We start from the raw sequence: 57,671 nt of genomic DNA on the forward strand, positions 1-57,671 counted from the left end.
AGCGCAAGATATGCCTCACGCTCGCGGGTCAGACGTCGACGGCCCTGATTGACCGACCGGTCCCGGACCTCGAAGTCCATCGCATCCCCTGAACTGGGGTGTTGCGACGACTCCTAGAACCCAAGGATTTCCCGTCCGGGCCGTTCTTCATCAGGCAGGGGCAGAGACAGACCCCGCTGCTGTACGGGCTAAGCCGCCGCCTTCTTCGCCAGCTGGATCTGCTCGTACACGTGGGTCCGCAGCTCCACGAACCTCGGGTCGGCGCGGGTGTGCAGCTGGTCCCGCTCGGCCGGCAGGTCGATGACCAGTTCGTCCTGCACGACCGTCGGGGAGGACGACAGCATCACCACGCGCCGGCCGAGGTAGACCGCCTCGTCGATGTCGTGCGTGACGAACAGGACTGTCACCTTCAGCCGCTGCCACAGCGCCCGGACCAGGTCTTCCAGGTCGGCCCGGGTCTGCGCGTCCACGGCGGCGAACGGCTCGTCCATCAGCAGGGTCCGCGGTTCGTAGGCGACCGCGCGGGCGATCGCCACCCGCTGCTGCATGCCACCGGAGAGCTGCCACGGGTACGCCGACTCGGTGCCGGTCAGCCCGACCGCGTCGAGCGCCTCCGCCACCAGTTCGGCGCGCCGGGGACGGGCCACCTTCTTCTGCTTCAGGGGCAGCTCGACGTTGTCCCGCACGCTCATCCAGGGGAACAGGCTCCGCCCGTACTCCTGGAAGACCACCGCCATGCCCGGCGGCGGCCCGGACACCGCCTTGCCGTCGACCCGCACGTCGCCGCCGGTCGGTTCGAGCAGGCCGGAGATGCAGCGCAGCAGCGTCGTCTTGCCGCAGCCGGACGGGCCGACCAGGCAGACCAGGTCGCCGGTGTCCACGGTGAACGTGAGATCGCGGAGTGCCTCCACCTCCCGGTTCCCGGACCGGTAGACCTTCTTCAGGCCTGTCACCTCGAGCATCGCGACCTCCTAGCCGGCCCGGCGCTGCGCCGCGCGCAGGCCCTCGTACCACCGCAGCGCCCGCCGCTCGGCGAGCCGGAACAGCAGCGACAGCGCGAAACCGAGCAGGCCGAGCAGGATGATCCCGCTCCACATCTCGGGGATCGCGAAGCTGCGCTGGAACTGCACGATGGTGAAGCCGAGCCCGTTGCTGGCCGCGAACATCTCGCTGATCACCATCAGGATGATCGCGATGGAGAGCGCCTGCCGGAGCCCCGCCGCGATCTGCGGTCCCGCCGACGGCAGGATCACCCGGGTGATCCGGGCGGGCCCGGTCACGCCGTAGGAACGGGCCGTCTCCAGCACGACGCCGTCGACCGCGCGCACGCCCTCGACGGTGTTCAGCAGGACCGGCCAGACACAGCCGAAGACGATCACGATCACCTTCATGCCGTCGCCGATGCCGGCGAACAGCATGATCACCGGCACCAGGACGGGCGGCGGGACGGCCCGGAAGAGCTCCAGGACCGGCTCGACCGTGAAGCGCAGCCGCCGGTTGACGCCGATCGCGAGCCCGAGACCGATCCCGATCACCGCGGCGAGCAGGTATCCGGAGAGCAGCCGCAGCAGGCTGGGCAGCACGTCGGACCGCAGCGCCGACAGAGTCCAGGTGTTGCCGAAGGCGGTCAGGATCTCCGACAGCGGGGGAGCGTAGAAGCTCTCGCTGCCGGCGCTGAGCACCCACCAGCCGCCGAAGAGCAGCAACGGCAGGGCCAGCGCGTACGCGATCCGTCTGATCACGCGATCACCTCGCCGCGGACCGACTGGTGCCAGCCGAGCAGGTGGCGCTCGCCGAAACGGGCCAGCAGGTTGATCAGCACGCCGAGCACGCCTGTCACGACGATCAGCGCGTACATCGTGGGCACCGCCTCGGAGGCCTGGGCGACCGCGATGTCCTTGCCCAGCCCCGGCGAGCCGATGACCAGCTCGGCGGTGATCGCCAGGATCAGCGCCACGGAGGCGGCGAGCCGGACACCGGTGAAGACGTACGGCAACGCGGTCGGCCACAGCACGTACCGCACCCGCGCCCACGCCGAGAACCGGTAGCTGCGCGCGGTCTCCTCGGCGACCGGGTCCACGTCGGCCACGCCGTAGAGCACCTGGACGAGCACCTGCCAGAAGGCGGCGTAACAGACCAGCAGGAGGGTGGAGCCGATCTCCGTACCGTAGAGAAGCACTGCCAGCGGGATGAGCGCGACCGAGGGGATCGGCCGCAGGAACTCGACGGTGGAGGCGGTCAGTTCGCGCAGCACCGGTACCGAGCCGATCGCGAGGCCGGCGAGCACGCCGGCGCCGACCGCGATCAGCACGCCCCAGGCCCAGGCCACCAGAGTGTCCTTCAAGGAGATCCAGAACTGCCCGGTGCCCAGCTCGTCGGCGAGGGCCGCGAGGATCGCGCTGGTCGGCGGCAGGTGCCGGTCGTTGACCAGACCCAGCGTCGGCAGCAGCTGGATGACGAGAAGCAACCCGGCCAGGCCGGCCACCCCCAGGATCGCGGGGTGACCGAGCCACGCCGGGTTGCCACGGCGAACCGGGGTCATGGGAGCAGCTTCGCCAAGTCCGGCGTCCCGGAGAAGATGCCGTCCTTCTCACCCAGGGTGGCGAGCGTCTGCACCGAGGCCTCGTTGATCTCGGTGGGCCACTTCGGCAGGACCAGGCCGGCGCGGAGCTTCTCGTCGATCTTCGTGTAGTCGGCGAGGATCCCGCGGACATCCTCGGGGTGCGAGTCGGCGTAGGCCAGCGACTCGTTCATCGCCTCGGTGAACCGCTTGACCAGGTCGGGGTTCTTGCCGATCAGCTCGGTGGAGGCGAAGTAGGCGGCGACGGTGAGGTTCGGGGCGGCGTCCACATAGGTGGAGGCGACCTCGCGGCCACCGGCTGCCTTGATCGTGGTGAGCGACGGCTCGACCACCCACGCGGCGTCGACCTGGCCGGCGTCCAGGGCCGCCGGCATGTTCGGGAACGGCATCTCGACGAACTCGATCTTCGACGGGTCACCGCCGGCCTTGCGCACCGACTGGCGGGTCACGGTGTCGCCGATGTTCTTCAGCGTGTTCACCGAGATCTTCTTGCCGGCCAGGTCGGCGGCGGTCTTGATGGCGCTGTCGCCCTTGACCACCACGGCGCCGAAGTCCTTGCCGTCCACGCCGGTCGAGGCCACCCCGTTGGACACCACCTTGATCGGCACGCTCTTGGTCTGCGCGATCATCAGGGACGTCATGTTGCTGAAGCCGAACTGGAACTGGCCGCTCACCACGCCGGGCACGATCGCCGCACCGCCCTGACCGGCCTCCATGGTCAGCTCGATGTTGCGCTTGGCGAAGAAGCCCTGCTTCTGTCCCAGGTAGATGGGGGCGACATCGACGATCGGGATGACGCCGACCTTCACCTTGTCGACACCGCCGCTCTCGCCGCCGCCGGAATCCGAGTCGCTGGACGTGCCGCAGGCCGCGAGGGTGCCGGCGAGGGCTGCCGCCACCATTCCCGCGAGGAGTCGCCGCCGCATAGTTTCTCCTTCGAAAGTGTGCGCATGACGAACATGAGTTCTCATCGAGAACGCTATGATGTGCCCCGTGTCACGTCAACGATTGACTTCGATCATCTGATGCCGCGGGAACCGTACTACGTGCAGTCGCTGGAGCGGGGACTCGCGGTGATCCGTGCATTCGACGCACAACATCGCGAACTGACCCTCAGCGACGTCGCGCGCGCCTGCGGGCTCACCCGTGCGGCGGCCCGGCGGTTCCTGCTGACCCTCACCGACCTCGGCTACATGCGCACCGACGGCCGGCTGTTCTCGCTGGCACCGCGCGTTCTGGAACTCGGGTTCGCGTACCTCTCCAGCCTCTCCCTGCCCGAGGTCGCCGCACCGCACCTGGAGCGTCTCGTCGCGCAGGTGCACGAGTCGTCGTCGCTCTCGGTGCTCGACGGCGACGACGTGGTCTACGTCGCCCGCGTCCCGACCAGCAGGATCATGCGGGTGGCGATAAACGTCGGCACCCGATTCCCGGCGTACGCGACGTCGATGGGCCGGGTCCTGCTCGCCGCGGGCCCGGAGGCCGACCTGACGGCGTACCTCGGCCGCGCCGACCTCAAGCCGCTCACCGGCCGCACCCTCTGCTCACCGGACGCGCTGCGCGCCGAGATCGCGCGGGTCCGCGCGCAGGGTTACGCGATCGTCGACCAGGAACTGGAGGAGGGGCTGCGAGCCATCGCCGTGCCCGTCCGGGACCGCAACGGCGTTCCCGCCGGCGCGGTGAACGTCTCCGTGCACGCCGCCCGCGCCACCGTCGGCGACATCCTGGAACGCCTGCTGCCGCCGCTGCTGGCCGCCGCCGCCGCGATCGAGTCGGACCTGCGGCCGGCCCCGGAACGGCGATGACGGCGAGGACGCGGTACGGGCCACACCGCCTCGGGCTCAACAAAGGGAACTTTCGGCCGAATTGACAGACCGTGGCGGCATGGCGGATCTGGTTGGTGTGCGGGCTGGCGGGAGCCGTGCTCTACGCCGTGCTGCCGGAGAGCCCGGCCGTCATCGTGCTCGCCACCGGCCTCTCGCTGGCCGCGGTCGCCGTCACGGTGGCCGGGGTGCGCCGGCACCGCCCGGTCACCGCCCCCTGGTGGTACGTCTTCGTGGCCGGCGCCTGCGCCTGGGTGTGCGGCGACCTGATCTACGCGTTCCAGCCACCGTTCCCGTCCTGGGCCGACGCCTGCTACCTGGGCGCCTACCCGATGCTCACCGTGGCGCTGTTCCGGCTCACCCGGCAGCGCGGCCCGGTCTGGTCCGGCACCCTCATCGATTCGGCGATCATCGCGGTCGGCGTCGGCATCGTCTACTGGACGTTCCTGATCGCGCCGATCGTCACCGACCCCACCATGCCGCCGCTGACCCGGGCCGTCGTGGCCGGGTACCCGACCGCCGGGGTGCTGCTCTGCGCGGTGATCATCCCGATCCTGCTGCGCCGCGGCCCGCGCTCGGCGAGTCTCTGGCTGCTCACCGCGGCGAGCGCGCTGACGCTGGTGTGCAACGTCCTCTATACCCTCGTCCCGGCCGGTCCGGCCCGGCTGCTGTTCACCGGTTACCTGATCGCCTACGTGCTGTTCGCCGCCGCGGCCGCGCACCCCTCGATGGCCCTGCCCGTCGCCGGGGACGCCGACAGCCTGGGCCGCAGCCGGCTCGGCGTGCTCACCGCCTCGATGCTGCTGGTGCCGGCGGTCGTGCTGATCCGCGGCGACTGGCAGCGCTGGGGCGTCGTGGCCGCCGGTTCGATGGTGCTCTTCGTCCTGATCGCCGCCCGGATGGCCGGTTACATGCGCCGGGTCGACAGCCAGTCCCGGCAACTGCTGCACCTGGCCATGCACGACGACCTGACCGGCCTGCCCAACCGCCGCGAACTGGAACGCCGGGTCACCCGTGCGCTGACCGCCGGGCCGTGCCAGGTGATCGTCATCGACCTGGCCGGCTTCCGGCACGTCAACGACCGGCTCGGCCGGGCGGCCGGCGACCAGGCCCTGACCGCCGTCGGTGAGCTGCTGCGCACCTGCGTCCGGGACGGCGACGTGGCCGCTCGGATGGGCGCCGACGAGTTCGCCGTGCTGGTCCGCACCCCCGATGGCCACGTCGCGAACCGGTTGCTCGAGATGCTGCGGCACCCGGTCCAGGCGGGCGAGCACGAACTGCTGCTGACCGCCCGGCTCGGGACGGCCGCCGGCGAGCCCGGGATGGCCGCGTCGGAGCTGGTCCGCCGCGCCGACACGGCCCGCTATGCCGCCAAGGCGGCCGGGGTGCCGCTGGTGGCGTACACCGGCGAGCTGGACGAACGCGCGGAAGCCGCCGAACGGCTCGGCGCCGACCTGCGGCACAGTCTCGACGACGGCGACTTCACGGTGGTCTACCAGCCGATCGTCGAGCTGAGCAGCGGGCGGACCGTGGCGGTCGAGGCCCTGGTGCGCTGGACGCATCCGGTGCGGGGCCCGGTCAGCCCGGCCACCTTCATCCCGGTCGCCGAGGACAACGGCCTGATCGTCGAGCTCGGCGAATGGATCATGCGGACCGCCTGCCGGCAGTTCGCCCGGTGGCGCCGTGACCTCGGTGACGCCGCACCCGAGTACGTCAGCGTCAACGTCTCCGCCCGCCAGCTCAGCGAGCCCGGCTTCCCCGACGTCGTCGCGCAGATCCTGCTGAGCACCGGCCTGCGCCCGGACGAACTGCTCGTCGAGGTGACCGAGACCGCGATCTTCGGCGGCGGCGTCGCCATCGAGGCGGTCGAGACGCTGCACGACACCGGCGTCCGGATCGCCCTCGACGACTTCGGTACCGGCCACTCCTCCCTGGGTCTGCTGCGGGCCGTCCCGGTCGACGTCCTCAAGGTCGACAAGTCGTTCGTCGACGAGATCGCCGAACCGGGCCGCGAGGCCGTCATCGTGGACGCGCTCATCCACGTCAGCAACGGCCTCGGCCTGCGGGCCGTCGCGGAGGGCGTGGAGACCGCCGAACAGGCCGGCTACCTGCGGGGTCTCGGCTACCACCTGGCGCAGGGGTACTACTTCGGCAAGCCCGTCGAACACCCCGACTTCACCGCCGCGGCCCGGGTCTGACTCACTTCTGCTTGTCGATGTGGACGTGGGCGGCGACCGTCAGCAGCCGCCACAGGTCGTCGTCCAGGCGGTACGCCGGGGGCAGGCCGTAGAAGCGCCGGGTCCCGTACTCCCAGTCCAGGTCGCGGACCGCGTCCTCGGCGGCGGCCAGCACCGCGCCCCGGCGCACCTCGGCCAGTTTCGTGCCGGCGGTCGTCAGATTCTTCAGCAGGCGGCCCAGCCGGGGTTCGTCGCCCAGTTCCTGGTTGGGCCGGCTGCGGTGCGAGCGGGTCTGCCAGCCCAGCACCTGCTCGGTCTCGCCGGGGGCGAACATCGGGGCGAGCCGTTCGTTGGACAGCGCCACCGCGGCCGCGGTGAGCAGGTCGAAGTCGCGGCAGAGCAGCAGGTGGTCGCCGGTGAGCCGGGGCAGCGGCCGGGACAGCACGCCCTCGCCGACCAGGTCCTCGCTCTTGGCCTCCAGCAGCGCGGCGTTCTTCTCCTCGGCGATGACGTGCGGTGACGGCGGTGCGGCGCGGCGCTGCTCGTAGGACTGGCGCAGGTCGGTGAAGCCGTCGAAGGCGCCGAGGCGCAGCGAGTGCCGGGACTTGAACAGCATGATCTTGTCGGTGACCGGCCGGTCCGGCGACTCCGCCGACGGGACGATGTTGTTCAGCTCGACGCGCTGCTGGCCCAGGTACTCCCAGAGCTCGGCACTGAGCGTGGCGCCCGGTGAGTCGGCGGCGGGCAGGGCGGCGAACGCGTACACCTGCTGTTGTTGATCTCCGTCGTCCTCGGGGGAGAGGTCGCGCAGGCGCCGGTGCTCCTCGTCGTTGTAATCGACGAGCCACTCCGCCCCGGTGATCAGCTGCTTGCCGATCTCCTCGGCGCTGCGCCGGGTCCGCTCCAGCAACTCGAAGATCGACAGCTGCCGCAGCGGCGCGAAGATCGGCCGGGCCCGGTCGGCGAGGGCGCCCACCACCTGGTCCACCGGCGCCGCCCGCCGGGCGTCGGCGAGCACCAGCGAGGGCCGTCCGGTGCCGGTCTCGACCCGCCAGGCCAGCGCCTCGGCGACCGGGTCCAGCGAGGTCACCGACCGGTCGTAGAGCCACTGCTCGGCGGCCGCGTCGTCGACCTGCGGCAGCACGTGACGCAGCGGGAACTTCTCCGCGTCCCGGCGTTCCCGGCGGACGTCCTCGACGGACTGCGCCAGGGCCCGGGCCGCGTCGTCCACGGTCACCCGCCACAGCTCGGTCTCGGCACGGACCGCGTCCACCTCCTGCGCCAACCGGTCCAGCATCCGCAGCGTGCGCGCGTGGCTGTCGGCCTGCACGTGGGCGAGCAGCAGCGCGTACTCGGCGGACAGGTAGTTGAGCTGGTGCTTGCCGCGCCGCCAGCCCTTGTCCTCCCGGGCCAGCTCCTCGGCGTTGTCGCGGGCCGCCTTGGCCAGCGCCGCGTCCTGCCGGGGCGCGTTCTCCACCCGGGCCCGGAACAGCTCCAGCCGCTGACCCACCAGATCCAGGAAGGCCAGCCCGGTACGCGGCCCGCCGTCCCGCCGCGACATGATCCGCGCCACCGCACCGCGCAGGGCGACCGCCCAGTCCTGGGCGGTGTGCCGCTCGTGGTGCTCGGCGACCGGGTGCCACTGCTCGCGGGTCTTCAGGGTGACCGGGACACCGCGTTCGCCCCAGAACATCCGGACGGTCTCCTGCGTCCGCTCGATGACCACCTGTCCCCGGTGGTCGGTGCGGAACGACGTGATGTCCTCGAACGGCAGCATCAGGTTCGGTGGCTCCGGGAACGGCAGCCGGCCGTCGCGGGACTGCAGCCAGCTCACCGTCGGCGACAGCAGGCCGTCGCGGGCCGGTTCGCTGTCCAGTTCCGGCAGCACCGGCGGCGGCAGCGCGCCGCCGGCGTCCGGGATGTCGACCTCACCGAGCAGGAACTGGTCGACGTCGGCGGCGAGCGACCCGGGCCGGTCCGGCAGGCCGCGCAGCACCGTCAGGGCGGCCTTGCTGACCAGGCCCCGGATCACCGGCTCCCAGGCGTACTCGACCAGGTAGACGCCGAACGTCGAGTAGAGGTCGGTGGCGCCCTGCCGGTACTGCCGGGCGTTGACCCGGTAGCTGCTGAACGCGGCGCCGACGGTCGGCAGCAGGTGGGCGTAGACGGCGTCGGCGATCGCGACCGGGGTGACCGTCTCCGGACCGAAACCCTCCAGATGACGGGCCGCCGACCGGGAACGCCGACCGTCGAGGAAGTAGGTGTACTGCACCGGTGCGGCGGTCATCTCGTGCACGTCCCGCGGCGACCAGCGGAACTCGGCGGGGTGCTCCCGGCCGACGTTCATCAGCCGGTCCAGTTCGCGCAGCAGCGCGTACCCGTTGGCCTCGCTGCGCTGGCGCTGCGGCCCGTCGAGGCGGCGCCGGAACGCGCCGGAGAGCACACAGAACAGGGTGACCGAGAAGTCGCCGCCGTGTGCCTGCCGGATCCGCTGCAACGCGGCGAGCACGTCGAGCAGGATGCCGGCGCCGGTGCCGCCGGCCGTCGAACTGATCACGTAGATGTTCGGCGTGGTGTCCGCGTGCACCCGGGTGAGCTGGTCGAGCGCGTCCTCCAGGCGTTTGGTCACCGGGGTGGAGCCGAGCACGTCGGCGAAGAACGACAGCCGCCCGAACGACCGGATCTGGCCGGCGCCCTCGACCAGGAAGGAGAGCGCCTCGTCGTCGCGGATCCGGCGGGCGTCCTCCGGGCTGAACCACGGCACCACTGTCGGGTAGAACGCCTCGGCCGTCTCCCGGCCCTGCCGGATCTTGTCGATCATGCCGCCGATCGAGCCGTTGAGGTAGAGGTCCTCGACGTTCGCGTCCAGGGACACGCCGTCCACCCGGGGCCGGTTGCGCCGGTCCACGTCGAGGGCGCGCAGCAGGATCGGCCAGTCGTAGGGCCGGCCGTCGGTGCGCGCCGGCGCAGCCGGGTCGTGCATCAGGTCCTGCCAGCGCTGCTCGGTCGTGAGCCGGGCCTTCAGGTGGGCGGCGGCGGCGCTCCCGGTGCCGCCGAGCCCGATCACCAGTGCGGGAAGCACGAGAGGAACCTCCGAGGTCGGGGTATGCGGATGAAGGGTCAGGGTTGGTAGGTGAAGGTGGTTCCGTCGGTGAGCGGTCTCGTCTGCCGCGGCGGGCAGATCACCCGGTGCCGCCGGCCGGCGCGGCGGTAATCGATGCGCAGCACCAGTTCCCGGCCGGCGCCCACGCGTTTGCGCTGCCGGAACGCGCGGACCGTGCCGCTGCCCTGGGTGGCGGCGCCACTGCCGTGCGGCGCCGGGAAGCGGACCTTGCGGCCGGAGAGCATCTGCCGGTACGGCACCGGCGCCCCCGGTTCGGTGACGGTGAGCTGCCCGCCGCCCATCGGCCGCCAGCGCCGGGTGGGCAGCCACAGCAGCAGCGCGACAAGCGCGACGAGCAGCAGTCCGAGCACGGTCACCAGCCAGATCGCGATGCCTGTCGCGGTGGCCCGCACCGGGACCGCCGCGCGCGCCGGCTCGGGGGTGAGGGCGAGCCCCAGGTCCTGGACGATCACGTCGCGCCACGGCGAGGTGATCGCCGCCTCGATCCGCAGCGTTCCTGCGGTGGAGCGCTCGCCGCCGATCCACCGGCCGGTGGCGCCCGGCGGGTCGACCCGCAGCTGGATCGTCTGTTCCGCGCCCGGTGCCACGGTGGTCTCGCCGGTGAGCACTCGCACCGGTATCGCGGCGCCCTCGACCGTGGCCGCCGGGGTCACCGTGAGCGGCACCCGGGAGGCCTCGTTGCGCACCGTCGCGGTGATCGTGACGGGTTCGTCGCGGACGGTGATCGGTCCCGGGTTCGTCGTCAGCGTGACGGCGGGCCGGTCGCGGGCCACCAGGGCCGCGGCCTTCGCCATCGCGACCCGGCTGCCCACCCCGCTCAGATAGGTCCCGACCTGGTCGGGCGGCAGATCCATCAGCACGGTGTCGTCGAAGACCCGGTCGAGCAGCCGCACATCGGTCTGCCCGGTGAGCGGGATGCCGAGGGCGCGGACCGGCCGGCGGCGCTCGATCCCGGTGGCGCGTTCCCGCAGCCTGGTGATCGCGGCGTCGATGTTCCCGTCGTACCGCGAACCCGGCGGCGGGTCCTGCACACCGTCGGTGAGCAGCACGACGGTGGCCGGGTCGGTCAGATCGGGGCGGTCGACGGTGTCCAGGGCCGATTCGATGGCCGCGCCGATGTCGGTGCGGCCGCCCTCGGCCCGGTCCGGCAGCCGGCTCAGCACGCCCGCCCCGGTGCCGCCGATCCGGCCGGTGAAGGTCGGGTCCGGGCGGTCCGCGAAGGCGACCAGGTGCAGGCGGTCGACCGGCGACAGCGCGTCCAGCAGCGGCCGCAACGCGCGCTGGGCCCGGGTGTAGAGGTCCGGGCCACCGGCCGGCTGCATCGACGACGACACGTCCAGCAGCACCACGTAGTCGGCGGCCAGCTCATCGGTGCGCAACGCGTCGAGCACCTCGGCGAGGGAGGCCTGGGGCGGGTCCGCCGCCGTCGGCGAGGGCGGGGCCATGAGCAGGGCGAGAAGCAGAACCACGAGGTACGCCGCCGGCCGTCCCACCGCGCCCGGGCGTGTCATCGCCGTCCCCGCAGCGAGCCGTCCAGCTCGCCGCCGTAGATCACGCGGCCGGATCGGAACACGCTGTTGTCGGCGAGCAGACTCGGCCGCAGACAGTCGAAGATCTTGCCGACGTCGGCGTCGTCGTCGACCTTGAGCCGGATGTCGTTCTCCAGCTCCGCCTCACCGCTGGCCAGCAAATCCTTGTAGAGCGAGCGCACACCCAGATCCCGGACCTTCAGCTGGGGCGCGTAGCGGCTGGCCGTCTCCCGGACGAACTGCATGGCGGCGGCGCGGGAGTCGGCCCACCAGCTCTCCGGCGAGGGCAGCGGCCGGTGCACCACCGAGCGCAGCACCTCGGCAAGCTGGGCCGCGCGGACCACCAGGCTGGCGCCGTCGGTGGCCTTCTCCGCGTTGCGGTAGGCGATCAGCTTGTCGCGCAAGGTCGCCTCCAGCTCGCTGTAGGCGGTCCGGGCCGGCACCAGTTCCGATTTGCGGGCGTAGAAAGCGCTCCGGTCCTCGCCGGCCAGCCACAGCATCTGCGAGGCGATGGCGGGGATCTGCCGGTGGCTGAGCACCCGGTCGGAGAACGCCTTGATCACCATCTCCTCGGCCATGGCTTCGCGGTGCGCGACCACACCCGGCAGGTCGTGATAGGCGGGGATCAGGACCAGTGGCGGGTCGACCTCGGCGGCCAGGGCGCCCCAGCCTGCCTGCGGTCGGTTCCACTCGGGCGGCAGACACCGGCCGAGCTTCCGGCGCCACTCGTCGGCCGGGTCCCGGTGCAGTCGCAGCAGGCCGAAATGGAACGCCCGCCACCGCTCGGCGGCAGTGCGCCCGGGCAGCGGGTCGGCGCCCAGGAACCGCTGCACCAGCGGGCTGGTGGCGAATTCGGTGAGCACCTCGGCGACACCGGCGTCGACCCGGCCGCGTTCCTCCCCGCCGGCCCGCATCCCCGGCCGGGTTCGCTCCATCGGCGCCGGCCGGTCCGCTCCCGCCTGCGCCACGGATGCCTGCGCCACGACCGGCTGGGTCGCGGCCGGCTGGGTTCCGGCCGGCTGGGTTGTGGGCGGCTGGGTTGTGACCGGCCGGGTTGCGGGCGGCTGGGTCGCGGCGGGCGTGACAGTGGCGGTCGCCGGGTCGTGTGCCGGCGCCGGGCCGGAGTTCTCGTCGCGCTGGAAGAACGTCCGCAGCCGGTGCCTCAGTGCCTCGCCGCGTCGCATCATCGCCTCCTGGTCGGGCCGCGGTCCGCCACCGGCGCAGGCCGCGATGCTCGTCGTATAGGTGAGTTCCTCGACGGCGAGCAGCAGGTCGGTCAGCCGCCGCACCACCACCGCACCGAGCGGGTCGTCGGTGAGCACCTCGCCGCGCAGCAGGTCGTCCAAGGATCGGGGCCGGTCGGTGAGCGTCATCAGTGCGTCCCGTCGAAGGGGTTGTCGTGGTCGTCGGACTCGGCCTTGGGCGTGCCGAGCGGATGCCGGTACACCGCGCCGGCCCGGTGCTCCACGTCGACCGGCGAATCGGTGATCCACAGCGGCGGGTCACCCGCGTGCACCCGGATGGCGCCCTCGTCGTCCACGCTGACCACGTGCGGCACCGGCGGACCGGGCTCCGCCGACAACCGGCCCAGCAGGTGCTGCCGGCCCTGCTCGTCGTGGAACAGGAAGGCCCACCGCCCGTCGGCGTCCGGCGGCGGCAGGGGAGTGTGCCCGAGCAGCCCGTCACGCAGCGAGCCGTCGGCGTCGGCGAGGCGCTCCGAGGTCGGCGGCCGGTCACCGCGCAGCGCCGGGCGTGGCGCGGCCGCGCCGGCCACCAGGATCCGGTCGGCGAGGCGAGCGAGGTCGAGGAGCGGAAGGTCCACTTCCCGGGGTACGCGCACCGCCGGCACCGACCGATCGACGCGGTACGCCGGCCGATCGCCCTGCCACAGCAGCAGGTGCACGTCGAGACTGCCGTCGGCCTCGATGCCGCAGCGGATCTGCCGGGGCCAGATCTTGCGGTCCAGGCGGACCCCCGGCGCGTCCTCGGCGAGCCGCACGTCCAGGTCGGACCAGCGGAACACTCCCCACGGCAGCGGCTGACCGCCGTCCACCTCCCGGACGATCACCAGGCGGTCCGGCAGCCGGCCGATCGTCGCGAACGCCCGCAGCCGCCCACCCGGCTGCTCCTGGAACGGGGTGCCCGCGGTGAGCAGTTCCCGGTTCCGGTCGCTCAGCCCGCGCATGCTGAGCGTGCACGGCAGGTCGAGCAGCAGGTTGTCCACCTCGATCGACACCTCGGTGGCGCCCTGGCGCAGCAGCTCCTCGTCCGGTTCGGCAGTCCCCAGCGCGCTCATCGAGGCGGCCCAGGCCGCGCCCATCGAGGCGGCGTTCTTGGCGTACGTCCGTTCCACCACCACCTGCACCGGCCTGCTGTCCGCGCCCTGCCCGCCGGCCAGTTCACGGGCCACCACCCGCGCCGCCAGGCCGAGCTGGCTGGCCTTGCCGGTGAGCAGCACCCGGTCCAGCCGCTCCGCGCCGGTGAGCCGGGTCCGGGCCAGCGCCGCGGCCAGCCGGCTGATCTCCACGAGCATCGGTTCGCCGACCGCGACGAAGTCGGCGTGGGTCAGCGGGTCCAGGCCGCCGCCGAACCCGGGTGGCACGTCGGCATCCGCCGGCACCACCGCCCGGGCCACGTCCTCCACCACGTCGGCGGGCAGCCGGACCGGCCGCTCCTCCTCGACCGCGATCTTCGCCGTCTCGGCCAGGTCCCACAGCTGGTAGAAGGCCTTCTCGCGGGCGGCGGTCGCGGCGTCGGCGGGCCGGCCCGCGGTACGGGTACCGACGACCAGCTCCACGTTGTCCCGGACCCGGAGCGCGGCAGCCGGCTCCGGGATCGAGGTGTCCCGTTGCAACGCCTGCCGGGTCTGGGCGATCAGGCTGCCGGGGCGGTACCGGCCGTCCTCGGTCCGGTACGCCGGGTCGAGCTCGGCGGCCGTCCGGCGCTGCCAGTCCGCCCAGGCCTCCGCCTCGTCCGTGGCGTCGTCGCCCGGGTGCGGCAGCGTCAGCAGCTGGTCGGCGATCATCGCCTTGATCAGGCGGAACACCTGCAGGGTCAGGAAGTCGCCGCCGCGTCGGCTGCGGCCGCTGGTGCCGCGCAGCTGCGGCACCAGCCGGTAATGCCGGCCGGTGCTGCCCGGCGGCGCGTCCGGCATCGGCGGTGTCTCGTCGTGCAGGTGCGTGGTGATCAGGGCGATGTCGGTGGTGCCGCCGCCCACGTCCACCACCAGGGTGTTCTCGATCCGGTGCCGTTCGTCGCCGGGCACCGCGCGGAACCGGGCCCGCAGCGCCTCGACCCCGGTGGTGTGGTTGGCGCCGAGGTCACGCATCAGGAAGAACAGCGCGGCCGCGATCGCCTCGTCGTAGCGCAGGTCGACCTCGCCGACACCGAGCAGCCCGGTGATCACGTTCTCCAGGCGGCGGCGGACCGCGGGCGGTGCCATCGTCGGGTAGGTCACGACCACGTGGTCGATCGGGGCGTCCTCGAGCCGGTCCGGGTGCGCGTGGGTGAACTCGTCGGACCGGTCCAGCAGGAACCCGAACGCCCCGCCGAGCAGCGGCTCCAGCTCCACCGAACGCCGCTCGTCGCGCAGCGGCAGCCGGAAGTCGGGCTTGTCCAGGTAGTGCTTGAGCCCGCGCAGGGTGGCCAGGGTGCTGCCGTCGCCGAGCGGGCGGCCGAGGCGGACCCGCAGGTCCGGGTCGACCGCGGTGACGTCCAACCGGCTCGGCACCTCGTTCTGGTCGGTGGCGTTGTCCAGCCGGACCGGGAAGAGCGAGTAGTGCTCCAGCGCCGGGGTGCCGAACGCCTCGTCGTAGCAGTGGTGCAGCCGGTCGGCGAGCCAGCCGGCGAAGGGGGCGGTGCCGCCGGCCTGTGCCGCCTCCAGGGCCAGCAGCACGTCGTGGAGCAGCGGGTGGTGTGCCGCCTCCTCGGCCTCGACCGTGTCGGCCAGGCCGCGACCGTCCCCGCCGGCCAGGTCGGCGCCGATCCGGGTGCGCACGGTGTCCCACTCGGCCCGGCACTGGTCGAAGCTCAGGTCCCGGAGTTCGTCGGCCCGCACCTCCCGGCGCAGCAGGCGCACCACCGCCCGGCTGAGGGCGGCCCGCTGGTCGGCGGGCATCGGCACCACCGGCGGCGGCAGGTTCGGGTCGTAGAGGGTGACCGTCGAGTTGGTGGTACCGAAGTCCACCGCGGCCAGGCCACCGTGCCGGCGGTCGCGCACCCGGCGCCGGGCCGGCTGGATCCGGCGGTCCGGGTCGGGGATCGTGAAGTCGTCGGTCATCGCGGGTCCTCGGCGTCGGCACGGCCCCGGACGTCGGCACGGTCCAGGGAGCCGGTCCGGTCGGGGGAATCGGGGCGGTCCGGGCTGTCGGCCCGGTCCAGCAGGTCTTCGATCCGGCGGGCCGCGGTCTGCGGCGGCACCCCGGTGCCGGGCGGTCCCGCGCCGAGCAGCGCCCGGATGTGGGTGTCCGCCCGCTGCTGGCTCTGCTGCTGCATGCGCAGCTCCCGGCGCACCGCCTCGACGCGGGCGGTGAGCGCGCCGGCGAGCTGCTCCTCGGCCAGCCGCTGCGCGGCCACCACCAGCTCGCGCCGGATCCGCAGGATCGTCACCAGGTGCCTGCCGTGCCCGCCCGCGCCGTCCGACCCGTGGTGCCACGGCAGGTCCCGGCCGGGGTCGAGCGGGAAGGCGGCCCGCACCTCGGCCGCCGCGGGTGCCGCCGGCAGCGCCGGACGGACGTCGGCGACCCAGCTCAACTGCACACCCCGGCGCAGCCGGCTGACCGTCTCGTCGGTGCCGTCCCGCAACGGCACCACCACCTCGAAGAACTCGGACTTGAGCGGGCCGAGCCGGGCCGACCAGCGGCGCAGCCAGCTCTCCACGGTCGCGTCGACGACCGAGGTGCAGGCCGCCGGCAGTCCCTGGGCAACCGCGCGCAGCCGCCTCTCGAACACCTCGGGGGTGCCGGGCAGCTCGTCGGTGTACCGGGCGCCGGGGGTCAGGACGTGGTTGCGCAGCGCGGAGAACAGGACCTGCCACTGCGGCCAGGCGTACACCTGGGCGGTGACCCACTGGCGCAGGGCGGCGTACGGCGTGATGCCCCCGGCCAGCTCGGCAGCCGGCCCGGCGATGCCCCGTTCCACGTCGTCGGTCATCGCGGAGAGTTCCGCGCCGATCCGGCCGAGCAGGCCACGCACCCGCATCTCGGTGGGCGACGGCGGTGGCGGTGCGGCGAGCGGCGTCTCGTCCAGGGCCGCGGCGACCCGGCGCACGGCACGGCGGAACTCGCCGTACGCCGTGCCGGTCTGCCGGTCCCGCGCCGCCTCGCAGGCCACCCGGCCGCGGTCGCCGATGTCGGCGCGCAGCTCGGCCAGGGCGCTGCCGTCCCGCAGCACGAGGTAGTTGTCCGGCCCCCGCAGGGTCACCGCGGGCGCCGGCGTGCGCAGCTGGGCGAGCAGCTTCTCCGCCTCGCGCTGCGAACCGTCGATGGTGATCACCGCACCGGCCGTGGCCAGCTCGGTCTCGATCAGCCAGTCCGCCCGCCCGGTGCGCAGCTGCGGATCCAGCACCGGCAGGTCGACCAGGTCCAGTCCGTCCTCGCCGAGCGGCCAGTGCCGCGCCGGCACGTCCACGTCCACCACGATCCGGCGCACGGCCGGGAAGACCCGGTGCAGCACGCCCTGGCCGAGTTCCTGATCGGCCTCGTACGGCCCGGCACCGCCCGGATCCGGGAACGGCGGCCGCACGCCGGAGCGGTCGCCCCACCGCACCGGCATGGTCGCCTGATGCACGGCCTCGAGCCGGGCCGGGAGGCCGTCACGGCCCAGGAACCGTTCGGCGAAGACCTGCGCCCGGTAGAGCGCGACAAGTTCGGTGACGGCGGCCTGGCGGTAACCGTCCGCCGCCGGCCACGCCGCCCGCGCCTGCTCCAGCACGACCGGCCAGTCCACGTCGGCCGCCGTGCCGGCCGGGAGGTCGCCGAGCTGGGCGAGCAACCGGGTCCGGCAGCTCAGGATCTGCGCACGGCTCAGGAACGCGACGGTGACCCGGCGGACGGTGGCGCGGTCGTCCGCGACCGGGCGCAGGCGCACCGCGGTGACGTACCCGATGGTGGTCCGTTCCGGGGTGAGCCCGGCCGCGCCCTCGCCGAGCAGCGGCGTCCAGAGGTGATGGCTGACCACCCGATGGTCGCCACCTGACTCGGCGAGCACCGCCACCGCGAGCCGGCTCGTGCCGGCGTCCCGCACCCGGGCGGCGGCGTCCTCGATCTCCCGTCGATGGGCACTGTCAGTGAGGAGCGCCATGATGTCGGGGAGCAACCGATCGACCCGCGCACGGATTTCCCGTGCCGGATCTGCGCTCTGCAAGGACACGCGTCCCTCCCGTTTTCGGTTGTGCGTCATCCAGGGCAGACGGCGCGATTCGGCCGCTGTCGACCCGGACCGGGGGTCAAAAAGTGGGGCCGGCGGTGACCGGGATATCAAGATGACGAAAACGCTTTGCCGGTGCACCGGCTCGCGATGAAAAGGCTAAACCGATCGTGCAATGGTGCGGACTTCGTAAGGGGTCGTCCATTCGGATAACGATTTTGCATGATCGTATTCACGTCGACGGAGGAAGGCGGGTACGGCCGAAACCGTCCTCCTTCGCCCGCTCCCCGTACTGGACCCGGTGAGTGATCGGCCGACCGGCCCGCGCGTACTTCTCCTTGATCCGATCGAGGTACGTCCGCACCGTCCCGGGCGCGATGCCCAGGACCCGGCCGACCGCCTCGAGAGTCATCCCGCTGCCGTACCTGACCAGGACCTCCCGCTCGCGGACGGACAGCTCGGGCCGGCCGGGCCGGGCGTCGCGCCCGAGCCAGAACGCGTGTTCCGTGGTGAGTGGTGTGTCGCCGGCGGCCACCTGGCGGATCACGTCGGCGAGGGTGCTGAGGTTGTTCGCCTTCGGCACGTAGGCCCGGGCGCCCGCCTCGGTGGTGGCGGCGATCCAGACCGGATCCGGGATCACCGACACGATGACGACCACGTGGCCGGCGGCGACGAGCCGCCGCACGTTCTCCGCCGGGTCGGTGAAGTTCTCCAGGTTCAGGTCCAGGATGACGATCTCCGGCCGGCGCGGCATCGCCAGGTACTCCTCGACCGACACGGCCATCGCGGTCAGCGCGATCTCGCGGGACCGGGCGATCCAGGCGGCCATCCCCTCCAGCAGCATCTGGTCGTTGTCGATCGCACCGATCTCGATCACCGTTGCCATGACACCTCCACGACGGTTCCCTGTGCGGGCGCGGAGTCGACGTTCACCCGGCCGCCGACCTCGACGACGCAGTGCCGCAGCTCCCGGATCAGCCCGCGCCCGGGCGCCACCTCGGCCGGCTGGAAGCCGCGCCCGCGGTCCACCACCCGGACCGTCACACCGCCGTCGTCACCGACCGCGGTCAGCCAGGCCTCATCGGTGCCGGCGTGCTTGTCGACGTTTGTCAGCGCCTCCCGCACCGCGTTGGTCAGCATCGACTCCACCTCCTCCGGCAGCTGTTCGCGCAGGTCATGGAACTGGGAGTGGACGTGCAGGCCCAGCGCCTGCTTGTCGCGCACCACCCCGGCCAGCGCGGTGGCCAGGCCGGCGCCCGGCCGGGAACCGGCGGTGACCAGGCCACGCAGGTAGTCGGCGTCGCGCTGGGCCAGCGCGCGGACCTCGTCGGTGCGGTGGTCGAGCCGGCCCCGGGCGATCTTGTGCAGGGTGGACAGGACGGTGTGGTGCAGCCGGTCGTAGTGCTGGGTCCGCTCGTCGAAGCGGGCCTGCGCGGCCGCCTCCCGGGCGCTCGCCTGCCGGGCCGCCTCGCCGGCCGCGTCCAGCTCCCGGGCGTTCTGCCGCAGGTGCCCGGCGACCAGGCCGGCCAGGGCCGCGAAGGCGACGAGTGAGACGGCGTTGTGTGCCACCGCGGCGAGCCGGTCGGGCCCGCCCGGCCCGGCGAGCGCGCCGGCCACCTGACCGGCCAGCAGCAGCGCGGTGGCGGCGGCCGCGACCGGGCGCCCGGTGAGCGCGGCCGCGGTGATGGCGACGCCCATGGCCGGTGGCAGCACCCAGTGCGGCCAGCTCGGCTCGCAGGCCGCCGAGCAGGCGGCCGGGACGAGGACCAGGCCGGCGGCGGCGATCGTCACGTCGGCGAGGATCCAGCGCCGGGCGACCCCGCCCGTGCCGCCCGGCACCGGTTCACCGGCGCCCGGGCCGGCCGTCTGCCGGCCGTCCGGCCCGGGGCCGGAGCGGGTGACGGCGTCGCGCAGCAGGCCGGTGAAGAGCAGGACCGTCCAGGCCACGGCGCCGAGGTAACCGGCCAGCACCAGGGCCGGCCGGTGGTAGACGGCGAGGCCGCCGGTGAGGGGCACGGGCAGCCAGACGCCCAGCTGCACGGCGCGCAGGCAGGCAGTGGCCTTGATCAATAACACGTCGACCCGGACCACTGCCGTACCCGGGGCCCGCCAACCCGATTTCCCCACCGGCTGACAATTGCACGCCGGGGCGCACGGCGACAGTCGGCATATCGGCGGACACCGCTTCAACATCAACTTTGTGCCGCCGAGTTTCCCGGCGTTTCCCATTGACGGACCGAAAGTCGGACTGCAAGGCTGTCGGGGCCCTGGAGCACCTCATTATGCTCCTATTAGCGCTTTGGGCTGCGACAAGTCCGCCGTTCGGATGACTGCATGAATCTATTGGTCGGATCCATTCCCTGCGAACAGGTGGATACGGCGGTCCAGGTCGCTCAAGATCGATTGTCGGCGGCCGGCCGCCGGTCCGCCGCGAACCAGGTCGCCGCGCTGATGGCGCTCTGTGAGGCACTCCAGAGCCGCTTCCTCTGCCGGCGCACCGCCGACGACCTGGACCTGTCGATCGAGGCCGCCGCCGGGGCGCTGAAGCTGGTGCCGCGGGGCCGTCCCGAGCGGCGCGTCGTCACGCTGCGTCTCGCCGGCCTGCTCGCCACGCGTGGTCGTCCCGAGGACGTCGAGGTCGCTCTCGGTAATCTGCGCCGCGAGCAGCGGAGCCTGCGCCCGGACAATCCGGAGCACGCCGTGCTGGACACCATGACCGCGGCGGTGCTGACACCGCAGTACCAGCGGTACCGCCGCGCCGAGGACCTCGCCGAGGCCGTGGACCGCATCGAGCGCGCCCTGCCGGTGATCGACCGGGCGTCCGCAGCGGCCCGGCGCGACCCCCGGCTCACCGAGGCGTATGCCGCGGCCGCCTCGATCGCCCGGTCGGCGCTGGCCGCGCTGCTGGTCAGCCGGGCCGGTGGCGACCACGCCGACACCGGCGACGACGAGCGGATCCACCGGCTGATCGAGCAGGCCCGCCGGATCTCCCCGGACATCGCCCCGGTCGGCGACATGCTGATGCGGACCCACTCGCTGAAATCCTTCGAGGGCAACTCGGCCGAGGAGGCGGCCCGGCTGGCCGCCGGCTTCGAACTGGGCGACGCGCTGCCGTTCCCCGGCACCAACGACGCGCTGGCCTCCGCCGCCCGGGGCGTGCAGGCCGGCGGGCGGTACGGTTCGAGCGGCGACCTGCGCTCCCTCGACGACGCCATCCAGGACTTCGAGGCCGAGATGGATGCGCCCGGCCGGTTCGAGTCCGACCGTCCGTCCCAGCTGGCCAGCCTCGCCATGCTCTACCAGATACGGTCCCGGACCAAGGGAATCTCCGGCGACCCGTCCGCGCCCGCCGACCGCGCACAGGCCGAGATGCTGGCGAACCAGGTGCTCGGGCTCGGCGCCGGCAGCCAGGACGAGGCGCGGGTCGTGCTCGCCAACTGCAAACTCGACGGCTACCGCCCGGACGGCCCCGACCAGCACGTGCTCGACGAGGTCGTCACGCTGCTGCGCCGGGCGATCTCCGGGCAGGCGATGGCACCGCAGCTGCGCCGGGCTACCCGCAGCTCGCTGGCCGAGGCGCTGATCGCCAAGGGTTTCCGGGACGTCGACCTGGCCGCGGTCGACGAGGGGGTCGAGCTGTTCCGGATGATCCGCGACCGGTACACCCCGGGCACCCTGCCGCACGCCCTGGCCGGCTGCCGGCTGGCGGTCGGGCTGCACATGCGGGCCGAGGCCACCGGCGAGACGGAGGACCAGCTGGCCGCGGCCGCCGAGTCGCGCCGGGCGGTCGCCGAGATCTCCGGCAAGAGCCTGATCTGGGCGTACGACGCCGCGGTCCAGTGGGCCGACTTCTCCTGGGGGCGTGAGCGGATGGCGGATGCCGGCGAGGCGTACCTGATCGCCGTCGACGTCCTCAACCGGCTCGTCCGCGCCCAGCTCACCCGGGCCATGAGCGAACTGGTGCTGGCCCGGGCCTCGCACGGGATGCCGGCCCGCGCGGCCTACGCGCTGACCCGCCGGGGCCGGCTCACCGAGGCGGTCGAGGCGCTGGAGGGCGGCCGGGCCGTGCTGCTGTCGGCGGCCCTCGAACGCGACCTCGTCGGTCTCACCGCACCGGAACACGCGCCGGTCCGCGAGCGGTACCTGCGGGCCGTCGAGCGCCTGCGGTCCCTGCAGGACCAGGCCATCCAGGAACAGCTCGCCGTGGAGGGCGCATGAGGGAGCTCGCGAGCTCATGTCAGTGCCGGAACGTAACGGAGGTGACGGCATGAGCGACCACTCGACCCGCCGGGAGGACTCCGGCGCGGGCGCCGACGCGACGACCCGGGACATCCCGCGGCCGGCGGACGCGACGACGCGGGAGTCCCGCGCGGACGCCACGACCAGGGAGCCGCGCGCGGACGCCACGACCAGGGAGTCCCGCGGGGACGCCACGACCCGGGAGTCCCGGCCGCGGGCGGACGCCACCACGCGCGAGAGCCGGCCGCGGGCAGACGCCACCACCAGGGAGGCCGCGGCCGCGCCGGCGACCACGAGGGAGAGCGCCGGCGGCGCGGGCCCGGCGGACGGGGTGCGCGCCGAGGACGCCGGTGGGCTGCCCCAGGCGGTGTTCAGCCGGTACCGCCCGGTGCGCGACCTCGCGACCGGCGGCGAGGCGCACCTGGTGATGCTGGTCAGCGACCGGCAGACCGGCGAGGAGCGCGTCGCGAAGGTCTACCCGACCGCGGTGCGCCCCGCCACCAGCCTGCTCGACGCGCTGCGCAGCGCCGACCCGCGGCACGTGGTCCGGGTCGTCGACTGGGGTGAGGAGGTCCGGGCCTACGGCGCCGCGATGAGCTGGGAGGTCCTCGAGTACGCCCCCGGTGGCTCGCTCGCCGCCCTCGCCCGGGACGCCGGTGGCGCCCTGCCGCCGGAGGTGGTGCGGGTCGTCGTCGAGCAGGTCACCGCCGCACTCGCCTATTTGCACGGCGACCTCCGGCACGGCGCCGCGGTCGGCATGGCGCACCGGGACATCAAGCCGGAGAACATCCTGCTGCGCGACCGGACCCCACTCGACCTGGTGCTCTGCGACTTCGGCCTGGTCGCCGAGCTGCGGGCCACCCGGCGTACCACCGGCCGGGCCGGCACGCCCGCCTACCAGGCGCCGGAGACCTGGTGGCAGAAGAGCCAGGAACCGGAACAGGACTGGTGGTCGCTCGGCGTGGTCGTCGTCGAACTGCTGACCGGCCGCAACCCGAACAGCGGCGTCGGTGGCCGGGCCGCCAACGAGCGTGCCGTCTTCGAGCACATCGCCAAGTACGGCGTCGACCTGGACGGCATCACCGACCCGCAGTGGCGGCTGCTCTGCCAGGGCCTGCTGACCCGGGCCCCGGAGGAGCGCTGGGGCGCCGCCGAGGTGCGCGCCTGGCTGGCCGGTGAACGGCCGGCCGTGCACGACGCCCCGATCGCCGAGCCCGAGCCGGCACCGGCGCAGGTGGCCCCGTTCGAGGTGGCCGGCCGGCTCTGCCGCAGCCCCGAGCAGGTGGGTGCCGCGTTCGCCGAGAACTGGTCGACGGGCATCGCCTTCTTCTCCGTCCGGGAGCGCCAGCTCGACCTCTCCGACTGGTTGCGGGACAACTTCCCGGCCGTCACCCTGCCGGAGAACCTGATGAAGACGAAGGTCAGCGGCCCGGTCGAGGCGGCTGCCCGGCTCACCCGGTTCATCTCCTGGGTGGCGCCGGAGATGCCACCGGTGTACGAGCAGCGCCGCGCCGACGCGACAGGTCTCGCCGCGCTGGCCCAGCAGGCCGCCGCGGGCGATCCGACCGCGACCGGGCTGATCGAGAACGTCGACGTGGGACTGCTGCGGGCGCTGGCCCGGCACCGCTGCCGGATCCACCCGCAGTGCGCCGGCGACCAGCCCGGGTGCACGGTGCTCGCCGAGGCCGCCGACCACTTCGACCAGGTCCGCGCCGACGTGCGGGAGCGGATCAACGACCTGGCCGTACGCCTCGCGGCCGGTGACACGCCGACCGGCTGGCCCGCACCGCCCCGGCAGGCCGAGGTGGACGCGGCGTTGCCGGTGGCGCGGGCGATGGCCGTACGCCTGCTCGTGGACCCGGACCACCGCACCCGCGTCCCCGCCGACCTGCGCAAGCAGAAAGCGCCGAACCGGCGCCCGTGGTGGGCGGCGTTGCGCGCCGAGGCCGCGTCGGGTGCCGGTCTGCGCCCGCTGGCCGCCGCGGCCGTGGCGGTCGCGCTGATCCCGGTCGCCACCGCCGAGACGGCCGCCGAGCAGGCCCGGCAGGCGGCCGTCAAGCAGGAACGGCGCAACGAGCGCGCGGCCCAGGCCGGCACGGCGCCGGCACGCGGGCGCACGGTGCTGCGCAACGCGTGGCGCGACTTCGGGAACCTGATGTACGCGGTGCTGCTCGCCTACCTGCTGACGTTCGCCGCGGCCGCCGCCAACCGGTTCGAGGAGTACGCCCTCGACCAGACCCGGACCGCGGACTACCTGAACTACGTCACCGCCATCCAGACCATGGTCGCGGCGCCGATCCTGGTCGTGCTCGGCTGCCTGCTGATCCGGCCGGCCGAACCGCGCTCCGCGGTGCGCCGGGCCCGCTGGTTCTGCTGGCTGTTCGCGCTCGCGGTGGCAGTGATCGTCCAGGCCGAGCAGGCCGAGTACCGGGCCCTCGTCCGGTTCCCGATCGTCGTGCGCAGCGGCGTGTACGACACCCTGGGCGGCCTCAACCGCCAGATCGGCGACGCCTTCCCGTACGCGGTGGTCGGTGCCCTGATCCTGGCACTTTGGATCGGCCGCCGCCTGGTGAACCGGGCCCTGGGCACCGAGGCCGGACCGGGCGGGCGGGTCGACAGCGCCGTCCGGGCCTGGGTGCTCGTCCTGGTCGCCGTCCTCTACCTGATCCAGCCCCTCTACGTCTGGCAACAGTGGTCGCCGCCGTTCCTGCCGTCGCCCACCGAGGTGTGGTGGCTGTGGTGAGCGCGGCACCGGAAGGAGAACCGGCATGAGCTCGATGACCGGCGCCCGATACGTGGTCGAGACCGCCGCCGAGCGGCTCGCCCGCGAGCAGCGCCAGGAATGGGAGCGCTACGTCGTGGCCCGTGGCGAGGTGGAGGCGCTGCGGGCCGAGGCGCAGGCCTACCGGTCCGTCTACGGCAACCGGATCGCCAAGGTGCCGGCCGGCCGGCAGGCCAAGCCGAAGCAGTCACCGGCCCGGATCGCCGCGGCCACCGCCGAGCTGCGTGAACTGGCCCGCCGGGAACGGGACACGCTGCGCGACGCGGTGAGCGCCGCCTCGCGCAGCGACGTCAGCGGGCTGCTCGCGGCCGGCCCGGCGGTGCCGGACGCCGCCACCGGGGCGCGTGTCTGGGACGACACGGTGGTGGCACCCGCACCGGCCGCGGCGCCGGCCGAGAAGACCGTGCCGGCGGTGGCGGTGCCGGATCGGGCGGCCGAGGAACGTACCCGCCGCAATGCCGAACGCCGTCAGGCCGCCGCCGGGCGCGCCGCCGACCTGGTGTCCCGCCTCCCGGCGGCGACGCCCGCGCAGACCCGTGCGGCCTGCGTGGCGGCTGCCGCCGAGATCGCCGGCGGCGCCTCCGACGGCCGGGCCCGGTTGCTGCTGGTGGATCTGGAGAAGCGGGTACGCGAGGAGCAGCGCGCCGAGGGGGTCGTCGACCGTGCCCGCCGCGAGCTCCAGGCCGTCGCCGCACCGCTGGAGACGGTGACGGGGGAGGAGCCGGACCGGCTGCGCGCCCGCATCGAGCGGCTGGTCGAGCAGCGCGTCACCGAGGTCCCGGACGGGCTGCGCGCCGAAGTGGACGCCGTCGTGGAACGCGCCGACCGGGCCCGCCGCCGCCGTGCCGTGGCGAACGCCCTGCGCACCGAACTCGCCGACCTCGGCTACCAGGTGGCGGAGGGTTTCGAGACCCGGCTCGCCGACGCCGGGGTGGCCTACGCCGGGATGAGCGACGGCCGGGGGTACGGCGTCAAGGTGCTGCTGGACCGGGACGATCCGGTGATCCGTACCCAGGTGGTGCGGGCCCGCAGCACCCACGTGGCCCCTGCCGACGACGTCGGTGCGGAGCGCAAGTTCTGCGACGACTACGACGTGGTGACCCGGCGCATGCGCAAGCAGGGCGTCGAGGTCGCCGAGATGGCCCGGCAGGAACCGGGCCGGCGGCCGGTGCAGGCGGTCGCCGACGAGTTCGTCCCGGTCCGGGCCGCGCACGCCGCCCGGCAGCAGCAGAGGGAGCAGACGCTGTGAACCCCGAACCCGCCGTCGACGCAGAGCCGTTGCCCGCCTGGCTGCGCGAGATCGACCTGGCGCTCTGCGCCCACCCGCAGATCCTGCTCACCGGCAACGTCCGGGACCTCTACCGGCTGCCCGACCCGGCGCATGCCGGCCGGGTGCGTTTCATGGTCCTCACCGACGCGCTGTGGAACGTCACCCAGGCGCGCGGCTACGGCGCCCTGCTCGTCTACTCCACCGGCGTCGGCGTGGAGATCGCCCACCACGTGCCGGAGGGCGGGATGGCCGCGGCGCAGGCGGTGCTGCGCGAGGCCGACGTCGAGGTGGGCCGGCCGCTGCACATGTCGCAGGTCCGTGACCTGGTGACCGCGGTGACCGACCTGGCCCGCCGCCGCGCCGCGAACCCGCCGGTGGCGCTGGTGCTCAGCGACGCCGCCCGGCTCTTCACCGGCGACCTGCAGCTCTCCCCGGAGGAACGGCTCTTCCTGGCCACCGCGGACCGGCTCGCCTACCGGGCCACCCCGGTCGGCAACGGCTACAACACCGTCTTCTGGGTGCTGGACCGCGAGCACGACCTGCCGGCCTGGTTCGCCAGCGGCAACCATACCCTGCGGATCACCGGCATCCCGGAACCGGACCTCACCGCCCGGCTGGAGACCGCGCAGGAGATGGTGCAGGTGCTGCCGGACATGCCCGAGGACCCGGCGGACCGGCACGCCATCGCCCGCCGGTTCGCCGAGGCCAGCCACGGGATGCGGCTGCGCAGCATGCGCGACGTGGTCCGGCTGGCCGGTGCGGCGGGCATCCCCGGCAGCCGGGTCGACGACGCGGTCCGGGCGTTCCGGGTCGGCGTGCCCGACAACCCGTGGCAGAGCGCCGGCCTGCGGGACCGGCTGCGCACCGCGGAGAAGGAACTCGGCGACCGGGTACTGGGGCAGCCGGACGCCGTACGGCGGGTGCTGGACATCCTGGCCCGCTCCGCGACCGGGCTCTCCGGGGCGCACACCGGTGGCCGCAGCAAGCCACGTGGCGTGCTGTTCTTCGCCGGACCCACCGGTGTCGGCAAGACCGAGCTGGCCAAGGCTCTGGCCGAGTTGCTCTTCGGCGACGAGAACGCCTACCTGCGCTTCGACATGTCCGAGTTCTCCGCCGAGCACTCCGAGGCCCGGCTGATCGGCGCGCCGCCCGGCTTCATCGGCCACGACGCGGGCGGCGAGCTGACGAACGGGATCCGGCAGCAGCCGTTCCGGGTGGTCCTCTTCGACGAGATCGAGAAGGCGCACCAGAGACTGCTCGACAAGTTCTTGCAGATCTTGGACGACGGCCGGCTCACCGACGGCCGCGGCGGCACCGTCTACTTCACCGAGGCGCTCATCGTCTTCACCACCAACCTCGGCATCGTGGTGCCCGACGAGGACGGCAAGCCGGTCGAGAACGTCACCGACGAGCAGGAACTGCCGGAGATCGAGGAGAAGGTCCGGCAGTACATCGAAGTCTTCTTCCGGCACCTGATCGGGCGTCCCGAACTGTTCAACCGGGTCGAGCAGAGCATCGTCGTCTTCGACTTCCTGCGCCCGGAGGCCGCCGCGCAGATCGCCGACCGGGCCATCGGCCGGGTCGCCGAGGCGGTGCTGCGCAACTTCGACGCGACCCTGGAGTTCAGCGACACCGCCCGCGAGGAACTGCTGCAGGACGCCACCTACAACCCGCGCAACGGCGGCCGCGGCATCGTCGCCACCATCGAGAGCATCCTGCTCAACCCGCTCGCCCGGGAACTGTTCGCCCGCCCGCCGGTGCCCGGCCAGGTGCTGCGGGTCGAGGCGATCGAACGCCAGGGGCAGAACTACGAGCTGGTGATGGGATGAACCTGCGGCTGGCGCGGCTGCACCACCCGGTCACCACGCTCGGACCGGGCCGCCGGATCGGGATCTGGGTGCAGGGCTGCGGCATCGGCTGCCCGGGCTGCGTCGCCCGGGACACCTGGGTGGCCGGCCCGCAGCACGACATCGCCGTGGCCGACGTCCTGGCCTGGTGCGCGGCACACGCGGACGGCACCACCGGCGTGACGATCACCGGCGGGGAACCGTCCGAGCAGCCGGCGGCGCTGGGTGAACTCGTGCACGGGCTGCGGGCGCTCGACGACGACTGGGACGTCCTCTGCTACACCGGCGTGGAGTGGGACGAGTTCCGGCGGCGCTGCCCGGAGGCGTACCCGGGCATCGACGCTCTGATCACCGGGCCGTTCCGGATCACCGAGCCGACCGACCTGCTGTGGCGCGGCTCGGCCAACCAGCGGCTGATCCCGTGCTCGGAACGGGGCGAGCAGCGGTTCGGCGAATGGGCGAACGCCGAACGTGAGCGACCGGAACTGCAGCTCCAGGTCGACGACGAACGCGTCTGGATGATCGGCATCCCCGGTCGCGGTGACCTGGCCCGGGTCCAGCGTGCGCTGCGCGACCAGGGCATCGAGTTGGAAGGGGTGTCATGGCGACCTTGAGCTGCCCGGTGCACGGCCCGCAGACGGCCGGCGGTTCGATGTGCCCGCAACCGGGGTGCATGGAGTTCCTGGAACCCGAGGTGACGCCGGCGGAACCGGTGTGCCCCGAACCCGGGTGCGGCAACCCGCTGGACCCGGACGGCACCTGCCCGCTGCACAACCTCGGGATGGCGGCGGAGGCGGCGGCCTACGCCGGGCCGGCGGCGGCGCCCGGTGCGGGGCCGGCGGCGCCCGGCGCCCGATTCGAACTGGAGTTCCCGTTCGGCCCGGTCCCGATCGACCGCGGCGAACTGCGGATCGGGCGGTCCGAGGATCTGGGTGCGATCGCCGCGTCGCTGAGCGCGTACGACCGGGTGTCCCGCAAGCACGCCATCGTCTGGGTCGAGGACGGCGCCCTGTTCGTCCGCGACCTCGGCTCCACCAACGGCACCTTCGTCAACGACCGGCAGGTCGAGGACGGGTCCCGCCGACAGCTCCACGAGGGCGACGAGCTGCGGTTCGCGAGCGTGCTACGGGCCCGGGTGCGCCGCGCGGGTGCGGCATGACGGGGGTACGCGTCACCGCACTCACCGGACGCGGTGCGGTCCGTCCCGGCAACCAGGACGCGGTGCTCGCCTTCGACTGGATCAGCCAGGCCACCGAGCCGCGCGTCGTCCAGCTGACCGCCGCCGGACCGCCACCGCTGCTGTTCGCCGTGGCCGACGGGCTCGGCGGCCACAACGCCGGTGACCTGGCCAGCCGCCTGGCCGTCGCCGACCTGGCCGCCCGCCACCCCGGCTGGGACACCGCGGAGGCCGTGCACGCCGGCCTCGTCGCGATCGGCGAAAGCCTGCACCACACCGCCGCCCGCAGCCCGGCCACCGCGGGGATGCGCACCACCGTGGCCGGTCTGCTGCTCACCACGGACGGCGTCTGCGTCTTCAACGTCGGTGACAGCCGGGTCTACCGGGTCACCGACGGCTACCTCGAACAGCTCAGCGTCGACCACGCCTCCGGCCGCTCCACCGTCACGCAGGCCCTCGGCGACCCACCCGCCGACCCGCTCGACCCGTTCGTCCAGCAGTCCGCGCCCGACCCGGCCGGCGCCCGCTACCTGCTCTGCACCGACGGCATCCACGGCGCCCTCGACGACCGCGCCCTGCGCAAGGCCTGCCGCCTCACCGACCCGGCCGACCTGGCCACCACCCTGCGCGACGACACCTTCGCGGCGGGCGCCCCCGACAACCTCTCCCTGCTCGTGATCGACATCGCGGCAGCCACCCCGACGGCCCCCGCCGCGTGAGACCCGAACGCTTCGCCCGGTGGTATCGGTCCGCTGATCCCTTTCAGTCACGCCCACCCGTACGCCTGGCGGAAGCCCTTTCTTCGCTCGCTGATCGGATCCGGCGTGGCGGGGATGCCGGGCCCTTCGTGGCCTGCCGGTTCACCGGGCCGGTCAGGAGGCGCCGGCGTGGGGTTCGCTGAGCAGCCGTTCGCGCAGCAGGGCGTGCCGGAACTGGTAGACCCCGCCGGCCTGGCGCAGCAGCCCCCGCCGGTGCGCGTCCGCCAGAAACGTCATCAGCCGCCAAGGGAGGCGCCCGCGCAGGGCCAGCCAGCCGCGGGCGATCGTGAACCGGCCCCAGGCGGTGAAGAGGACGCTCGTCACGGCGGCCGCGGCGGCGACGGCCAGGCCGGCCGGGGCGCTGATCAGAGCGGCGGCGGTGGCGCCGAGGATGCCGCCGCGGATCACGGCGCGGGTCAGGGCGGTACGCCGGTCGGAGCGCAGCAGCGCGGCCGGGCTCGCCGCGGCTGTCACGTCGGCGGGGACGTCGAGCCACACGTCGAGGGCGCGGGCCGCGGCGATCGCCCCGCACCCGGCCAGCGCGGCGAGCGGCCCGGCGGTGAACCAGAGCGTCGCCGCCAGGGCCGCGCCACCGGTCAGCCAGCCCACCACTCCGACGGTGGGCGGCCCGGTCCGGCCGCGCACCCAGAGACCGCGGGTCCGCCGCCCGGTTCGCAGCCGCGCGGCCGCCGGCACCAGCGGCTGCCGGAGCACGACGAGTGCGGTGGCGGCGCCGCCGAGCACGGCCGTCGCCCCGATCACCCGCGTGCCGGCGCCGAGGGACAAGGCGACGGCCGCGAACGTCGCGGCGCCGATGGCCGCGCCGATGCCGCCGAGCAGCGGCCGGGGCAGCGCGGCGGTCAGCCGCCACCAGGCGATGTCGGCCGGTGCGTGCCCGGCCAGCCAGGACAGGCCGCGCCGGAAGCCGGCCGGCACCGCCCTGTCCAGCAGATGTTTCTCCAGCTCGGCGGCGGTGGGGAAGCGATGGGCGTCGAACATCTCGGCCGGGTCGGCGCCGGTGTCGCTGTAGGCGGCCCGGGCCAGCGACGTCATCAGCGGACTGGACAGCACCCCGGCGACCAGGGCAGCCCGCCCGGCCCCGGCGCCCGCGTCGAGGCCGCCGGCCGAACCAGGAACGGCTCCGGCGGGGCCGCCGGCCGGCCCGGCGGCGAGCCGGCGCAGCACCGGGCCCCAGAGGGTGCTGGGGCCGCCGCCCGGCCGTGCGGTGAGCGTCAGGTACCCGCCCAGGTCGGCGACGGTCAGCGGCTGCAACCGGATCACCGCGGCGCCGGTCAGCACGTCGCCGGCGTGGACCGCCGCCCGGTACGGCTCGGTCCGCGCGGCGACCACGAACCCGGCCGGCTGCGGGAGCGCCGCGTTCAGCGCGAGCAGCGCCGCCGCCTGGGCCGGCCCGGGCAGTTCGTCGAGTCCGTCGAGGACCGGCAGGATCCGGTCGCCGGCGAGCAGCGCGGCCGCGACGGTGCCGAAGCCGGGGTGCGGCGCGGCGAGCGCCGGGTAGTCGGCGGTCAGCCGGTCGGCGAGCCAGCCCGGGAAGTCGCGCTGTTCCGGTTCCCAGGACGTCAGCGGCAGCAGCACCGGGACCGGGTCGTCCGGGTCGCCGGTCGCGATCAGGTCGAGCACCAGCCGGATCAGCAGCACCGACTTGCCGCTGCCGGCGTCGCCGAGCACGACGAGACGCCGCGACGGGATCCGGCGGAACACGCCGGTGATGTCCTCGATGCGTCCGGCCAGGTCGAGGGCGGCGACGCCGGGACCGCCGGCGCGGCGCACGTTGGCCCAGTGGTCCTGCACCCCGGTCGCCGGGTCGGGCAGCGCCCAGCGGACCGGGATCGGCGCCGGGTCCTGCACCCGGCGCAGCCGTTCCTCGGCCCGCCACTGCTCGCGGACCGCTTCGCGCAGCGCCGCCCGGTGCTCGTCGAGGGGGCGGCCGCCGGACGACCCGCGGGTGCGCAGCGCGACGAGCAGCGTCACCGAGCCGAGCACGAAACTTCCCACGCCGGCCACCCGGTCGGCGGTCTCCAGACCGGATTGCCAGATCAGGGTCACGGCGATCGCGAGCAGAGCCGTGACGAGGAACGGAATGAGGGTTCGATGACTTCGAGCGAGCCGCCGCACGTGTCCCATGATGGAGGGTCGACGCTCGCCGCGCCGCCCGCCGAGACCGGGTTCTCCGCGGAGTTGCGGGTCGCGCACACCGAGCTGGCCGACGCGATCGGTGCCATCCAGGCGATTCCCGGCTTCGAGAGCTTCCTCGCGCCGGTCCGTTTCGCCGAGGTGGCGGCCGTCGCCGCTCACCCGCTGGTGTACCTGGTCGCGTCCGAACGTTCCGGCCTGGCCCTGGTGGTGCATGACGGCACGGTGACCGAGGTGCGGCTGCCGGAACTGACCGATCGGCGGGTGCACGACTGGGCCGAGAAGCACCGGGCGACGGTGCCGGCGGCCCGGTCCCGGTCCCGGTCGGCGGCCGCCCGGGGCGCCTGGACCCGGCATCTGGCCGGGCTCACCGACTGGCTGTGGGACGCGGTCGGCGGCCCGCTGCTGGCGGAACTGCCGCTCACCTCCGCCGCGGGGCCGGAGCAGCGGCGGATCACCCTGGTGCCGGCCGGTCTCACCGCGATGCTGCCGGTGCACGCCGCCCGCCGCACCGACGCGACCCGGCCGTCCGGTCACCGCTACCTGATCGACGAGGTGGTGCCGGCGTACACGCCGAACGCCCGGGCTCTCGCCGCGGCCCGTGACCTGGCCGCCACGGTCGTCCCGCGCCGCCTGCTCGCGGTCACCGACCCGGAGGCGGCGGACCTGCGACTGCCGCACGCGCGGTGGGAGGGCGCGGCCGCCGCGGCGGCCTTCGCGGACAACGAGATCCTGGTGGGGGCGGAGGCAACCTTCGAGGGCGTACGGGCGAAGCTCCCTGCCACCGACGTCGCCCACTTCGGCTGTCACGGCGTCGCCGACCCGGAACCGTTGCAGAGCGCCGTGCGGCTGGCCGGTGGGGCGTCGCTGCGGCTGGCCGACGTCCTGCCGATGCGGTTGCGGCTGCGGCTGGCCGTACTCTCCGCCTGCGACACCTTCGTCCCCGGCCGCACCCTGCCGGACGAGGTGATCAACCTGCCGACCGGGCTGCTCCAGGCGGGGGTGGCCGGGGTGGTGGCGTCGATGTGGGCGATCGACGACCACGCGACGGCCGTGCTGATGACCGAGTTCTACCACCGCTGGATGCCCGCGCTCGACCCGTCGGCCGGACCGTCTCCGGCGGATCCGGCGGCGGGCGGGCACCCGGTGGATCCGGCGGTCGCGCTGGCCGGGGCACAGCGCTGGCTGCGCGACGCCACCCCGGCCGACGTCGAGGACCGCTGGGCGGCCGCGCTGGAGGCCGGCGAGCCGTGGCTGCCCGAGGAGGTGGCCGCCGCCCTGCTGCCCGGCGTCTTCGCGGCCGGCGACGCCACCGATCGGCCCTGGCGCGATCCCGCCCTCTGGGCCGCCTTCACCTTCACCGGCGCGTAGGGAGGACACCCGGATGAGCCCCGACGAGAAGGCTCTGAGGCTGATCGCCGAGCAGGCCCGGGACCGGCTGCCCGGGTTGCTGGCGGATCCCGGTCAGGCCGGCCGGATCGCCGGCCTGCTCACCGACGCGCTGGCCAAGCGTCCGGGTCCGCTCGCGCAGCTCGCCCTGCACCGGGCCCTGCGCGCCGACCCCGCCCTGGAACGGTGGGCGCGGGCGGAGATCCGCACCGTGGAGAGCCGGTTGCGCGCCGAACCCGGCACCGCGCCGCCCGCCCGGTACCTGACCACGTCGTTGCCGGGCCGGTCCCGGGGCGCCAAGCGGCTGGCGTTGCACGCCGCGATCACCCTCGACGGCGGCCCGGGCAGTGTGCCGGTCCGGCCGTTCCCGATCCCGCCGTCCGGGGTGGACGTGCTGATCTCGGTCGCCTCGGAGACCCTGCTGATCGAGAACGACGAGGTGCAGCGGGTCCGGGTCCGGCCGGACACCGACTCGGAGACCGTGCTGTTCGTGCTCGCCGCACCGGCCGCCGGGCGGCACGAGGTCCGGGTCCGGGCGTTCCTGGCCGACGGCGGTGGCGAGGTGAGCGCGATGACCCGTACCGTCGTGGTCGATCCCGCCGGACCGACCGAGGCGCCGCGCACGCTGACCGCCCGGATGGACCACCTCGCCGCCGCCGAGCCGGGCGGCGTCACCCTCCAGATCGACCGCTCCGCGCGCGGCCTGGCCTTCCGGGTGATCGGCGCGGACCTGCCAGCGGTGTCCGCCGCCGCCGCACCGCCCGGCATGATCCGCGACATCCTGCGTGACGCGCACCAGATGGCGACCGGCCGCACCACCTTCACGCCGGGCCGCGCCCGCCGGCGGATGGCGGACTGGGGGATCACGCTGTGGGACCTGGTGCCACCGGCGGTCCGGGAGGAGGTGACCGCCCGGCTGACCCGGCCCGGCGTCACCGGCCTGACCCTCAGCACCGACGTGGGCACGGTCCCGTGGGAGCTGCTCACCGACCCGGCCGGCGACGGTTTCCTGGTCGACCGGATGCCCCTGGTCCGGCAGACCGGCACGCGCCCGGCGGCCCGGTCGCTCACGCTCGCCGACCCGGTCTTCGTGGTCGGCAGCAACCCGCCGCCGGCCGCGGAGGACGAGATCCGCAAGGTGTACCGGCTGCTCGTCGACCCCGGTGAGCCGGACCGCGCGGGCACGCAGGAACGACTCGTCGCCCGGATCGACGCGGGCGACTTCAACCTGCTGCACCTGGCCTGTCACCAGGCGCAGCCGGAGGACGGCCGGGGCGGCGGGGTGCAGATGAGCGACGGACCGTTCCAGCCGGTGGCGCTCGCCAAGGCGGTGCGCGGGGTGGCGCTGGACCGCCGGTGCCCGCTGGTCTTCTTCAACGCCTGCCGCAGCCTGGACGGCGGCTCCTACGACACGCTGATGGGCGGCTGGGCGGACCGGTTCCTGCGGGCCGGTGCCGGTGCGTTCGTCGGGTCGTCGTGGGCGGTGCGGTCGGACACGGCCGGGGTGTTCGCGGTCGCCTTCTACGAGGCGTTCGTCGGCGGGCTGCCGCTGGGCCAGGCGTCGCTGGCGGCCCGCCGCGCGGTGGCCGGGGACGAGTCGGATCCGACCGGGCTGGCGTACGCCGTCTACGGCGACCCGGCCGCGGTCGTCACGCCCGGAGGTGAGTGGTGAGTTCCCGGCCGGTGTTCGTGGTGCACGGCATCAGCAACCGCAGCCGATCGCTCATCGAGGAGCGGGTGACCGCGCTGCGGGAGGCGTCGCTCGGGCGGTGGCGGATGTACCCGACGTACTGGGGTGACCTGGGCGCGGCCGACCTCGGTGTCGAACTGGTGATGCCGGAGTCGCGGGGCGGTCGGCCCGTTCGCGGCGACCTGCCGCCCGGCGAGGTCCGGGGCCCGGACCTGCCGCCCGGGGCCGGTGACGGCTTGGTGTTCGTGCTCGACGCGGTCGCCGCGCGACTGGACGCCCCGCCGGACCACGAGGTGCGTGGCGCGGTCCCGCCACACGTCGCCGACGAGGCCCGGGCCGCGATCGCCGAGTTCTGGCCGGAGACCGGGCGGTTGCGCGACACCGGCGATCCGGCTCTGCTCACCGAGGTGGCCGCTGCCCTGGCCGCCGCGGTCGTGGACGAACTGGCCGAGGACGAGCACGCGGTCCGCGACCCGGGCCGGATCCGCCGCGTCATCGGCCGCCGGTTGCCCGAACTGGACCGGGTAGCGGGGGCAGCGCTCGCCTCGGCCGGCGAACGGTTCTACACCTGGTTCCGCACCCGGCACGCCGAGTACGTGGCCCGGACGCTCGGCGACATCCTGGTCTACCAGCGGCACGGCGAGCAGATCCGGGAACGCGTCCGGCAGGAGATCCGGGCCGCGGTGCCGGGTGCCGGTGAGACCGCGGCGACCGCCGTGCACCTGGTCGGGCACAGCCTCGGCGCGGTGATCGCGCTGGACCTGGCGCTGGACCCGGAGCGGCCGGTGCACACCGCCGGCCTGGTCACGTTCGGCTGCCAGTGGCCGCTGTTCCACATCGTCGACCCACGGGAGCGGGTCGGGGCGTACCGCGGGGAGCGGCTTCCCCTGCCGGACACCATCGCCCGCTGGACCAATCTGTGGCACCCGCTCGACCCGCTCGGGTTCGTTGCCGGCCGGATCTTCGACGGGCCGCAGGACGTCCGGGTGGAGCACCTGCTCTCCGAGCAGTTGTACGCGCACTCCGTCTACTGGACCCGCCCGGAGCTGGTGGACGCCCTGTTCGGCACGTTCGGTGAGGAGAGTCCGACGGCTCAGTAGGGTCCGACCACGAAGACCGCGCCGCTGCTGATGATCGACGGGTTCGGGCTGGCCGCGCCCGGCGCCCCGTCCGCCACCAGGGTGAGGATGTAGGCGCCGTCCGGCACCCCCGTCAGGTTGACGTCGCAGACCAGCTCGTTGTCGCTGACCACCACCGCCACCAGGCACTCGGCGACGCCACGGTTGCTGTTGGAGTCGTAGGCCCCGGCCACCAGGAACACGTGCGCCTGGCTGCTCGTCGGGTTGGGGACGCCACTGGTGTCGACGTTCAGCTGGGAGAAGCCCGCCCCCGTCACGTCCAGGGTGACGGTCTCACCGGCCGTGGCCGTGTTCGGCGAGACGCTTATCGCGTTGGTGTAGGCGAACGGGATCGGGGTGTCCGCCGTGTTCGGGTCGTTGTCGGGGTCGAGGCTGCTCACCGTGCCGCCCGGCGTCACCACCGTCACGTCGAGTCCGGCCGCCGGCGCCCGCGGCCCGGTGGTCGCGGTGAAGCTGTTGCCGTTGCCGGAGACCCGGATGCTGGTGAGTGGGGCGCCGCCGATCGAGCCGGTCAGCGCGACCGGGTTCGCCGTGAAGCCGGTGCCGTTCACCGTGATCGTCTGCCCGCCGCCGGCCGCGCTGCTGGCCGGCAGGATCGACGTGATGGTCGGCCGCAGCGCGATCGTGTAGGCGGCCGTGCCCAGCAGGGAACCGGTGGTCGGGTTCAGGGTGTCGTAGACGCAGACGCTCCACTTGGCCTGCACCTGCGAACCGGCGAGCACCAGGCCGGTCGTGTTCACGGCCGGGTCGCGGGTGGAGGGGCCGGTCGGTACCTGGAAGACGATCTTCCACGCGGTGATCCGTTTGACCTTGCCGCTGTCCACGGTCAGCACGCCGGCCGTGGCGGTCGTGCCGGTGGCGGCGATCGCCGTCTCCGGCCGGGCCGTCGTGTTGCAGCCGGTGGACCCGGTGCCGACGTACTGGAACTGAACCACCGGCGTGGTCCCCGCGGGGAAGGGCGCGGGCAGCGTGCCGGTGGAGACCGAGGCGAGCAGGGTGCCACCGCCGCCGCTGGGCCCGTACGTCTTGCTCAGCGTGAGCGACACGGCCGCCGCCGAGGCCGGCGCGCTGAGGCCGGCCAGGACCAGCAGGACGGCGGCGGCGGAGGCCAGGGCGGAACGGCGGATGGTGCGCTTCATGGGTACGCGTCTTCCTGCGCTCGGGCGGCTTTTCAGGGCGGCTTTCAGGGCAGCGTAACGTGAGGATTGCTCCGGATTTGTGCGTTCCGGCGACCCGGTCCCGCCCGGGCGTTGCGGCCCCCGGTGCCGGGCGGATATGGTGGCTGCGCGCCCCGTATGGGCCTACGCCGGAGGTAGTGGCTTCACTGTTGAGAGATCGGCACAGATCCGTCTCTTCGCCCACCCCGATGCTGATTTCCCGCTGACCGCCCGACGGCGGTGCGTCGTGGTGTCCTCCGGTTCGCTGTGCCCTGACCTCCCACTGTGCTGCCCTGCTCCGGTCCGACAACCGGATCGAAGGGAACGCATGACCGACACAGGCTTCGACTTCACCACCTTCCAGCGCCAGGTGATCGACGAATTCCGCGCCAACGGCGGGCGGGTGGGCGGCCCGTTCCAGGGGTCCGCACTCGCGCTGCTCACCACCGTCGGCGCCCGCACCGGCAAGCCCCGGACCAGCCCGCTCGCCTACCTGGTGATCGACGGGGTGCCGGTGGTGGTGGCGTCCGCGATGGGTGCGGACAAGAACCCGGACTGGTACCACAACATCCGCCAGCACCCGATCGTGACCGTCGAGACGGGCACCGAGACGTTCCAGGCGGTCGCGGAGGCGCCGGCCGGCCCCGTACGCGATGCGCTCTTCGCCAAGGTCGTCGCCCGGGAGCCCGGCTTCGCGGACTACCAGAAGAAGACCACCCGTCCCATCCCGGTCGTCACGCTGACCCGGCTCGACCCCGCACACGCCCGCGGCCTCGGCGACTTCCTGGTGACCGCCCACGACGGGCTCCGCGCCGAACTCGCCGCCCTCCGCAGGCAGGCCGACGACCTGATCGCGGACGGTGCCGGTTCATCACGGTCCGCCCTGGTCCACCAGCTGCACGCCCACTGCCGGGAGTTCTGCGCCGCCGTCGAGCAGCACCACACCGGCGAGGACCGCGGCGCCTTCCCCATGCTGGCGCGCCGCTTCCCCGCACTCACACCGGTCCTCGAACGCCTCGGCGAGGACCACGCCACGGTCGCCCGCTTGCAGCGCGAGCTGCGCACCCTCGTCGACTCCTACGACCCGGCACACACCGACCCGGCCCGCCTGCGCACCGACCTGGCCGAGCTGACGGACCGGTTGGAGAGCCACTTCCGGTACGAGGAACAGATGGCGGTGGGCCCCCTCAACACCCTCGGCCCCGCACCGGACTTCGGCTGATCCCCGCCGCGGGAGGGCCGGGTCGGCCCTCCCGCCGACCCCTCGCGGCACCCACAGCCCCAGCCGTGCCTCACCCGCGCCGCCCCCAGCCGTGCCTCACCCGCGCCGCTCCCAGCCGTGCCTCACCCGCGCCGCTCCCAGCCGTGCCTTACCTGCGCCGCCCCCAGCCGTGCCTTACCCGCGCCGCCCCCAGACGCGCCGTGCCTCACCCGCGCCGCCCAGCCGATGCCGCCCGCTCAGCAACCCCGCGTCCCCGGTTTGGCCCGGTGGTGCCGGGCGCGCTGGCCCTGGCGAGATGTTGATCTGCTAGCGATGCGAAATCGCGGTTTCAACCCCTTGATCACAGCGATTTCGCATCGCTAGCAGATCAACACCGTCGCGCCGCCCCAACGCAGCCGGCCTGAGCTACTGATCCAGGGACGGCAACGGAGTCGACGGCCAGCAAGCACCACGCCACACTCGAATGCCGCGCCCACATCCTGCGCACCCCAGCCTTCCACCTCACAAACCGGCAGAAGCGCTCCGAAAAGGGCCATAGGGACATCCCCGACGGTCTCTAGGGCACGAGCGCGACGGCCTCATGGGCGCGCCGCACCCGGACGAACCTCAAGGTCCGCGCCGGGCCAGGAGGGTGTCGTGACTACGCGGCTCGGCTCGCGGTGGCTGCGGCCATCGGTCGGTGCATTGGTTCCGGTGGCCTCGAGATGGTGACCGTTTCTGGTCGGCCGGCGCGGTGGGTGCCGGCCGGGGTGGACGTCCGGCCGGACCAGAAGGCCGCGTTGAGGGCTGCCCAGGCGACGCCGAGGAGGACGGCGGCCACGGTTTCGCTGGTGCGGCTCCAGCCCAGGTAGATCCAGGAGCCGGCGCAGAGCGTCACCACCGTGGCGGCGACCGTCCAGACGGCGACCTGCCGGCGCCAGGGCAGGCCGCGGGCGACGATCCAGGCGAGCAGGCCGGCTGCGGCGGCCACCTGGGCGGTCTGTCCGGCGGACATGGTGGCCAGGGCCATCGCGGTGGCGTCGACGGGCAACCGGCCGTCGAACTCGTCGGGGGTGGGGAAGACGAGGGTCTGCGTGGTCTGCCAGCCGGGCGGTACGGCCAGCGCCAGCACCGTGGCCAGGACCGCGGCGGGCAGGACCGGAGCCAGGGCCTCCAGCAGGCCGGCCCAGCCCAGCCGGACGGCCGCGGAGCCGAGCCCGAGCCCGCGCCGCCGCGCCGCCGGCGACTGCCGTGCTCCGGCCGGCTGCCGTGCTCCGGCCGGCTGCCGTGCCCCGGATGACTGCCGTGCGCCGGGGGACTGCCGTGCCTCGGACAACTGCCGTGCTCCGGACAGCAACCGGCGGATGAGGGCGACCACGGCGGCCAGGGCGATCAGGACGGCGGGGACGATGGTAGTGGCGGTCTCCAGGGCGAACAGGTAGCCGTCCGACGTCCACTGCGACCGTGTCCACCGTGCCACGGCGTCGTCGGTGGCGGCGAGGCCGCTGAAGCGGACCACGGCGGGGACTGCCGGCACCAGCAGGACGGCCACGACGACGAGGGATCCCAGGCTCAGCAATGCCAATGCGGCGGGGTGCGACCGGCTGCCCTCGAGCCTGCGGAACGGGGTGAATCTGCGCAGCGTTACGGCGGCTGCGCGTACCATGTCCGGGTTTTGGCCTGACCACCGTCCCGCAAGGATAAGTCCGAGAATGATTATCGTGAGCGCGGCCAGGGCGCCTGCCGCGCGCCCGGCGCGTGCCGCGAGAAGGTCGTAGCTCGCCCCTGCCGCGTAGCTCGCGCCCACCATCCACCAGGCCCAGAGCATCGCCGCCGGTGTGTGCCAGGCGAGGAAGCGCTTGCGGGGTACGCCTTGGCGCGCGGCCAGCCGGGGCATGAGGGTACGAGCGCCGACCACCCACTGTCCGAGAAAGACCGCCCGGCCGCCGTGCCGCACGAAGAGCCGCCCGGCCCGGTCCGCATGCCTGGCGAACCGCCCGGGCGGCCCGGAGCGACGAGGCCGCGCGAGCCGTCCGAGCCGTCCAAATCGCCCGAGTCGCCCGGAGCCCGAAGGTCGCCCGGTGCGGGATCCGGCCAGATAGGCCAGGTTCCCGCCCAGGACGGCAGCCGCCGCGCCGACCGCGAGAGCCGGCAGTACCGCCACCACCCCGGCGTTCGCCAGGAGCCCCATCGCGACGAGCGCGGTGGCCGCGGGCAGGACGAGACCGGCGAGCAGGGCGGTCTCCAGCGTGACGAGCGCGGCCACCGCCAGGTAGACCGCGACGGGTGGCAGGCCGCCGAGCAGATTCTCGATCACCCGGTCGACGCTAGGGGGTTGGACTGGGGCGGGGGATCGGTGAAGCTCCTTAGGACATCCACCGATATCACCGGAGGCACGATGCAACCGACGCTGCGCCGCCTGGACGAACTCGCCGCCCTGCTCGCCGGCCGGGACGACGTCGTCGCCGTTCTCGCCCTGGGGTCGGCCGGCGCGCAGCGGGGGCGGCTGGATGAGCACTCCGACCTGGACTTCTTCCTGGTCGTGGACGAGAAGGCGCGGTGGCGGTACGCGGAACGGATCGACTGGCTGGAAGCGCCGTGCCCGATTCTGTTCAGCTTCGCCCATGAGCGGAACGGGCGTAAGGCGCTGTACGAGGACGGTGTCTTCGCGGAGTACGTCGTGGTGACCCCGGCGGAGTTGCCCCGCATCCCGTTCGCGGGGGCGCGGGTGGTGTGGCGGCGGGCGGACGCGCCGCCGGGGCTCACCGAGTCGCAGGCGCCGGTGCCGCGCACGGCGTACGACACCGTGGAGTTCCACCTGAACGAGGCGCTCACCAACCTCTATGTCGGTCTGCGCCGGGAGTTGCGTGGCGAGCGGTTGAGCGCGTCCCGGTTCATTCAGTCGCACGCGGTGGACCGGGTGGTGTCGCTGCTGCGGCTGAGCAGTGGCGAGGTGCCGTACCGGGATGTGTTCGACCCGGCCCGGCGGGTGGAGCGGGCGTACGCGGCCGACGTGCTGCCGCTGGCCGAGATGGTGCCGGGTTATGCGCACAACGTCGCGGCCGCGCGCGCCGTCTTCGGGTGGCTGACCCATCGGTACCCGGTGCACCCGGGGATCGGTGCGGCGATCCGGGCGTTGCTGACCCGTTCGGGGGATTATTCCTGATCTTCACAGCGAGGAGTCTCGATATCCGGTATCGGATCCAGCTGTGCGGACTGAGGTGAGACCAGACGTGGAAGTCGTTCCGAAGTGGAGAGCCGTCGCCCTGGACTTCCTGGAGCGGGGCGGGTGGTCGGCCGGTCAGGTGTTCGTCGCGACCCTGCTGGCCGGCGGGGTGGGCACGGTCGGCGCGGTGGCGAGCCTGCCCTGGCGGGAGGCGATCACGCTGGCGGTCAGCGCCTTCGTCTCGTCGGTGGTGCTGACCGCCGTGCAGTACCTGTCGAAGCAGACGAACCTGGCCTTCTGGCCGGATCTGATCGTCCGGCTCGCGAAGACGTTCCTCAGCGCGCTGTCGGCATCGATGGTGGCCGGCGTGTTCAACGTGACCACGTTCGACTGGGAGAACGCGTTCGGTGTGGCGTTCCTGGCAACGCTCGCGTCGTTCGGCAAGGGCTTGCTGGCGCGGGAGCCGGCCTCGCCGAACGGGCAGGTACCGCCGGACGCGTCGCCGTCGACGCTGCCGACCGGCACGTACCGCGAGGCCGTCGATCACGGGCCACCGCCGCCGACCATCGCGGCGACGGACCCGCCGGCGTCGGGGGACCAGGCCGGTTCAGTACCCGATCGGTAGTCCGGCGTAGTTCTCGGCCAGGCCGGTCGCTCCGGCCTGGCTCTTCGCCACCCATCGGAGCTGGGACAGCTGGAGCTGGGCGTCGAACGCCTCGCCGCTGGTGTGCAGCATCGTCGTCATCCACCAGGAGAAGTGCGTGCACCGCCAGACCCGGCGCTGCGCGTCGTCGGAGTACCGATCGGCAAGGACCGGGTTTCCCTCCTTGAGCTGGGCGATCAGGGCCTTGCTGAGCAGGGCCACGTCGGCGATCGCCAGGTTGAGGCCTTTGGCGCCGGTGGGCGGGACGATGTGCGCGGCGTCGCCGGCGAGGTAGAGCGAGCCGTGCCGCATCGGGGTCCGCACGTGGCTGCGCATCGGCAGCACGCTCCGGTCGGTGATCGGGCCGGGGGTGAGCTTCCAGCCGTTCTCGCCGTGGCCGAGCCGGGTGGCGAGTTCCGTCCAGATCCGGTCGTCGGACCAGCTCTGCGGGTCGGTGCCGTTCGGGACCTGCAGGTAGAGGCGGCTCACCGTGGCGGAGCGCATCGAGTGCAGGGCGAAGCCGTCCGGGTGCCAGGCGTAGATCAGCTCGTCGGTGGAGGGCGCGACGTCGGCGAGGATCCCGAACCAGGAGTACGGGTAGACGCGCTCGAACGTCTCGGCCGCCGGCACCGCCGCCCGGCTGGGCCCGAACGAGCCGTCGCAGCCGGCGATCGCGTCGGCCTCGATCCGCATCCGCCGCCCGGCCCTGTCGACGAAGGTCACCGACGGCCGATCGCCGTCGACGTCGTGCAGCTCGACGTCGGACACCTCGTAGTGGATCTCCTGGCCGTCCGCCGCCCGTGCCGCGATCAGGTCCTTCTGCACCTCGGTCTGGCCGTAGACCCACACACCGCGGCCGACGAGGTCCACGAAGTCCAGGTGGTGCCGCTCGCCCGGCCACTGCAGGTAGATGCCGCGGTGGTGGTCGCCCTCCGCCCGGAGGCGGGCACCGAGACCGGCCGCCTCCAGGAGCTCGACGCTCGAGTGCTCGAGGATGCCGGCCCGGATGCGGGCCGCCACGTAGTCCTCGGAACGGGTCTCGACAACCACCGAATCGACGCCACCGAGGGCGAGGAGGTGGGAGAGGAGCAGGCCGGCGGGGCCGGCGCCGATGATGGCGACCTGGGTACGCATGCCCACAGCGTCGAGGAGGCGGTGACCGCCCGGCAAGGCCCTATTTCCACTGGACGGAAGCCGACCCGGCGAGCGTGCGCCCGATGCCGTGCGCCGCGACCTGCAGCGCCGAGACCAGCCGGGGCAGCTGACGGCGCAGGTCGGGCACGACCATGCCGAGGGCCGCCACCACGGTGTCGCCGTGGCGCACCGGCACCGCCACCGAGCAGGCGCCCAGGCTCATCTCCTCGCCGGTGGTGGCGTACCCCTCGGCGCGGACCCGGCGCAACTGCTCCAGCAGGCGGGCCGGCTGGGTGATGGTGTACGCGGTGATCCTGGTCAGGTGCCGCAGCGCCTCCACGCGCACCTCCTCCGGGGCGTACGCGAGCAGCACCTTCCCGACCCCCGTCGCGTGCATCGGCAGCCGGGACCCGACGCGGCTCACCACCGGCACCGACACGTGCCCGGCGAGCCGTTCGATGTACAGCACCTCGAGGCCGTCCCGGACCGCCAGGTGCACCGTGGACAGCGTCGTCCCGTACAGGTCGTGCAGGAACGGCGACGCCGCCTGCCGCAACCCGCTCTGCACCGGCGCGAGCAGGCCGAGCTGCCAGATCCGGCGGCCGATCACGTAGTCGCCGTTCGGCTCCCGGGCCAGGGCACCCCACCGGTGCAGCTCGCCGACCAGCCGGTGCGCGGTGGCCAGCGGCAGGTCCGCCCGGCGTGCCAGATCGGTCAGCGACAGGCTGCGGTGCTCGGCGTCGAAGGCCCCGAGGACCGCCAGGGCACGGGACGTGACGCTGGCACCCATCACCGGCTCCTTTCCGTTGAGCGGAAGAGGATTATCGCCGAGACGCGCATCACCGCCTAGCGTCCGGGACGTGAACATGGAGTTGTCCCAAGCTGACATCAATCGGGAGATCGAAGCGGCAGCTCGGCACCCCGGCGGCCCACAACCGAAACACGACTACCCGCCGTACCGCAGTTCCGTCCTGCGCCACCCGAAGCAGCCACCGCACCTGATCGACCCGGAGTCGATCGAGCTGTGGGCGCCGGCGTTCGGCCACCGCGACGTCGCCGACGACGAGGCCGACCTGACCATCCAGCACGCCGGCACCCCGATCGGCGAGCGGATGGTGGTGGCCGGGCGGGTGCTGGACGGCGACGGGCGGCCGGTGGCCGGGCAACTCGTCGAGGTGTGGCAGGCGAACGCGGCGGGCCGCTACCGGCATCAGCGCGACCAGCACCCGGCGCCGCACGACCCGAACTTCACCGGCGTCGGCCGCTGCATCACCGGCGCGGACGGCTCCTACCGGTTCCAGACGATCAAGCCGGGCCCGTACCCGTGGCGCAACCACCGCAACGCCTGGCGGCCCGCGCACATCCACTTCTCGCTGTTCGGGCTCGACTTCACCCAGCGGGTGGTCACCCAGATGTACTTCCCGGGCGACCCGCTCTTCGGCTACGACCCGATCTACCAGTCGATCACCGACCCGAAGGCGCGCGAGCTGCTGATCGCCCAGTACGACCACGACCTCACCACCCCGGAGTGGAGCACCGGGTACCGCTGGGACATCGTCCTCACCGGCACCCACCGCACCCCCCTCGACACCGACGAGGACGTCGCATGACCGCCGTGCCCGGCCAGACCGTGGGGCCGTTCTTCCACCTGGGCCTCGAATATCCGTTGATGAACGAGCTGGTCCCGCCGGCACACCCGCGCGCGGTACGGCTGCACGGCCGGGTCACCGACGGCCTCGGCGCGCCCGTTCCCGACGCGGTCCTGGAGATCTGGCAGCCCGATCCGCAGGGCCACGTGCCGCAGGCGCCGGGTTCGCTGCGCCGCGACGGCTGGACCTTCACCGGCTGGGGGCGTGCCGCCACCGACCCGGACGGGCACTACCAGTTCGCCACGCTGGAACCGGGCGCCACCGAGCCGGGCCGCGCGCCGTTCTTCGCCGTGACCGTTTTTGCCCGTGGCCTGACGGACCGGCTGTTCACCCGCGCCTACCTGCCGGACGACCCGGACGTGCTCGCCGCCGACACCCTGCTCGAATCGGTCGCGCCGGACCGCCGCGCCACCCTGATCACGACCCGCGAACCGGGCGGCCTGATCTTCGACGTACGCCTTCAGGGCGACGACGAGACAGTCTTCCTGACCTACCCCCGGCTGCGCGACGCATGGGCTTGAGAGCATTGAGGAGTACGGGCGACGCACTCTCCCGTGGTTTTCCGCCGGCCCGGGGTAAAGCCTCCAAGGGCATCGCCAATACCCTCCGGAGCCGCCGGTGAGTGACCTCCTGTGGCCGGGCGACGACCGCGCCGGTGACCTCTTCACCGACGCGACCGTGCTGTCCGCCATGACCCGCGTCGAATCCGCCTGGCTCGACGCCCTGGTCCTGCACGGCGTAGCCGACCCCGAAGCCCGCCTCGCACCCCCTCCGGACGGTCTGGCCGCGCTGGTCGGCCCGGACGACGTCGCCGCCGTCGCCCGGGACGCCGAGGCCGGTGGCAACCCGGTCATCCCGCTGCTCAAGCTCCTCCGGGGCCGCCTGAAGGAGCACAACCCGGCCGCTGCGGACTGGCTGCACAAGGGCCTGACCAGCCAGGACGTGCTGGACACCGCCCTGGTGCTGTGCCTGCGGGACGCCTGCGCCCGGGTCCGCGCCGACCTGGCCGCGCAGATCGCCACCCTGGCCCGTCTCGCCGACGAGCACCGGGACACCCCGATGGCCGGCCGCACGCTGACCCAGCACGCCGTACCGATCACTTTCGGTCTCAAAGCCGCAGGCTGGCTCACCGGCGTCCTCGACGCCCGGCACCGCCTCGCCGCGGCTGCCGACCTGCCGCTCCAGATCGGTGGCGCCGCCGGCAGCCTGGCCGCACCGGTCGCCCTGGCCGGTTCGCCGGCCGTGGTCCGGGACCTGATCGAAACCGTGGGTGCCGCGCTGGACCTGCGGGTCCGCGACCCCTGGCACACCGCCCGCGCCCCGCTCACCGCCGTCGCCGACGCCCTGGTGACCTGCACCGACGCGTGGGGCCGGATCGCCAACGACGTCCTCGTGGCGACCCGTCCCGAGATCCACGAGCTGACCGAGGACGCGGGGCCCGGCCGGGGCGGCTCGTCCGCGATGCCGAACAAGCAGAACCCGGTCCTGGCCGTCCTGGTCCGCCGCGCCGCCCTGGCCGCGCCACCGCTGGCCGCGACGGTGCACGCCGCCGCGTCCGCCGCCGTCGACGAACGCCCGGACGGCGGCTGGCACGTCGAGTGGGCCACCTTGCGCACGCTGGCCCGCCGCACGGTCACGGCCGGCGCGCAGACCGCCGAACTCCTCGGCGGCCTGCGGGTGGAGACCGCCTGGATGACCGCCAACCTGGCCGCGGCCCGCCCCGGCATCGACGCCGAGCAGCGGTCGATCGCCCCGGACGCGGCCGCCGGCGAGCCGTACCGCGGCGCCACCGACCAGATCATCGACGCGGCCGTGGCCCGCGCGAAGGAGTGACCGCGTGCTGAGCGCCACCGTCTTCACCGACGCACCCGACCGCCCGCTGCTGTTGCTCGGTGCCTCCCTCGGCACCAGCGCCGGCACGCTCTGGCGGCGCTGCGCCGAACGCCTGTACGGCTTCTACCACGTCGTCGGCCTGGACCTTCCCGGCCACGGCGCCGCCGCACCTGCCGCGGCGGCGTTCAGCATCGCGGACCTGGCCGGCGCGGTGATCGACCTCGCTGATCAGATCCGGCCAGGCGCGTCGTTCCTCTATGCCGGCGACTCGATCGGCGGCGCGATCGGCCTGCAACTGCTGCTGGACCATCCGGCGCGGGTCAGCGCCGCCGCCCTGCTCTGCACCGGCGCCCGGATCGGTTCGCCGGAGATGTGGCAGGAACGTGCCGGCCTGGTCCGCGAGGCGGGCACCGAGGCCGTCGTGGCCGGTTCCCGGGAACGCTGGTTCGCGCCCGGCGCCTCCACCGGCACCACCGAGCCGCTGATCGCCGCGCTGCGTGCCACCGACGCCGGGAGCTACGCGCTGGCCTGCGAGGCGCTGTCCGATTTCGACGTACGCGACCGGTTGTCCGAGATCGCCGCCCCGGTCCTGGCCGTGGCCGGCGCCCACGACAAGCCGACGCCGCCGGACGGCCTCGCCCTGATCGCGGAGGGTGTCGTCAACGGCCGGCTCGTGGTCCTCGACGGCGTCGCGCACCTGGCGCCCGCCGAGAACCCGGAGGTGGTCGCGTTCCTGCTGGACCAGCACTTCGACGCGGCCCGCACGGCCGGCCTCAAGGTTCGCCGTGAGGTGCTCGGCCCCGCGCACGTGGACCGCGCGACCGCCGGGACCACGGCGTTCACCAGGGATTTCCAGGACCTGATCACCCGGTACGCCTGGGGGGAGATCTGGACCCGGGAGGGCCTGGCCCGCCGGGACCGGTCGTTGATCACGCTCACCGCCCTGATCGCTCTCGGCCATCACGAGGAGCTGGCGATGCACGTACGCGCGGCCCGCACCAACGGACTCTCGGTCGACGAGATCAAAGAAGTGATACTGCAAACGGCGATCTATTGCGGCGTACCGGCCGCGAACACCGCCTTCCGCATCGCCCAACGTGTCCTGGAGGAACAGCAGTGACCGAATCGTTCGTCTACGCCGCGGTCCGCACGCCGTTCGGCCGCTACGGCGGGGCGCTCGCCGAGGTCCGCCCCGACGACCTGGCCGCCACCGCCCTGACCGGGCTGCTCGCCAGGACGCCGGAGCTGGACCCGGCCCGCATCGACGACGTGCTCTGGGGCAACGCGAACGGCGCCGGCGAGGACAACCGCAACGTCGGCCGGATGGCGGTGCTGCTGGCCGGCCTGCCCACGTCGGTGCCGGCGGCGACCGTGAACCGGCTCTGCGGCTCGTCGCTGGACGCCGCGATCGGCGCGTCCCGGGCAATCGTCGCCGGTGACGCCGACGTCGTGGTCGTCGGCGGCGTCGAGTCGATGACCCGGGCGCCGTGGGTGCTGCCGAAGCCGTCCCGGGCGTTTCCCGCGGGCAACCTCGAGGCCGTCTCCACCACGCTGGGCTGGCGCCTGGTGAACCCCCGGATGCCCCAGGAGTGGACGGCGTCGCTCGGTGAGTGCAACGAGCAGCTGGGGGAGAAGCACAAGATCTCGCGGGAGCGGCAGGACGAGTTCGCCGCCCGGTCGCACGTGCTGGCGGCGCGTGCCTGGGACGAGGGCTTCTACGACGAGCTGACGGTCGCGGCCGGCGACCTCACCCGGGACGAGGGCATCCGGCCGGACAGCAGCGTCGAGAAGCTGACCCGGTTGAAGCCGTCGTTCCGCGCCGAGGGGACGATCACGGCCGGCAACGCGTCGCCGCTGAACGACGGCGCCGCCGCCGTCCTGATCGGGTCCGAGTCGGCCGCCGCGCTGATCGGGACCGGCCCGCTGGCCCGGATCGCCGGGCGTGCCGCGCACGCCGTCGACCCGCAGGATTTCGGGTTCGCGCCGGTCGAGGCCGCCGCCAAGGCGCTGCGCCGGGCCGGCATCGGCTGGTCGGACGTGGGCGCGGTCGAGCTCAACGAGGCCTTCGCGGTGCAGTCGCTGGCGTGCGTCGATGCCTGGGGGATCGACCCAGAGATCGTCAACACCCGTGGCGGTGCGATCGCGATCGGTCACCCGCTCGGCGCGTCCGGCGCCCGCATCCTCGGCACCCTGGCCCACGTCCTGCGGGAGCGCAACCAGCGCTGGGGTGTGGCCGCGATCTGCATCGGCGTGGGGCAGGCCCTCGCAGTGGTCCTGGAGAACCAGGCGTGAGGACGACCATCACCGGCGCGCTGGAGGCGGTCGGCGCGGTGCGGGACGGCGACACCGTGCTGGTCGGCGGGTTCGGCATGGCGGGCATGCCCGTCGAGCTGATCGACGCGCTGATCGAGCACGGCGCCGGCGACCTCACCGTGGTCAGCAACAACGCGGGCAACGGCGACACCGGGCTGGCGGCGTTGCTGGCCGCGGGCCGCGTACGCAAGATGATCTGCTCGTTTCCCCGGCAGTCGGACTCCTGGGTCTTCGACGACCTCTACCGCTCGGGCAAGATCGAGCTGGAGGTGGTCCCGCAGGGCAACCTGGCCGAGCGGATGCGTGCGGCAGGTGCCGGCATCGGCGCGTTCTACTGCCCGACAGGTGTCGGCACCCCGCTCGCCGAGGGCAAGGAGACGCGGGTCATCGACGGCCGCGAGTTCGTCCTGGAGTACCCGATCCACGGTGACGTGGCGCTGATCCGGGCGCATGTGGCCGACCGGCTCGGCAACCTCGTCTACCGCAAGACGGCACGCAACTTCGGGCCGGTGATGGCGACCGCCGCCCGGGTGACTATCGCGCAGGTGTCCCGGGTCGTCGAGGCCGGCGACCTGGACCCGGAGGCGGTCGTGACCCCGTCGATCTTCGTGAACACGCTGGTGGAGGTGCCCCGATGACGGCTCTGGACAAGGAGGCGCTGGCCCGGCGGGTCGCTTCGGACATCCCGGCCGGGGCCTACGTGAACCTCGGCATCGGGCAGCCCACCGCGATCGCGCGGTTCCTGGATCCGGCGAGCGGCGTCGTCCTGCACACCGAGAACGGCATGCTCGGCATGGGCGAGGTGGTGCCGGACGCCGAGGCCGACCAGGATCTGACGAACGCCGGCAAGCAGCCGGTCTCGGAGCTGCCCGGCGCCGCGTACTTCCATCACGCCGACTCGTTCGCGATGATGCGCGGCGGTCACCTGGACGTCTGCGTGATGGGCGCCTTCCAGGTCTCGGCCGGCGGCGACCTGGCGAACTGGCACACCGGTGCGCCCGACGCGATCCCCGCCGTCGGCGGCGCGATGGATCTCGCGGCCGGCGCCAAGGAGGTCTGGGTGATGATGACGCTCTTCGCCAAGGACGGTACGCCGAAGCTCGTGCCCGCCTGCACCTACCCGCTGACCGGGAAGGCCTGCGTGACACGTGTCTACACGGACGTGGCAACGTTCTTGATCGAGCCGTCGGGGGTGCGGGTCGTGGACACGTTCGGCATCAGCGCCGACGAACTGACGTCCCGGATCGAGGTGCCCCTTGACATTCGTGTGCTTTGATCGCTGACATGCATGAGATGGCGGACGGTCTGGCGCGGCAACTGTGGCGGGTGGTGGAGCCGCTGCACGCGATCCTCTACTACGCGCCCGAGGTGACCGCGGAGGCGGAGAAACTGGGGTACGACGTCGAGACGCGCTGGCCCAGCTATTTCGCGTGGCGGGCCGCCCCGCTCGGTCCGGCCGGCGCGGCGGCGGTGAGCTCGGCGTTCTACAGCTTCAACCCGCGCATGGTGGGGTCCTTCGTGCCGGCCGCCTGGTCGGTGGCGGCGCCGGCGACGGTGCTGGAGCACCGCCTGATCGCGGTCGACCGGGCGTTGCGCGCGCTGCTCGGTGACGAGGGGGTGGCCGATCTCGGGGAGGTCGCGGCGCTGGCCCGCCGGGCGGCCGAGGCGGCGCAGACCGCCGGGCGCCCGCTCGCCGCGGCGAACCAGGACCTGCCCTGGGCGGACCAGCCCCATCTGGTGCTCTGGCAGGCGGCCACGATCCTGCGGGAGCACCGCGGTGACGGTCACGTGGCGGCCGCGCTGGTGGCCGGGTTCGACCCGTGCGAGCTGCTGGTGTCGTTCGCCGCGGTCGGCGCGGCGCCGGAGTCGGTGTTCACCAGTCGCGGCTGGACACCCGACGAGTGGGACGCGGCCCGGGCCCGCCTGGTCGATCGCGGCTGGGTGCGGGCGGACGGCACGGCCACCGAGGCCGGGGTGCGGGCGCGGGCGGACCTGGAGCAGCGTACGAGTGAGCTGGCGGCCGGGCCGTGGAAGGCGCTGGGCACCGACGTCGGCCGGTTCATCCAGCTGGCCGGTCCGCTGGCCGGCCGGATCGCCGCGTCCGGCGTGCTGCCGCGACAGAGCACGCTGGGGCTGGGCGGCAGGTGAAGGGGGGTGGGGAACGAGGTGGGGCAGCCTCGTTCCCCGTGATGGAGCCACAGCACTGGCGTGGACGGAGCCGTACCACGCGGTGGGCTTTGCCTCCCTTTCTCTGGGGATGTGTCGGGGGACGGGTGGGAGCGCTCCCATTAACGTCAATGTAACAAAGGTGTACCGCGGATGCGAGTGTTACGTGGTGGCCGTGCAGGTGACGGTCGGCGCGGACGACGAACCCGAGCCGAGGAACCCGAAGGTCGCGCTGCCACCGGCCGTCAGACTGCCGTTGTAGGCGACGTTCGTCGCGCTCACCGTGTTGCCGTTGGCGGTCATCGTGGCGTTCCAGGCCTGCTGGATCGGGGCCGCGCCGGGGAACGTCAGCGCCACCGTCCAGCCCCTGATCGCCGCGCTGCCGGCGGTCACCTTCACCTCACCCTGGAAACCGCCCGACCACTGCGAGGTCACGGTGTAGGCGGCCGCGCAGGCGCCGGTGACCGGCGGTGTCGAGACGCTCGGGCTGGTGCTCGCACTCGGGCTCACGCTGGCGCTGGCGCTCGGGCTCACGCTCGGTGACGACGACGGCGGGTTCGACGGCTGACCGCCGCCGAAGGCGACGTCACTGCAGAAGTAATACGACTGGTCCAGGTGACTGGCCTGCCAGATCGTGTAGACCAGGGCCCGCCCGGACCGTCCGGACACACTCACCGGCACGTCGATCTGCACGCCGTTCGCCTGCTGATGCGTCCACTGCGCGGCGGGCGTGTTCGGCACCGAGCTGACCAGTTCCAGGTCCGACCACTTCGGTGCGGTGGTCACCGGGTTGAAGCCCGGCTTGGTCACGTAGACCCGGATGTAGTCGGCGCCGTGCCGCGCACCGTCGAACAACTGCACCGTGAAAGAGTTGCCGACCGAGGTCGCCTTCCAGTCACCCACGGTGTCCATGGCGTTGTACCGGCCACCCTCGGTGCGGCCGCCACTGCACAGCTGCCCGTCCGGGATGGCGGCCTCGTGCCGGCCGGCCACGTTCTCCCGGAACAGGCCGTTCCAGTTCCACATGGCGTTCGGGTTGGCCTGCCAGGCCTGCCAGCACATCGGATCCTCGGTGGCCATCGCCGGGTCCTGGAACTTCGAGCCCCAGCGTTCGAAACAGCCGTAGTTGCGCGACGCGGGGCCGATCACGTTGCCGTGCGCGGCAGCCGGGCTGCTGGGTGCGACGAGCACGGCGAACGCCGCGGCCAGCGCCGCGACAGCAATAGAGATCAAGAGCTTGAGGCGTACGGGTGAGGACATGTGAGCTCAGCACTCCGTGAGTTCGGGCCGTGCACGCGACGCGTGACGGCCTGCTGCGGTGGATGCCGGGAGCTGCCCGTGCTCCCGTGGCCGCGTGGCTCCGGCGGCAGTGCTGTGCGCCCCACCCTCACTCACTGATCGACAAAAGTCAATCGGTCACGCGTACCCCGCCGCCCAGTTCTGGCCGTCCCCGGCCGCACTGCACAGATCCGCCCCCCGCGTCGCCGTCACACAGACCCGGAACATCACCTTGCGGCCCTCCCCGAAGTCATGGTCGAACGTGACGATCGCGTCCACCGTGTCCAGCCCGTGGTGCACCCCGGTCTGGAGGCTGCCGTCCAGGCGCAGATACCGGTACTCCAGGTAGGGCCGCCCGCCACCCGTGGCCCGCTTGGTCAGCGCGAACCGGTCCCCGTACGACCGGAACGCCGCATCCGCGAGCACCCGGCTGTCCGGGTCGTAAACGGTCGCGACCACATCGATCCCACCGGTCCCAGCCGTCCCTTCGCCAGCCGTCCCTTCGCCCGCCGTCCCTTCGCCCGCCGTTTCTTCGGCCTGCCCGCCGGTGACCGCCCGTCCGGTGGCCGCCGTGCCTGTGAACGCTTCGCCCGCGGTGATCGCCGTGCCCTTGTCCGCCGTGATCGTTCTGCCTGCCGGATCCGGTCCGCCGGCCGTGACCGCGCCGCTCGACAGGACGGCCGCGGCCGCCACCAGAGAGATGATCATGATGCCTCCAGTCCGCGCCGGTACGCCGCGGCCGATGCACCGCGTCGCCCCAAACCGGAGGAGAACGTGAAGTACCCCGATCGGCCCCCGGATATTCGGTCGCCGACCGTAGCCGGGAAGCCTACGGTGACGGGATGTCCGATTCCGTCGCGCGCGCCGCCGAGATCCTGATGCAGCTGGCCCATCCGCCCCGGCTGCGGGCCTTCACCGAGCTGGCGATCCGTGGCAACGAAGGCGTCACGATCGCCGAGCTGACCTACCTCCTCGACCTCCCGAAGGCCCAGGTCGGCGAGTTGCTGGGCCGCCTGGTCGGCGCCGGCTTGGCCTCCGGCACGGGCGACGGCGTCTACCGCGTCCTGCCCGGCATCCTGCGCGAGGTGGCACACGAGCTGGACCGCACCCAGCCGATCGCCGCGCTGCTGACGGACTACCCGCAGCTGCGCTCCTACTTCACGCACGGCCGCCTGACCAGCCTGCCGCCCACGATGAGCGACCGCTACCAGCAGACGGCCGAACTCTTCGCCCGCTTCCTGGCCGTCGACGGCATCCTGTCCGAGGACGAGATCAACACCCGCCTCTCCCGGGCCGCCGACGACGTAGCCGCAGTCCGCCGCATGCTCATCGAATCCGGCTGGCTCGAACGGGACCGCGCCGGCACGTCCTACGGCTCGGCGCGCACCCTGCCCCAGCCAACCCCGGCCTGACCGACCCCAACCCGCAGCATCGTGTGCTCCCCGAATTCACGGTGGGCTACGCGATCCAGCAGAGCGTGTTCCCTCCCCGGCGCCGCCGGCTCCACAGGTTGCGTGCAACCGTCCGCGTCGTTGTCATCGATCGTGACGCGCCCGGCTGCTCGTCACGATCACAGGAAGCGGTGGCCTCGCTCGTGGAACGGGTGTTCAAGCCCGGTGGAATCCGACCGCTGCACACCCGGCTGTCATTCACGGCTGTGCGGATGCGCTCGGCTGTCATTCAGGGCTGTGCGGATGCGCCCGGCTGTCACTCACGGCTGTGCGGATGTGCCCGGCTGTCACTCACGGCTGTGCGAAACCGCTTTCGCACAGCCGTGAGTGACAGCCGGGCGGGTTCGCTGTCGCTTTTGCCCCGGAACGACGTTTGCCGCGACCACAGGGACGAGCCAGCCTGATCCAGCTCGCGCTGGTGGCAGGCCGCAGTAAGGCGTTTCTCGCAACCGCGGACCCCCCAGCCGATCCGGCTTTGCTCGCGGAGACCGGTGTCCCGCCCTGCACAGCCTCCGACCGTCTCCGGCTCGGCTCGTGCTTACGGTTGCAGGGTCGACGGTCGGCACCATAATCGCAATCCACCGGATCCGGATCTGGATTCGTGCCTACGGCCGCTGGCATGCGGCTCTCGGGGGTCCAAGCACCAAGCGGGGAGCCGGGCTGGGCGGCAAGCACCAAGCGGGGAGCCGGGCTGGGCGGCAAGCACCAAGCGGGGAGCCGGGCCGGCCGCCAGCACCAAGTGGGAGCCGCGCCGGCCGCCATAAACAAGCGCGGGCCGGCCCCCGAACCCGCCCGGCTCGCGCTCGTGGTCGCCGCAACGCATCTCCGCGACCGCGGAGCGCGAGCCCAGCCTCCCGGATGGGGACCGTCAGGCCTCGGTGACGTCCAGCCGCCCGGCGTCTCGCGGGACCACCGCGAGCATCGCCACCGCGAGCACGGCGGAGACCACTCCGAGCAGCCCCAGCGCCGGCCACAGGCCGCCCACGGCGGCGCCCACCCCGGTGATCAGGATCGGGGAGAAGAACTGGCCGATGAAGAGCGTCCCGGTCCACAGGCCGGTCCCGCGCCCGCGTTCGGCGAAGGACAGCCCGTTGGTCGCCCAGGTCACCAGGGTGGGGAGCAGCAGGCCGGTGCCGGCACCGGTGAGTACCGCGCCGAGGGTGATCACCGGGACTGAGGTGGTTGCGGCGATGACCAGGAAACCGGCTGCGGCGAGTCCGAATGCGATCGGCAGCAGGGTGCGCGGGGTGTGGCGGGAGAGTTTGGCGAACGAGCCGGCTGCGGCGGCGGTGGCCAGGGACATCAGGGCGGACAGCGCACCGATGGTGGCGGTCGCGGTGACGCCGACCTCGTCGAGCACGAACGACAACTCCACGATCAGGGCGTAGAAGACGACGCCGCCCGCGAGCGTGACGAGGCACGGGGTCCGCAGTTTGCGCCACGGGATGGGTGGCAGCTCAGCCGGTGCGGCGGCGGCGCGGGCGGGTTGCCAGATCAGCAGGGCCATGGGGACGGCCAGGAGCACCGCGACCGCGTACAGCCAGAAGGGTGTTCGCCAGCCGGAGGATCCGAGAGCCCCGCCGATGCCGAGGAAGACGGTGGCGGAGACCGATGCCAGCAATGTTTGAAGTCCCAGGTATCGGCTGCGCCGCGACCCGGACCAGTAGTCGGCGATCAGGGTGGTGCAGCAGGTCATGATCGCGGCTTCGCAGAGCCCGACCAGGACCCGGCTGCCGATGATCGAGCCCAGTGAGTTCAGGTAAAGGGGCGCCGTTCCGAAGATCGAGTAGCCGACCATCGCGATGATCAGGACGCGTTTGCGGTCGATCCGGTCGGCGATGACGCCGGCGAAGGGCGCGGTCAGGCCGATCATCAGGGCGGGCACCGTGAGCACGATCGGCACCAGGGCGGCGGCGCCGGGCACGCCCGCGAAGTGGTCGGTCATCTGTGGCAGGACGGGTGCGATGAGCACCGCGCCGAGGACGGAGAGACAGCTGCCGGCGAGCAGCAGGATGAGTTGGGTGCGGCCGGCTTGGCGTATGGGTGCGGGCGTACTGAGAGCCATGGGAGAGCCTTCCGGTGGTCCAGGTCACACTCGGTGGTCCCTGACTATGGGCGGCCGCACATCGCCGGCGGAAGGCACATTCGCTGATGCCGGCCATCACCCGGGCTGATAAGCGGTCGCGTCCCACCACTCCCGAACCGGCCGCGACCCGACCGAACCGACCGCGACCGGCGTCATTCGATCGGCGGCCACAACTCGTCGGCCGCCTCGACCAGCAGGTCGCGGAACCAGGCGTGGACCGGGTCGTTGGTGTGCAGCGGGTTCCACCAGAACGACTCGACAAGCGTCACGGCCTGGAACGGGACCTCGAGGATCCGGATCCCGGCGACCGGCGCCATCAGCGTGGCCAGCCGTTCCTGGATGAGCGCGACCCGCGGCGTCCCGGCGACCAGGAACGGCATCTGGCAGAACCCGTCGACGACCACGTCGACCCGGGCGTCGATGCCCAGCATCCGCAGCTGGCGCAGGGCGGGGGCGTACGCGGTGGGCCGGTCGAAGAACACCACCCACGGCATGTCGCCCAGGTCGAAGAGGCTGAGCGAGCTGCTGATGCCGGTGTTGTCGGCGGAGACGATGCAGACCCAGCGGTCCTCGTAGAGGTCGAGGTGCGGCAGTCCGCTCACGAAGCCGTACGGGATGAACAGCCCGTCGGCGGTGCGCAGCGTGTCGGCGGCGTGGTCGACCGCGTCCGGCGTGGTCTGCTGCAGGCGCAACCGGGCCTTGGGCGCACGCTTGGCGAGCAGCCGGGCGACCGGCGGCCCGAGGATCGTCGCCGCGTAGTCGGACGTCACCACGGTGAACTCGCGGTCCAGCTGGGACGGGTCGAACTCGACGGTGGAGTCGAAGACGCGGCGCACGCCGGCGAGCGCCGGGCCGGTGAGCGCGGCGACCCGGGTGGCGAGCGGGGTGAGTTCGTACCGGTTGCCGACCCGGACCAGCAACTGGTCACCGAAATGTCGCCGCAGACGGCTCAGCGCGCCGCTGACGGCGGGCTGGCTGATGCCGAGCCGTTCGGCGGTGCGGGTCACGTTCCGCTCCCGCAGCAGAGCGTCCAGGGTGACCAGCAGGTTCAGGTCGAGGTTGGCCAACACGCGGTCGACGGGCATGGCGAAACTATAAGCACGACCTATGGCTTGCATCACCAAGTCGAGCTTCCCTGATAGTGGCGGCGGGGGCCACAGTGGTCCCCATCACACGCGAAACAGAGGGGAAACGGCCGTGCCAGCAGTTCGTAACGTACTGGTCGTCGGTGGCGGCGCGGCCGGTGCCGCGGCGGCGATCCTGCTCGCCGAGGGCGGCGTCGCCGTCGACCTGGTGGACGTCAAACCCGACGTCGCGGCCATCGGCTCCGGGATCACGCTGCAGGGCAACGCTCTGCGGGTGCTGCGCGAGCTGGGCGTCTGGGACGCCGTCGCCGCACAGGGGTACGGGTTCGACACGCTCGGCCTGCGTGCCCCCGATCCGGCCGGCACGCTCGTCGCCGAGCTCACCGACCTGCGCACCGGCGGTCCCGACCTGCCGGCCACCCTCGGGATGTACCGTCCGGCCCTGGCCCGGATCCTGATCGACCGGG

At 73.2% G+C, this 57,671-nt stretch carries 45 protein-coding genes and 1 pseudogene (1 of these 46 running past the window's edge); 26 read left to right on the forward strand and 20 right to left on the reverse strand.

Annotation, left to right across the window (positions count from 1 at the left end; translation table 11 throughout):
* Nucleotides 1–188: 188 nt before the first annotated feature.
* The 4 genes from LPA41_RS36885 to LPA41_RS36900 are packed head-to-tail and all read right to left on the reverse strand — an operon-like array spanning nt 189 to nt 3,507.
* Nucleotides 189–962, reverse strand: coding sequence for an ABC transporter ATP-binding protein (locus LPA41_RS36885; protein ID WP_229075925.1), 774 nt, complete (start codon nt 960–962; stop codon nt 189–191).
* A gap of 9 nt (nt 963–971) precedes the next feature.
* Entirely contained in the window at nt 972–1,742 is a 771-nt protein-coding gene (locus tag LPA41_RS36890; protein ID WP_229075926.1) for an ABC transporter permease, read from the reverse strand.
* Nucleotides 1,739–2,542, reverse strand: coding sequence for an ABC transporter permease (locus LPA41_RS36895; protein WP_229075927.1), 804 nt, complete (start codon nt 2,540–2,542; stop codon nt 1,739–1,741). Before LPA41_RS36895 ends, LPA41_RS36890 begins: the two co-directional genes overlap by 4 nt.
* Nucleotides 2,539–3,507, reverse strand: a complete 969-nt coding sequence (locus LPA41_RS36900; protein WP_229075928.1) for an ABC transporter substrate-binding protein — start codon at nt 3,505–3,507, stop codon at nt 2,539–2,541. Before LPA41_RS36900 ends, LPA41_RS36895 begins: the two co-directional genes overlap by 4 nt.
* A gap of 99 nt (nt 3,508–3,606) precedes the next feature.
* Here LPA41_RS36900 and LPA41_RS36905 point away from each other — a divergent pair, with 99 nt between their 5' ends.
* Together LPA41_RS36905 and LPA41_RS36910 are read left to right on the forward strand one after the other, a co-directional pair.
* A complete protein-coding gene (locus tag LPA41_RS36905) occupies nt 3,607–4,383 on the forward strand; it encodes an IclR family transcriptional regulator C-terminal domain-containing protein (RefSeq protein WP_229075929.1) in 777 nt (258 codons plus the stop codon).
* A 71-nt stretch (nt 4,384–4,454) separates the two neighbouring features.
* A complete protein-coding gene (locus LPA41_RS36910; protein ID WP_229075930.1) occupies nt 4,455–6,599 on the forward strand; it encodes a bifunctional diguanylate cyclase/phosphodiesterase in 2,145 nt (714 codons plus the stop codon).
* Between the two features lies 1 nt (nt 6,600).
* Here the strand turns inward: LPA41_RS36910 and LPA41_RS36915 are convergent, their stop codons facing one another.
* From LPA41_RS36915 to LPA41_RS36945, 7 genes are all read right to left on the reverse strand, one after another.
* Nucleotides 6,601–9,660, reverse strand: a complete 3,060-nt coding sequence (locus tag LPA41_RS36915; RefSeq protein ID WP_229075931.1) for a tubulin-like doman-containing protein — start codon at nt 9,658–9,660, stop codon at nt 6,601–6,603.
* 38 nt (nt 9,661–9,698) lie between these two features.
* A complete protein-coding gene (locus LPA41_RS36920) occupies nt 9,699–11,213 on the reverse strand; it encodes a vWA domain-containing protein (RefSeq protein ID WP_229075932.1) in 1,515 nt (504 codons plus the stop codon).
* Nucleotides 11,210–12,604, reverse strand: coding sequence for a hypothetical protein (locus LPA41_RS36925; protein WP_229075933.1), 1,395 nt, complete (start codon nt 12,602–12,604; stop codon nt 11,210–11,212). The genes LPA41_RS36920 and LPA41_RS36925 overlap by 4 nt, the downstream gene beginning before the upstream one ends.
* Complete coding sequence (locus LPA41_RS36930; RefSeq protein ID WP_229075934.1) at nt 12,604–15,510, reverse strand: hypothetical protein; 2,907 nt, start codon at nt 15,508–15,510, stop codon at nt 12,604–12,606. The genes LPA41_RS36925 and LPA41_RS36930 overlap by 1 nt, the downstream gene beginning before the upstream one ends.
* A complete protein-coding gene (locus tag LPA41_RS36935; RefSeq protein ID WP_229075935.1) occupies nt 15,507–17,531 on the reverse strand; it encodes a hypothetical protein in 2,025 nt (674 codons plus the stop codon). The genes LPA41_RS36930 and LPA41_RS36935 overlap by 4 nt, the downstream gene beginning before the upstream one ends.
* A 298-nt stretch (nt 17,532–17,829) precedes the next feature.
* The gene (locus LPA41_RS36940; protein WP_229075936.1) at nt 17,830–18,483 is read right to left on the reverse strand and encodes a response regulator transcription factor; all 654 of its coding nucleotides are present in this window, start codon (nt 18,481–18,483) and stop codon (nt 17,830–17,832) included.
* Nucleotides 18,471–19,724: a sensor histidine kinase gene (locus LPA41_RS36945; protein ID WP_229075937.1), complete on the reverse strand. Its 1,254-nt coding sequence runs from the start codon at nt 19,722–19,724 to the stop codon at nt 18,471–18,473. The genes LPA41_RS36940 and LPA41_RS36945 overlap by 13 nt, the downstream gene beginning before the upstream one ends.
* A gap of 243 nt (nt 19,725–19,967) precedes the next feature.
* Here LPA41_RS36945 and LPA41_RS36950 point away from each other — a divergent pair, with 243 nt between their 5' ends.
* The 7 genes from LPA41_RS36950 to LPA41_RS36980 are packed head-to-tail and all read left to right on the forward strand — an operon-like array spanning nt 19,968 to nt 29,631.
* Entirely contained in the window at nt 19,968–21,815 is a 1,848-nt protein-coding gene (locus LPA41_RS36950; protein WP_229075938.1) for a hypothetical protein, read from the forward strand.
* Nucleotides 21,816–21,864: 49 nt separating this feature from the next.
* Nucleotides 21,865–24,579 carry a protein kinase gene (locus tag LPA41_RS36955; RefSeq protein ID WP_229075939.1) on the forward strand — a complete coding sequence of 905 codons (2,715 nt, stop codon included), beginning with the start codon at nt 21,865–21,867 and terminating at the stop codon, nt 24,577–24,579.
* Between the two features lie 25 nt (nt 24,580–24,604).
* Complete coding sequence (locus tag LPA41_RS36960) at nt 24,605–25,867, forward strand: hypothetical protein (RefSeq protein ID WP_229075940.1); 1,263 nt, start codon at nt 24,605–24,607, stop codon at nt 25,865–25,867.
* Complete coding sequence (locus LPA41_RS43130; protein WP_229075941.1) at nt 25,864–27,717, forward strand: AAA family ATPase; 1,854 nt, start codon at nt 25,864–25,866, stop codon at nt 27,715–27,717. The genes LPA41_RS36960 and LPA41_RS43130 overlap by 4 nt, the downstream gene beginning before the upstream one ends.
* Nucleotides 27,714–28,349, forward strand: coding sequence for a 4Fe-4S cluster-binding domain-containing protein (locus LPA41_RS36970; protein WP_229075942.1), 636 nt, complete (start codon nt 27,714–27,716; stop codon nt 28,347–28,349). The genes LPA41_RS43130 and LPA41_RS36970 overlap by 4 nt, the downstream gene beginning before the upstream one ends.
* Complete coding sequence (locus LPA41_RS36975) at nt 28,337–28,894, forward strand: FHA domain-containing protein (protein WP_229075943.1); 558 nt, start codon at nt 28,337–28,339, stop codon at nt 28,892–28,894. The genes LPA41_RS36970 and LPA41_RS36975 overlap by 13 nt, the downstream gene beginning before the upstream one ends.
* Nucleotides 28,891–29,631, forward strand: coding sequence for a PP2C family serine/threonine-protein phosphatase (locus LPA41_RS36980; RefSeq protein ID WP_229075944.1), 741 nt, complete (start codon nt 28,891–28,893; stop codon nt 29,629–29,631). The genes LPA41_RS36975 and LPA41_RS36980 overlap by 4 nt, the downstream gene beginning before the upstream one ends.
* Before the next feature lie 153 nt (nt 29,632–29,784).
* Here LPA41_RS36980 and LPA41_RS36985 read toward each other — a convergent pair whose 3' ends face one another.
* Complete coding sequence (locus tag LPA41_RS36985) at nt 29,785–31,806, reverse strand: NACHT domain-containing protein (RefSeq protein ID WP_229075945.1); 2,022 nt, start codon at nt 31,804–31,806, stop codon at nt 29,785–29,787.
* Here LPA41_RS36985 and LPA41_RS36990 point away from each other — a divergent pair.
* Genes LPA41_RS36990 through LPA41_RS37000 form a run of 3 tightly spaced genes read left to right on the forward strand, consistent with a single transcriptional unit; the run spans nt 31,783 to nt 36,003 of the window.
* On the forward strand, nt 31,783–33,195 hold the full coding sequence (locus tag LPA41_RS36990; RefSeq protein WP_229075946.1) for a CHAT domain-containing protein: 1,413 nt from the start codon (nt 31,783–31,785) through the stop codon (nt 33,193–33,195). The genes LPA41_RS36985 and LPA41_RS36990 overlap by 24 nt on opposite strands.
* Before the next feature lie 13 nt (nt 33,196–33,208).
* Nucleotides 33,209–34,885: a CHAT domain-containing protein gene (locus tag LPA41_RS36995; RefSeq protein WP_229075947.1), complete on the forward strand. Its 1,677-nt coding sequence runs from the start codon at nt 33,209–33,211 to the stop codon at nt 34,883–34,885.
* Nucleotides 34,882–36,003, forward strand: a complete 1,122-nt coding sequence (locus LPA41_RS37000) for a lipase family protein (protein WP_229075948.1) — start codon at nt 34,882–34,884, stop codon at nt 36,001–36,003. Before LPA41_RS36995 ends, LPA41_RS37000 begins: the two co-directional genes overlap by 4 nt.
* On the opposite strand, the gene LPA41_RS37005 is transcribed toward LPA41_RS37000, so the two are convergent.
* The gene (locus tag LPA41_RS37005) at nt 35,997–37,181 is read right to left on the reverse strand and encodes an IPT/TIG domain-containing protein (protein WP_229075949.1); all 1,185 of its coding nucleotides are present in this window, start codon (nt 37,179–37,181) and stop codon (nt 35,997–35,999) included. The genes LPA41_RS37000 and LPA41_RS37005 overlap by 7 nt on opposite strands.
* 346 nt (nt 37,182–37,527) lie before the next feature.
* Here LPA41_RS37005 and LPA41_RS37010 point away from each other — a divergent pair, with 346 nt between their 5' ends.
* Nucleotides 37,528–38,421, forward strand: a complete 894-nt coding sequence (locus LPA41_RS37010; protein ID WP_229075950.1) for a nitroreductase/quinone reductase family protein — start codon at nt 37,528–37,530, stop codon at nt 38,419–38,421.
* A gap of 640 nt (nt 38,422–39,061) precedes the next feature.
* Here the strand turns inward: LPA41_RS37010 and LPA41_RS37015 are convergent.
* Complete coding sequence (locus tag LPA41_RS37015; RefSeq protein ID WP_229075951.1) at nt 39,062–40,717, reverse strand: DedA family protein; 1,656 nt, start codon at nt 40,715–40,717, stop codon at nt 39,062–39,064.
* 81 nt (nt 40,718–40,798) lie between these two features.
* Between LPA41_RS37015 and LPA41_RS37020 the strand changes: the two genes are divergently transcribed.
* Entirely contained in the window at nt 40,799–41,566 is a 768-nt protein-coding gene (locus tag LPA41_RS37020) for a nucleotidyltransferase domain-containing protein (RefSeq protein ID WP_229075952.1), read from the forward strand.
* A 67-nt stretch (nt 41,567–41,633) separates the two neighbouring features.
* On the forward strand, nt 41,634–42,191 hold the full coding sequence (locus tag LPA41_RS43135; protein WP_229075953.1) for a holin: 558 nt from the start codon (nt 41,634–41,636) through the stop codon (nt 42,189–42,191).
* On the opposite strand, the gene LPA41_RS37030 is transcribed toward LPA41_RS43135, so the two are convergent.
* Nucleotides 42,174–43,343, reverse strand: coding sequence for a 4-hydroxybenzoate 3-monooxygenase (locus LPA41_RS37030; RefSeq protein WP_229075954.1), 1,170 nt, complete (start codon nt 43,341–43,343; stop codon nt 42,174–42,176). The two genes, LPA41_RS43135 and LPA41_RS37030, sit on opposite strands and share 18 nt — an antisense overlap.
* Before the next feature lie 40 nt (nt 43,344–43,383).
* The gene (locus LPA41_RS37035; RefSeq protein WP_229075955.1) at nt 43,384–44,133 is read right to left on the reverse strand and encodes an IclR family transcriptional regulator; all 750 of its coding nucleotides are present in this window, start codon (nt 44,131–44,133) and stop codon (nt 43,384–43,386) included.
* A 76-nt stretch (nt 44,134–44,209) separates the two neighbouring features.
* On the opposite strand from LPA41_RS37035, the gene pcaH reads away from it, so the two are divergent.
* From pcaH to LPA41_RS37075, 9 genes and pseudogenes are all read left to right on the forward strand, one after another.
* A complete protein-coding gene (gene pcaH / locus LPA41_RS37040; protein WP_229075981.1) occupies nt 44,210–44,953 on the forward strand; it encodes a protocatechuate 3,4-dioxygenase subunit beta in 744 nt (247 codons plus the stop codon).
* The gene (gene pcaG, locus LPA41_RS37045; RefSeq protein WP_229075956.1) at nt 44,950–45,513 is read left to right on the forward strand and encodes a protocatechuate 3,4-dioxygenase subunit alpha; all 564 of its coding nucleotides are present in this window, start codon (nt 44,950–44,952) and stop codon (nt 45,511–45,513) included. Before pcaH ends, pcaG begins: the two co-directional genes overlap by 4 nt.
* 97 nt (nt 45,514–45,610) lie before the next feature.
* Entirely contained in the window at nt 45,611–46,825 is a 1,215-nt protein-coding gene (locus tag LPA41_RS37050) for a lyase family protein (protein ID WP_229075957.1), read from the forward strand.
* A gap of 4 nt (nt 46,826–46,829) precedes the next feature.
* Nucleotides 46,830–47,543, forward strand: a pseudogene (locus LPA41_RS43430) (alpha/beta fold hydrolase); the annotation flags it as partial.
* Between the two features lie 18 nt (nt 47,544–47,561).
* Nucleotides 47,562–47,945, forward strand: coding sequence for a 4-carboxymuconolactone decarboxylase (pcaC, locus tag LPA41_RS43435; protein WP_374238261.1), 384 nt, complete (start codon nt 47,562–47,564; stop codon nt 47,943–47,945).
* Entirely contained in the window at nt 47,942–49,117 is a 1,176-nt protein-coding gene (locus LPA41_RS37060; RefSeq protein ID WP_229075959.1) for a thiolase family protein, read from the forward strand. The genes pcaC and LPA41_RS37060 overlap by 4 nt, the downstream gene beginning before the upstream one ends.
* Nucleotides 49,114–49,776 carry a 3-oxoacid CoA-transferase subunit A gene (locus LPA41_RS37065; RefSeq protein WP_229075960.1) on the forward strand — a complete coding sequence of 221 codons (663 nt, stop codon included), beginning with the start codon at nt 49,114–49,116 and terminating at the stop codon, nt 49,774–49,776. The genes LPA41_RS37060 and LPA41_RS37065 overlap by 4 nt, the downstream gene beginning before the upstream one ends.
* Nucleotides 49,773–50,414, forward strand: coding sequence for a 3-oxoacid CoA-transferase subunit B (locus tag LPA41_RS37070; RefSeq protein WP_229075961.1), 642 nt, complete (start codon nt 49,773–49,775; stop codon nt 50,412–50,414). Before LPA41_RS37065 ends, LPA41_RS37070 begins: the two co-directional genes overlap by 4 nt.
* 8 nt (nt 50,415–50,422) lie before the next feature.
* A complete protein-coding gene (locus LPA41_RS37075; protein ID WP_229075962.1) occupies nt 50,423–51,286 on the forward strand; it encodes a hypothetical protein in 864 nt (287 codons plus the stop codon).
* A 180-nt stretch (nt 51,287–51,466) separates the two neighbouring features.
* On the opposite strand, the gene LPA41_RS37080 is transcribed toward LPA41_RS37075, so the two are convergent.
* Both LPA41_RS37080 and LPA41_RS37085 read right to left on the reverse strand, forming a co-directional pair.
* Nucleotides 51,467–52,564, reverse strand: coding sequence for a lytic polysaccharide monooxygenase (locus tag LPA41_RS37080; protein ID WP_229075963.1), 1,098 nt, complete (start codon nt 52,562–52,564; stop codon nt 51,467–51,469).
* 156 nt (nt 52,565–52,720) lie between these two features.
* On the reverse strand, nt 52,721–53,290 hold the full coding sequence (locus tag LPA41_RS37085) for a hypothetical protein (RefSeq protein ID WP_229075964.1): 570 nt from the start codon (nt 53,288–53,290) through the stop codon (nt 52,721–52,723).
* Between the two features lie 134 nt (nt 53,291–53,424).
* Here LPA41_RS37085 and LPA41_RS37090 point away from each other — a divergent pair, with 134 nt between their 5' ends.
* The gene (locus LPA41_RS37090; RefSeq protein WP_229075965.1) at nt 53,425–53,994 is read left to right on the forward strand and encodes a DUF2087 domain-containing protein; all 570 of its coding nucleotides are present in this window, start codon (nt 53,425–53,427) and stop codon (nt 53,992–53,994) included.
* Nucleotides 53,995–54,901: 907 nt separating this feature from the next.
* Here the strand turns inward: LPA41_RS37090 and LPA41_RS37095 are convergent.
* Complete coding sequence (locus tag LPA41_RS37095) at nt 54,902–56,098, reverse strand: MFS transporter (RefSeq protein WP_229075966.1); 1,197 nt, start codon at nt 56,096–56,098, stop codon at nt 54,902–54,904.
* Nucleotides 56,099–56,271: 173 nt separating this feature from the next.
* Nucleotides 56,272–57,204 (reverse strand): LysR family transcriptional regulator, encoded by a 933-nt coding sequence (locus LPA41_RS37100; RefSeq protein ID WP_229075967.1) that lies wholly within the window; start codon nt 57,202–57,204, stop codon nt 56,272–56,274.
* 112 nt (nt 57,205–57,316) lie between these two features.
* Between LPA41_RS37100 and LPA41_RS37105 the strand changes: the two genes are divergently transcribed.
* On the forward strand, nt 57,317–57,671 hold the 5' end (the start) of the coding sequence (locus tag LPA41_RS37105) for an FAD-dependent monooxygenase (protein WP_229075968.1). Its footprint extends 776 nt past the window's final position; 355 of the gene's 1,131 nt are visible here — the first part of the coding sequence; the start codon lies at nt 57,317–57,319; its stop codon lies off the right edge, out of view.

Origin of the sequence: Actinoplanes sp. DH11 (assembly GCF_020873875.1) — a bacterium.
Classification (GTDB): Bacteria; Actinomycetota; Actinomycetes; order Mycobacteriales; family Micromonosporaceae; genus Actinoplanes.

Excerpts from the sequence above, each read along its gene's own strand:
- LPA41_RS36885 (WP_229075925.1), bottom strand. The coding sequence starts at position 962 with ATGCTCGAGGTGACAGGCCTGAAGAAGGTCTACCGGTCCGGGAACCGG.
- LPA41_RS36895 (WP_229075927.1), bottom strand. The coding sequence starts at position 2,542 with ATGACCCCGGTTCGCCGTGGCAACCCGGCGTGGCTCGGTCACCCCGCG.
- LPA41_RS36900 (WP_229075928.1), bottom strand. The coding sequence starts at position 3,507 with ATGCGGCGGCGACTCCTCGCGGGAATGGTGGCGGCAGCCCTCGCCGGC.
- LPA41_RS36905 (WP_229075929.1), top strand. The coding sequence starts at position 3,607 with ATGCCGCGGGAACCGTACTACGTGCAGTCGCTGGAGCGGGGACTCGCG.
- LPA41_RS36920 (WP_229075932.1), bottom strand. The coding sequence starts at position 11,213 with ATGACACGCCCGGGCGCGGTGGGACGGCCGGCGGCGTACCTCGTGGTT.
- LPA41_RS36925 (WP_229075933.1), bottom strand. The coding sequence starts at position 12,604 with ATGACGCTCACCGACCGGCCCCGATCCTTGGACGACCTGCTGCGCGGC.
- LPA41_RS36930 (WP_229075934.1), bottom strand. The coding sequence starts at position 15,510 with ATGACCGACGACTTCACGATCCCCGACCCGGACCGCCGGATCCAGCCG.
- LPA41_RS36935 (WP_229075935.1), bottom strand. The coding sequence starts at position 17,531 with ATGGCGCTCCTCACTGACAGTGCCCATCGACGGGAGATCGAGGACGCC.
- LPA41_RS36940 (WP_229075936.1), bottom strand. The coding sequence starts at position 18,483 with ATGGCAACGGTGATCGAGATCGGTGCGATCGACAACGACCAGATGCTG.
- LPA41_RS36955 (WP_229075939.1), top strand. The coding sequence starts at position 21,865 with ATGAGCGACCACTCGACCCGCCGGGAGGACTCCGGCGCGGGCGCCGAC.
- LPA41_RS36960 (WP_229075940.1), top strand. The coding sequence starts at position 24,605 with ATGAGCTCGATGACCGGCGCCCGATACGTGGTCGAGACCGCCGCCGAG.
- LPA41_RS36970 (WP_229075942.1), top strand. The coding sequence starts at position 27,714 with ATGAACCTGCGGCTGGCGCGGCTGCACCACCCGGTCACCACGCTCGGA.
- LPA41_RS36975 (WP_229075943.1), top strand. The coding sequence starts at position 28,337 with ATGGCGACCTTGAGCTGCCCGGTGCACGGCCCGCAGACGGCCGGCGGT.
- LPA41_RS36980 (WP_229075944.1), top strand. The coding sequence starts at position 28,891 with ATGACGGGGGTACGCGTCACCGCACTCACCGGACGCGGTGCGGTCCGT.
- LPA41_RS36990 (WP_229075946.1), top strand. The coding sequence starts at position 31,783 with ATGACTTCGAGCGAGCCGCCGCACGTGTCCCATGATGGAGGGTCGACG.
- LPA41_RS36995 (WP_229075947.1), top strand. The coding sequence starts at position 33,209 with ATGAGCCCCGACGAGAAGGCTCTGAGGCTGATCGCCGAGCAGGCCCGG.
- LPA41_RS37005 (WP_229075949.1), bottom strand. The coding sequence starts at position 37,181 with ATGAAGCGCACCATCCGCCGTTCCGCCCTGGCCTCCGCCGCCGCCGTC.
- LPA41_RS37010 (WP_229075950.1), top strand. The coding sequence starts at position 37,528 with ATGACCGACACAGGCTTCGACTTCACCACCTTCCAGCGCCAGGTGATC.
- LPA41_RS37020 (WP_229075952.1), top strand. The coding sequence starts at position 40,799 with ATGCAACCGACGCTGCGCCGCCTGGACGAACTCGCCGCCCTGCTCGCC.
- LPA41_RS37030 (WP_229075954.1), bottom strand. The coding sequence starts at position 43,343 with ATGCGTACCCAGGTCGCCATCATCGGCGCCGGCCCCGCCGGCCTGCTC.
- LPA41_RS37035 (WP_229075955.1), bottom strand. The coding sequence starts at position 44,133 with ATGGGTGCCAGCGTCACGTCCCGTGCCCTGGCGGTCCTCGGGGCCTTC.
- pcaH (WP_229075981.1), top strand. The coding sequence starts at position 44,210 with ATGGAGTTGTCCCAAGCTGACATCAATCGGGAGATCGAAGCGGCAGCT.
- pcaG (WP_229075956.1), top strand. The coding sequence starts at position 44,950 with ATGACCGCCGTGCCCGGCCAGACCGTGGGGCCGTTCTTCCACCTGGGC.
- LPA41_RS37070 (WP_229075961.1), top strand. The coding sequence starts at position 49,773 with ATGACGGCTCTGGACAAGGAGGCGCTGGCCCGGCGGGTCGCTTCGGAC.
- LPA41_RS37075 (WP_229075962.1), top strand. The coding sequence starts at position 50,423 with ATGCATGAGATGGCGGACGGTCTGGCGCGGCAACTGTGGCGGGTGGTG.
- LPA41_RS37080 (WP_229075963.1), bottom strand. The coding sequence starts at position 52,564 with ATGTCCTCACCCGTACGCCTCAAGCTCTTGATCTCTATTGCTGTCGCG.
- LPA41_RS37085 (WP_229075964.1), bottom strand. The coding sequence starts at position 53,290 with ATGATCATCTCTCTGGTGGCGGCCGCGGCCGTCCTGTCGAGCGGCGCG.
- LPA41_RS37090 (WP_229075965.1), top strand. The coding sequence starts at position 53,425 with ATGTCCGATTCCGTCGCGCGCGCCGCCGAGATCCTGATGCAGCTGGCC.
- LPA41_RS37095 (WP_229075966.1), bottom strand. The coding sequence starts at position 56,098 with ATGGCTCTCAGTACGCCCGCACCCATACGCCAAGCCGGCCGCACCCAA.
- LPA41_RS37100 (WP_229075967.1), bottom strand. The coding sequence starts at position 57,204 with ATGCCCGTCGACCGCGTGTTGGCCAACCTCGACCTGAACCTGCTGGTC.